Raw genomic sequence first — 57,671 nt, forward strand, 5'->3', positions numbered from 1 at the left:
GAACGTCGTGAGACAGTTCGGTCCCTATCTGCCGTGGACGTTTGAGATTTGAGAGGGGCTGCTCCTAGTACGAGAGGACCGGAGTGGACGAACCTCTGGTGTTCCGGTTGTCACGCCAGTGGCATTGCCGGGTAGCTATGTTCGGAATAGATAACCGCTGAAAGCATCTAAGCGGGAAACTAGCCTCAAGATGAGATCTCACTGGAACCTTGAGTTCCCTGAAGGGCCGTCGAAGACTACGACGTTGATAGGTTGGGTGTGTAAGCGCTGTGAGGCGTTGAGCTAACCAATACTAATTGCCCGTGAGGCTTGACCATATAACACCCAAGCAATTTGTATGCTTCGAGCTGAAAAGCGAAAGAGCACCAGATTGCGGTGTGTGAAGACGAAACGAACCGAAAGTTCGAATCTCACAAACACCGAAAGCTATCACATACCCAATTTGCTGAAGCGAGGCCATCTGGTCACGACTCAGTACCCGAATTTCTTGACGACCATAGAGCATTGGAACCACCTGATCCCATCCCGAACTCAGCAGTGAAACGATGCATCGCCGATGGTAGTGTGGGGTTTCCCCATGTGAGAGTAGGTCATCGTCAAGATTAAATTCCGAAACCCCTGATTGCTAACGCAATCAGGGGTTTTGTTTTGGGCGGTCGGAAAGTATCGCGAGCGTCCCCAAGTGTTCCTCACTTGCAGCCTGCGGTTGCCTTCAATGCTAAAGTCCATCCCTCGATTTTGCTTTTCTCAAGGAAGCCGTTATGCCGGATGCGACGTCCCTCAGTGCTGGATTCATGGTGGTTCACGGCAACCGCCTGGATGAGCTGCGCAGCCTGGTTGTCAGTTGGATGCGTCGTTACCCGCTGGCTCCCCTCGAAAACGAAATCGCTCTGGTACAAAGCAACGGCATTGCCCAATGGCTCAAACTGGCGCTGGCAGAAGACCCTGAAGATGACGACATGGGCGGTTGCGGCATCGCTGCGGCTATCGACGTACAACTTCCCGGCAGCTTCATGTGGCAGCTCTATCGCATGGTCCTGGGCAAAGATGAAATCCCGGCCAAGTCCCTGCTGGATAAAGCCCCACTGACCTGGCGCCTCATGCGCCTGCTTCCCGAGCTGATCAACCAGCCCCACTTCGAACCCCTGCAACGCTTCCTGACCCACGACACGGATCTGCGCAAACGCTACCAACTGGCAGAACGCCTGGCTGACCTGTTCGACCAATACCAGGTCTACCGTGCCGACTGGCTGGAAGACTGGGCTGCCGGTCGTCATCAACTACGCAATGGTCGAGGTGAATCCAAACCCCTGAGCCCAGCCAACTGCTGGCAAGCTGAACTATGGCGTGCCCTGCTGCTGGATGTCGGAGAGGAGGGCATGGCCCAGAGTCGCGCCGGCGTTCACCAGCGCTTTATCGAGCGCATCAACACCCTCGAACAAGCGCCCGCCGGCCTACCTTCGCGCGTGATCGTTTTCGGTATTTCCTCCTTGCCGGCGCAAGCCCTGGAAGCGCTGGCCGGCCTCGCCCGTTTCAGCCAAGTGCTGCTGTGCGTGCACAACCCTTGTCGCCACCACTGGTCCGACATCGTTGCCGACAAAGACCTGCTCCGAAACGAATACAAACGCCAGGCCCGCAAAGCCGGAATGCCGGTCACCATCGACCCGCAAACCCTGCACCAGCACGCCCATCCGCTGCTCGCTGCCTGGGGCAAGCAAGGTCGCGACTACATCAACCTGTTGGACAGCTACGACGACCCCAACAGTTACCGCTCGGCATTCCGCGACGGCCGTATCGATCTGTTCAGCGAAAGCGAGCCCACCACCTTGCTCAACCAACTCCAGGACGACATCCTCGAACTGCGCCCGCTCAACGAAACCCGCGAACTCTGGCCAAGCGTCGACCTGAAGCGCGACACTTCCATCCGCTTCCACATCGCCCACAGCGCCCAACGGGAAGTAGAAATCCTCCACGACCAGCTACTCCAACGCTTCAGCGCCGACCCCACGCTGCGCCCACGGGACATCATCGTCATGGTCCCCGACGTCGACAGCTACGCGCCGCATATTCGTGCCGTATTCGGCCAGCTTGAAAGAAACGACCTACGCTTTATTCCGTTCACGCTTACAGACCAAGGCCAGCGCGGCCGCGATCCATTGCTGATCGCCGTCGAACACTTGCTCAAGCTCCCCGACAGCCGCTTCCCGGTCAGCGAAATCCTCGACCTGCTCGACGTCCCGGCCCTGCGCGAACGCTTCGGCATCAAGGAGCGCGACCTGCCGACCCTGCACCGCTGGATCGAAGGCGCAGGTATCCGCTGGGGCCTCAACGCCGAACAACGTGCGGGTCTCGGCTTGCCCCAGGAGCTGGAGCAAAACAGCTGGCGTTTCGGCCTGCGCCGCATGCTCCTGGGCTACGCCGTCGGTACGGGATCTGCCTGCGACGGCATCGAGCCTTACGATGAAATCGGCGGCCTCGACGCTGCCTTGATCGGTCCGCTGGTCGCGCTGCTCGACGCACTGCACGACGCCCACCAGGCACTGTCACAACCCGCCGCGCCGACAGAATGGGGCGAGCGCCTGCAAAATCTGATGCAGCTGTTTTTCCTCCCGAGCAACGAGCACGACGACTACCTCCTGGGCCAACTCGAGCAACTGAGAGAAACCTGGCTGGAGACCTGCGAGTCCGTAGGCTTGCACGACGAGTTACCCCTGACCGTAGTCCGTGAGGCCTGGCTGGCAGGCCTCGATCAAGGCCGACTGTCGCAACGCTTCCTCGCAGGTGCTGTCAATTTTTGCACCCTGATGCCCATGCGTGCGATCCCGTTCAAGCTGGTGTGCCTGCTGGGCATGAACGACGGCGACTACCCGCGCGCGCAACCGCCGCTGGACTTCGACCTGATGGGCAGCGACTACCGCCCAGGTGATCGATCACGGCGCGAAGACGACCGCTACCTGCTGCTCGAAGCCCTGCTCTCGGCCCGCGACCAGCTCTACATCAGTTGGGTCGGCCGCAGCATCCGCGACAACAGTGATCGTCCGGCATCCGTCCTGATCGGCCAGTTGCGCGACCACATCGCCAGCGGTTGGCACACCACCGATGGCGAACCCCTCCTGAAAGCCACCACCCAGGAACACCCGCTCCAGCCCTTCAGCGCCCGCTACTTCCACGAAGGTGACGAGCTGTTCAGCTACGCCCGCGAATGGCAGTTGCTCCACGCAACCCCGGACAGCCTGCCCGATACCGGCAGCCTCGCACCCTACATCCAGGAAGAACCGCTGAGCCTCGGCCAACTGCAGGACTTCTTGCGCAACCCGGTCAAACACTTCTTCAGCCAGCGCCTGAAAGTGTTTTTCGAAGCCGCCGAAGTTCCGCTGGAAGATGAAGAACCCTTCGTCCTCGACGCACTGCAGCGCTACAGCTTGAGCGACAGCTTGCTCACGGCGGCACTCACTCGCCCCGACAACCTCGACGAAGCCCTCAACGCCCAGGCCCTGCGCCTGCAAGGCAGTGGCTTGTTGCCGATGGTTGGTTTCGGCGAATGCCTGCGTAAAGAACTGATAGAACCTTTGCCTGATCTGCTGCAACGTTATCAGCAACTCCTGGCTCTCTGGCCAACTCCGCACACCAGTGCTGAACCGATCAGTTTTGAGCATCAAGGCATCCAACTGGAGGGTTGGATCAGCGGCCTGCACCAACGCAGCGACGGCAGCTTTCTAAGCGTCACCGCCATCCCCAACAGCATCGGCTCGATCAAGACCCGCAAGTGGCATCGCCTGATTCGCCCGTGGGTGAACCACTTGGTGGCTTGCGCCTGCGGCCTCCCGCTAAGTACCGGCCTGGTCGCCAGCGACGACACGCTGCTGCTGGCCCCGCTGGAGCAAGCCACCGCCCAAGAGCTCCTTGGCAACCTGCTGCTTGCCTGGAAAACCGGCATGAGCGAACCACTGCCGATCGCCGTTAAAACAGCGTTCGCCTGGCTCGGCCAAACCGACCCGGCCAAAGCGCAAGCCGCCGCCAGCAAAGCCTACGAAGGCGACGGCCAAACCACCGACGGCGAGCGCCGTGAAAGTCCCGCGCTCACCCGCCAGTTCCCGGACTATGCCGCCTTGAAGGCCAGCGAAGAGTTCGAAGGCTGGTGCGAAACCCTGTATCGACCGTTGATCAATGCCCCCTGGCGATCACTCACCAGCGCGGAGGCCAGCGCATGAGCGGCACGAAACCCCTGGCCCTGGCGTTCCCGCTTAAAGGCAGCCAACTGATCGAAGCCAGTGCCGGCACGGGCAAGACGTTCACCATCTCGGCGCTCTACCTGCGTCTGGTACTCGGCCACGGTGGTGACGAATCGGGCTTCGGCCGCGAGTTACTGCCCCCGCAAATTCTCGTCGTGACCTTCACCGACGCCGCCACCAAAGAGCTGCGCGAACGTATCCGTATCCGCCTGGCGGAAGCCGCGCGTTTTTTCCGTGAAGAAATCGAAGAACCCGATGCACTGATCGCCGAACTGCGCGACCAATACAGCCCCGAACAATGGCCCGGCTGCGCCAATCGCCTGGACATCGCTGCCCAATGGATGGACGAAGCCGCCGTCTCGACCATCCACAGTTGGTGCCAGCGCATGCTGCGCGAACACGCCTTCGATAGCGGCAGCCTGTTCACCCAGACTCTGGAAACCGACCACAGCGACCTGCTCGGTGAAGTGCTACGCGACTACTGGCGACTGTTCTGCTACCCGATGCACGACGATGCATTGAACTGGGTGCGCAACAACTGGGGCGGCCCGGCAGCGCTGATGCCACGGGTACGCGCGTTGTTCAACAGCGAGCGGCCCACGGATGAAACTCGCGCCCCCGCCGAGCTGATCAACGAATGCCTACAAGAACGCCGCCAAGCCCTCGTCGCACTCAAGGCGCCCTGGCAACAATGGGCAGAAGAGTTGCGCAACATTTGCCTGCAGGCCGTTGCCGCCAAAGCCGTCGATGGCCGCAAGATGCAAGCGCGTTACTTTGAGCCCTGGTTTGAAAAAATCAGCGCCTGGGCGGCTGATGAATCTCTCGAGCAACTGGATATCGGCACCGGCTTTACCCGCCTGACGCCCGACGGCATGGCCGAAGCCTGGAAAGGCGAGCCACCAAGCCATCCGGGTATCGACGCCATGACCAGCCTCAAGGTCAGCCTCGACGCCCTGCCAACGCCGGATGCCGCCGTGCTGCAACACGCCGCCGGCTGGGTAGGAAAACGCTTCGAAGAAGAAAAACGTCGTCGCGCCGAAATGGGCTTCGACGACATGCTGATCCGCCTCAACGCCGCCCTGCAGGCCGACGGCGGCGAGCGCCTGGCCAGTGTGATCCGCGAGCAATTCCCGGTCGCCCTGATCGATGAATTCCAGGACACCGACCCGGTGCAATACAGCATCTTCGACAGCATCTACCGCATCGAAGAAAACCACCTCGACAGCGGCCTGTTCCTGATCGGCGACCCGAAGCAGGCGATCTACGCCTTCCGTGGCGCCGATATCTATACCTACCTGCGCGCGCGCCAATCCACTACCGGCCGCCATCACACCCTGGGCACCAACTTCCGTTCCAGCCATGCCATGGTCGAGGCGGTAAACCATGTGTTCCAGCGCGCCGAAAAAGGCCGTGGTGCATTCCTGTTCCGCGAACCCGACGGTACGAATCCGGTGCCGTTCCAGTCGGTATTGTCCCAAGGCCGCAAGGAACAACTGCAGGTCAACGGTCAGACGTTGCCCGCGCTGAACCTCTGGCACTTGCCCACCGACCAGCCGATCTCCAGCGTGCTCTACCGCCAACAGCTGGCCGCGACGTGCGCCAGCCAAATCGTTGCATTACTCAACGGCGGCCAGCAGGGTACTGCGGGATTCCTGAGCAAAGACGGTAGCTTCAAGGGCGTGCTGCCGTCAGACATCGCCATCCTGGTACGCGATGGCAAGGAAGCCCAAGCCGTGCGCAGTGAGTTGGCGGCCCGTGGCGTACGCAGCGTTTACCTGTCTGATAAAGATTCGGTGTTCGCCGCCCAGGAAGCTCACGACCTGCTGGCCTGGCTCAAAGCCTGCGCCGAGCCGGACGTCGAGCGCCCGCTGCGCGCTGCCTTGGCCTGCGTCACCTTGAACCTGTCATTGCCGGAACTGGAGCGTCTGAACCAGGACGAACTCGCGTGGGAAAAACGCGTGATGCAGTTCCGCGACTACCGCACGATCTGGCGCACCCAAGGCGTGCTGCCGATGCTGCGTCGCCTGTTGCACGACTTCCAATTACCGCAAACCCTGATCACCCGCAGCGATGGCGAACGGGTACTGACCAACCTGCTGCACCTCTCGGAATTGTTGCAACAGGCGGCCGCAGAGCTGGACGGCGAGCAGGCATTGATTCGCCATCTGGCCGAACATCTCGCGCTCTCCGGCCAGGCCGGTGAAGAGCAGATCCTGCGCCTGGAAAGCGATGAGCAACTGGTCAAAGTGGTGACGATCCACAAGTCCAAGGGGTTGGAATACGACCTGGTCTTCCTGCCGTTCATCTGCTCGGCAAAACCGGTGGATGGCAGCCGCTTGCCGTTGCATTACCACGACGCAAACGGCAAATCCCAGGTCAGCCTCAGGCCTACCGCCGAGTTGATTGCCCAGGCCGACGATGAACGTCTGGCCGAAGACTTGCGCCTGTTTTACGTGGCGCTGACCCGTGCCAAACACGCTTGCTGGTTGGGGATCGCAGACCTGAAGCGCGGCAATAACAACAGCTCGGTGTTGCACCTGTCGGCCTTGGGCTACTTGCTCGGCGGCGGTGCTTCACTGGGCGAGTCCGCCGGCCTGGCCCGCTGGCTGCTCGACCTGCAGGAAGGTTGCCCGGCGCTGCATTACGCAGAAATGCCCGAAGCCGATGCGGTCATATTCCACCCGCCGCGCAACGAAGCCACTTTGCTCGCGCCGCTGTTGCCCAAACGCAAGGCCGCGGAAAACTGGTGGATCGCCTCCTACAGTGCCCTGCGCATCGGCGAAAGCATGAGCGCCGACAGCCTCGAGGCGCCGGAAAGCCCACAAGCGCAGAAGCTGTTCGACGACGAACGCCTTGACCCGGATGCCCCGCGAGAAGTGCCGGCTTCCGGCGGCGATATTCACCGTTTCCCACGCGGGCCAAACCCCGGCACCTTCCTCCATGGGCTGCTGGAGTGGGCGGGCGGCGAAGGCTTCAACGTTGCTCCGGAGGCCATCGAAGATGCGGTCGCCCGGCGTTGCAACCGACGCGGTTGGGAAGGCTGGATCGGCACCCTCGGCGGCTGGCTCGGGCACCTGTTGCAAGCCCGGCTGCCGCTGGGCAACGGGCAGATGGCCCTCAATGAGTTGCAGCACTACCAGATCGAAATGGAATTCTGGTTTGCCAGTCACAAGGTCGATGTCCTCGCGCTCGACAAACTGGTGTGCAAGCACACTCACAATGGCGTATCCCGCGTGGCCGCCGAACCGGTGCTGCTCAACGGCATGTTCAAGGGCTTTATCGACCTGACCTTCGAACACGAAGGCCGTTACTACGTAGCTGACTACAAATCCAACTGGCTCGGTCCGGATGATTCGGCCTACACACAACAGGCCATGGAACTGTCGATCCTCGATCATCGTTATGACCTGCAATACGTGCTCTACCTGCTGGCTCTGCATCGCCAGCTCAAGGCTCGCCTGCCGGATTACGACTACGACCGCCACGTCGGTGGCGCGTTGTACCTGTTCCTGCGGGGCACCCATTCCGCGAGCCAGGGTGCGTATTTCACCCGTCCGCCCCGGGAGTTGATCGAAAGCCTGGACCTGCTGTTCCAAGGCAAACCGCTACCACCCAAGGCCGAGCCCGCCTGGGAACAAGGAGAGCTGCTATGAGCCTGTCGCCGTTACCGCTCGAGGCGCTGACGCCCCTCAGCCGCGCCGCCGACCTGGTGCAATTGCTCGATCTTTGGGTGCAGCGCGGCTGGTTGCGCGCGTTGGATAAAGCCTTCGTCGGCTTTCTCCATGAGCTTGATCCCCAGGCTGATCCTCTGGTGTTGCTGGCCGCAGCCCTGACCAGTCACCAACTGGGCCATGGTCACGTGTGCCTGGACCTGTTCGAAACCCTCAAGGCGCCGGACTTTGCTCTGTCGCTGCCGCCCGAAGGCGATGCGCAAACCGGCGTCATGCTGTTGCCATCGCAATTGCTCGACGGCCTGGACGGCGCCCATTGGTGCCATGCCCTGGCCGCCAGCCGCCTGGTGGCACTGGCCGTCGATGGCAGCGAGGACGCGCAAAGCCGGCCACTGGTGCTGTCGGGCAAACGCCTGTATTTGCGCCGCTACTGGACTTACGAGCGGCGCATCGACAGCGCTTTGCGCCTGCGACTTGCCACCCGCGAAAGCGTTGCCGACGATCTGCCCGAGCGTTTGAATCGCCTGTTCGACCAGGCCCCTCCGGACGGCGTCGTCGACTGGCAAAAACTCGCCTGCGCCTTGGCCACCCGCGGTGCATTCAGCATCGTCACCGGCGGCCCTGGCACCGGCAAGACCACCACGGTGGTGCGCTTGCTTGCGCTGTTGCAGGCACCTGCAGTGGAAGCGGGCAGCGCTTTGCGCATCCGCCTGGCGGCACCCACCGGCAAGGCGGCCGCGCGCTTGACCGAATCCATCAGCCAGCAAGTGTTATCGCTGAAAGTGCCGGATGTGGTGAAGGAAAAAATTCCGACCCAGGTCACCACCGTTCACCGGTTGCTGGGCAGCCGGCCCGGAACCCGACACTTCCGGCATCACATCGGCAATCCGTTGCCCCTGGATGTGCTGGTGGTAGACGAAGCCTCGATGATTGACCTGGAAATGATGGCCAACCTGCTGGACGCCTTGCCGACTCACGCGCGCCTGGTGCTGCTGGGCGACAAGGACCAGTTGGCCTCGGTTGAAGCCGGTGCGGTGCTGGGTGATTTGTGCCGCGATGCCGAAGCGGGTTTCTACAGCCGGCACACCCGCCAGTGGCTGCAACAGGTCAGCGGCGAAGACCTCGGCGCCAGCGGCTTGCAGGAAGACCTCGACGGTAGCCACCCCTTGGCGCAACAAGTGGTAATGCTGCGTTACTCGCGGCGTTTCGGCGAAGGCAGTGGTATCGGCCAATTGGCCCGTTGGGTCAACCAGCAAAACCCTGAACAGGCCCGCAAACTGCTGGCCGCCCGCAGCCATGCCGATCTGTTTTGCGTCAGCCTCAAGGGCGAGCACGACCATGCTCTGGAGCGCCTGGTGCTGGACGGCCATGGTGACGGTGCCCTCGGTTATCGCTATTACCTGAAGCTGCTACAGACCGCGCGTCCGTCCCTCGACACGCCACGGGATGACGAAGCCTGGACGCTCTGGGCGCAAAAGCTGCTGAAAGCCTTCGACGCATTCCAGCTGCTCTGCGCCGTACGCAAGGGCCCGTGGGGTGTCGAGGGTTTGAACCTGCGCATCACCGCCGCGCTGCTCAAGGCCCGGCTGATCGACAGCGATCAGCAGTGGTACGAAGGCCGCCCGGTGTTGATGACCCGCAACGATTACGGCCTTGGCCTGATGAACGGCGACATCGGCATCGCCCTGAAACTGCCCGAGAGCGACGGTGGGCCACAGGTGCTGCGCGTGGCGTTCCCGCGTAACGATGGGCAGGGCGGCGTGCGCTTTGTGCTGCCCAGCCGGCTCAACGATGTGGAAACTGTCTATGCGATGACGGTGCACAAATCCCAAGGCTCCGAATTCACCCACACCGCACTGATTCTGCCGGATGCCCTGAACCCGGTGCTAACCAAAGAGTTGATTTATACCGGCATCACCCGGGCCAAGGACTGGTTCAGCCTGATCGAACCCCGAGGGGGCGTATTTGAAGAGGCGGTGAGTCGCAAGGTGAAGCGCTTGAGTGGGCTGATGCTGGAACTGGGCACTTGATCAATAAAGAAGTTGACCGATGTGTCATCTAAATTTCTGATCCAAATGTGTGATTTTTCTTAATAAAATGTCGGAATCCTCCTGGGTGTCGCCTCGGGGGTTTTTCGCCGTTGTGCTATCGTTGCGGCATCATCCCGAGAAGATCAAAGAGAATCGCTGCATGAACGTGGCTGTTTCGCCCACAGAGCGAAGTTTGAGCTGGAGACGAATGCTGCTGTTGGCGCTTCTGTGGATCTTCACGCCTCTTGCTTTTGCCCAGCCCCCCGCCGGCATGGCTGATCAGCGAGCCAAGTCGGTCACGCAGGTGGTCCTCGGAATCCTCAGTTACGCCCGTTGGCCGGTAGAGCCCGCGCAATTGCGCCTGTGCATCGTCGGGCCGACCCAATACACTGATGACCTGGTCAAAGGCACCACCCAGGCTACCGGCCGTCCGGTAGTGGTCCGGCGTTTGCTGGCTGACCATCCGGACATCGCCAATGCCTGCGATGCCGTTTACATCGGCCAATTGACCAGCGACGAGCGCAGCCGCCTGTTCGCATCACTGATCGGCCATCCGGTGCTCAGCATCAGCGAAGGCGGCGACCAATGCACCGTGGGCAGCCTGTTCTGCCTACGGGTGGCCGACGAGCAGGTGTCGTTCGAGGTCAACCTTGACTCCGTTGCCCGCAGCGGTGTGCGCATTCATCCGAGCGTACTGCAGCTGTCCCGACGTCGAGCGCCGGGGTCATGAGTATTGATAAAGGGCCAGTGCGGCCTACCTTGCGTTCGGTGATCGGGCGTGGACACCTGAGCCTGGCGCTGCTGGCAGTCGGCATGGCCAGTATCTCCCTGACCCTGCTCGGCGTGCTCGCGCTGCGGGTGTATGCCGACCACAACCTGCACCTGATCGCCCGCTCCATTAACTACACCGTGGAAGCGGCGGTGGTGTTCAACGACAGCGCGGCGGCCACTGAAGCATTGGCCGTGATTGCCTCGGAGGAAGAGGTGGCCGAGGCGGAAGTCTTCAACGTCGACGGCAAGCAACTCGCACATTGGGAGCGCCCGGAAACCGGGATGCTGTCGATGATTGAGCTGCAGCTGGCGCATGCCTTGCTCGAGCAGCCCATCACCCAGCCGATCCTGCACCAGGGCCAGGTCATCGGCAGTGTGCACCTGACTGGCCACGGCGGCAGCCTGTTGCGCTTCCTGCTCAGCGGCCTCGCCGGGATTCTGGTGTGCACCGCCCTCAGCGCCTGGGTTGCACTGTATCTGGCGCGGCGCCTGTTACGCGGCATCACCGGGCCGTTGCACAGCCTGGCCTCGGTGGCCCACGCCGCCCGCAGCGAGCGAGCGTTTGACCGGCGCGTACCGCCGGCGAAAATCGCCGAACTCGACAGCCTGGGCAACGACTTCAATGCTTTGCTCGACGAACTGGAAGCCTGGCAGACCCACCTGCAAAGCGAAAACGAAACCCTCGCCCACCAGGCCAGCCACGACAGCCTGACCGGTCTGCCCAACCGTGCGTTTTTCGAAGGTCGGCTGATCCGCGCCTTGCGCAGCGCCGCCAAGCTCAACGAGAAAGTGGCGGTATTGTTTCTGGACAGCGACCGCTTCAAAGACATCAACGACAACTTCGGCCATGCCGCTGGCGATGCGGTATTGGTGGCAGTGGCCGCGCGCATTCGTGCGCAATTGCGCGAAGACGATTTGGTGGCACGCCTGGGCGGCGATGAATTCGCCATCTTGCTGTCGCCTCTGCACAGACTCGAGGACGCCCAGCGCATTGCCGAAAAAATCATCGCCAGCATGGACGCGCCCATTGCACTGCCCGGCGACGCCCACGTATTGACCTCACTCAGTATCGGCATCGCCGTCTACCCTGATCATGGTGCCACGCCCGGTAACCTGCTCAACGCCGCCGACGCGGCGATGTACCAGGCCAAACGGCTCTCCCAGGGTGGCCAGCAAACGGCGGAGTCCGAGTCCCCCGCCGCCAACGTACAACACAGGAGTTGATCCCTTGTTCTCGACCGCACGCTTTTTATTCATCACCTTGCTCGTGGCCTTGCTCGCCCTGAGTGGCTGCCAGACACCGCCGCCCAAAGGCCTGACACCGGCGCAAATCGCCGTGCTCAAACAGCAAGGCTTCGAACTGACTGACGAGGGCTGGGCCTTCGGCCTGTCGGGCAAGGTACTGTTTGGCAGCGACGTCGAAAGCCTGAATGCCCCCAGCACCGAGATCGTCCAGCGCATCGGCAAGGCGCTGTTGGGCGTAGGCATTGAACGCGTGCGGGTCGACGGCCACACCGACGCTTCGGGCAAGGAAACCTACAACCAGCAACTCTCCCTGCGTCGGGCAAAAAGCGTGGCCAACGTGCTGACCAGCATCGGCATGAAAGAAGAAAACGTACAGCTGCGCGGGCTGGGCAGCAGCGAACCGGTGGCGTCCAACACGACAGCGGCGGGGCGCACCGAGAATCGCCGGGTGTCGATTGTGGTGATTGCAGACTAAGCAGATAGCGAAGGGTTAATACGGTAATGTTACGGTTACACGAAAGTAACTGACAGGCGTTACGGTTAGCCCTTGTTAACCTGTAGGTCGTTCTTATTTATGTATAAGGTTTGTTGTTACATCAATGATACTTACCTGCAAAGTGATGCCGCTCTACAGTAGGTTCGTCAGTGTGTTTACAGGGTTGTAGCACGTTATTCAGGCCGTTCACCTCGTTATTTGGCGAGGCAGGGAAGTGATGTTCAGAGTGGTTTGAATAAAAGTCGATTGACATCGACACCCGATGCTCACTGATAAACCTTCAAATAAATATAGGTGACATCATGAACTTCGTAATTATTGAAAAAAACAATAACAATGTGCCGAGTGAACATCAACTTGAAGCTGCTCTAAAGGCCGTCGGCGGAACTCCAGTTGCATCCGAGGGGTCACCCGCCTCGCGAAAAGTAACGTTTACCGGTGAGGTCAACCATACGGATTTCGAAAACGAGTTGATCAATACTGTCCCTCGTAGTCGGCGTACCAGCTGGAGTTTTGTGTGGGGTGATGCCTTGCAGACCTCTCTGATCAGCCTGGGAGGCAAGCCCGTTGTAAGTCACACTGACTACGCACAGGCCCTGAACGCCATTTTGCAAGCGACAAGGAAGTCAGTGAAAATTCAGATTGCCCCGGGGGATTTGGAAACGCTTAAAAACGCTGAATACAAATTGTGCTTTGCAAAAAAAGTCGGTGACAATGCTTATAACGTTGTCTGGCAGGCTTATGGGAAATATGCATTTACCACTAGTTTTTCCTGGGTTCCGCAATATCAACTGTTTGGTACCAATAGCTTCGACGCCAGCGTTCAGGTCGATGTGTCAACCAATCTGGTGGATATCGGTTTGGGGGAAACGTCAGTCCTGAACAAGGTGGGCACTCTGGAGGAACCACGTACGGGTGGAAAATCCACTGCCATTACAATGATTAATAATTACGATACCATCCATCCGGGTGTTAACCAGGTTTCCACCGGCGTTGATGGAAAGCTGGTCAGTACTCCGATCTACGTTGCGACAGAGGAGGTTGTCAAAGGTACTGTTGAACTTGAGCCTGTTGAAAAAGTGCTTGTGTGGTTCGAGCAAAAGATCCAAACGAGTACTATGTTCAGTTCGTCGCGCTCTCAGTCGGTTGAGATTGACCTGACTAAAAATGACAATGCAGTACGCTTGTACTCCGACGGTAAGTGGTCAACTCCGTGATCTAAAAAAAGTAATGAAATAGGGCGATATTGATCGCCCTGTTTCGTTTTTATACCACTTGTTGTGCTGGCTGCAGATGCTCGTCAAAGTAGGCTTTCAACGCACAGCAAATAGTGTTCGCCAAGTCCTCCTGGATCGTTATTCCATAGTTGCTATCCCGGTCGAACTGCGCCGACCAGGAAATCAAGCCGATGGCGGTGTCCACAAGACGAACAGACGTTCTCAATCGCGACGGTTCCACCCGAACACTGCCTTCAAGGGTGTATTCCCTGACGACCTCTTCAATGGAGTCAATATAACGAGAAGCCGTGAAGGAGTGCGAAATGATAGGGTTGTCAAACGACTCGAATAACCGGTAACTCAACTCTTCACACAGGCCTTGAGTAAAGACAGCGCCAGCATGAGTAATACATTTGAACTGCCGTACCGACAAGCGGTGAAAACGTTCCGGTGCTTCTTCAGCCAACGGAATACTTGCAGAAGGTATGTAGCTGCCCAGCGGCACGGAGAAGCGCAACGTCGCCAGTGGTGCGACGCTGGAATAGTATTCCGTGAGTTTTTTTCGCAGTCGTCCAATCTGCACCCTTACGATAGGATCATCACACGTTGCGTATTGAGTCGGGTCGCGGTCGAATACCGATATTCCTACGTCATATTCGGTCAGCTTCTTCGTCGTTTCCTGCAACGCGTTTTCAACCAAAAACCTCAATAATGCGCACAGCCGATCAGACCTCGCGAACCGCTGGTCCTCCAGGACTAGCCCTAATGCGGCCCTCACATCCTCCTGAGTGACGTGAGCCTTGTATTGCAATAACGAGAACTCGATGCGTCCGGTCTTTTTGCTTGAGCTACTCATTAGTTTTCCCCTCCCTGAGCCTATGGATTATCAATAAAGCTCAGGAAACCCGAGGGGGGTGTCTTAAAATGCGCCTGCTTAGTCTGCGAACTCCATCTCCCGCGTTTCCCCCATCAACAAGGGCTGATTCTGCTCCGTCACCTCACGGATGTAATCCCACAACAGGGTGATCCGTTTCAGCTTCCTCAGATCCTCGCGGCAATACATCCAGAACTGCCGGGTAATGTTGATCTCCTTCGAAAGCACCGGCAGCAACCGCGGATCTTGCGCCGCCAAAAAGCACGGCAGGATCGCCAGCGAGCGTCCTTGCTGCGCCGCCACGTATTGCGCAATCACGCTGGTACTGCGCAAGCTCGCGCTGGCGCCGGGCACCACATTCGCCAGGTACAACAGCTCCGAGCTGAACGCCAAATCATCCACGTAGCTGATAAACGGGTGCTCGGCCAGATCCGCCGCTCGTTGGATGGGCGGGTGCTGGTCCAGGTATTCCTGGGTCGCGTACAGCTGTAGCTTGTAGTCGCACAGTTTGCAGCACACGTAGGGCCCATGCTCCGGCCGCTCGAGAGCGATGACGATATCCGCCTCGCGCTTGGACAGGCTGATGAAGTGGGGCAGGGGCAGGATGTCCACGGAGATCGCCGGGTAGGTGTCGACGAAGTGGCTCAGTTGCGGGGTGACGAAGAAGCTGCCGAATCCTTCGGTGCAGCCCATCCGCACGTGGCCGGACAGTGCCACGCCGGAGCCGGAAACCTGTTCGCAGGCCATGTGCAACGTGCTTTCGATGGACTCGGCGTAACCCAGCAGACGCTGGCCTTCGGTGGTCAATACGAAGCCGTTGGTCCGGGATTTTTCAAACAGCAGAGTGCCCAAGGATCCTTCAAGGGAGGTAATGCGCCGCGACACGGTGGTGTAGTCCACCGCCAGGCGCTTGGCGGCGACGCTGGCCTTGCGGGTGCGGGCGACTTCGAGGAAAAACTTCAGGTCATCCCAGTTCAGGGAGCCTAGTGACGTGATGTTTTTTTGCATATTGGACCGGCTTTTATGTGCGTTCTTATTAGAAGTTTGCACATCTATACTCCAAAAACAGTCCGAACGCCTCATCCTCAAGGCGATTCAACGCCTTGGTTCTCTGCATACCTACAAGAATTGGAGACCACATGAACGCATCTGCCGATATTTCCGTGCAACAGGTCAAGCTGCTGATCAACGGCGAGTGGGTCGAGTCCAAGACCACCGAATGGCAAGACATCGTCAACCCCGCCACCCAGCAAGTACTGGCCCGTGTGCCGTTTTCCACCCCAGCAGAAGTCAACGCTGCCATTGACGCCGCCCATCGCGCCTTCCAGACCTGGAAGCTGACGCCGATCGGTGCGCGCATGCGCATCATGCTCAAGTTGCAAGCCTTGATCCGCGAGCACTCCAAGCGCATCGCCATGGTCCTCAGCGCCGAGCAGGGCAAGACCATTGCCGACGCGGAAGGCGATATTTTCCGTGGCCTGGAAGTGGTCGAGCATGCATGCTCCATCGGTACCCTGCAGATGGGCGAATTCGCTGAAAACGTCGCCGGCGGTGTGGATACCTACACCTTGCGCCAGCCAATCGGCGTGTGCGCCGGCATCACCCCGTTCAACTTCCCGGCGATGATTCCGCTGTGGATGTTCCCGATGGCCATTGCCTGCGGTAACACCTTCGTACTGAAGCCTTCTGAGCAGGATCCGCTGTCGACCCTGCTGCTGGTTGAGCTGGCGCTCGAAGCCGGCGTGCCAGCCGGTGTGCTGAACGTGGTTCACGGTGGCAAGGATGTGGTGGACGCGCTGTGCACCCACAAGGATATCAAGGCGGTGTCCTTCGTCGGTTCGACCGCCGTGGGGACTCACGTCTACGACCTCGCCGGTAAACACGGCAAGCGCGTGCAATCGATGATGGGCGCCAAGAACCACGCCGTGGTGCTGCCGGACGCCAATCGCGAGCAAACCCTGAACGCCCTGGTCGGTGCCGGTTTCGGCGCGGCCGGTCAGCGTTGCATGGCAACTTCCGTGGTGGTGCTGGTGGGCGCGGCCAAGCAATGGCTGCCGGACCTCAAGGCCCTGGCGCAGAAACTCAAGGTGAATGCCGGCAGCGAAGCGGGCACCGATGTGGGCCCGGTGATCTCCAAGCGCGCCAAGGCACGCATCCTCGACCTGATCGAAAGCGGCGTGAAAGAAGGCGCCAAGTTGGAACTGGATGGCCGTGGCATCAAGGTTCCAGGTTTCGAGGACGGCAATTTTGTCGGCCCGACCCTGTTCTCCGGCGTGACTACCGACATGCAGATCTACACCCAGGAAATCTTCGGCCCGGTGCTGGTGGTGCTGGAAGTCGACACCCTCGACCAAGCCATCGCCCTGGTCAACGCCAACCCGTTCGGTAACGGCACCGGCCTGTTCACCCAGAGCGGCGCGGCGGCGCGTAAATTCCAGAGCGAAATCGACGTCGGCCAGGTCGGCATCAACATCCCGATCCCCGTGCCGGTGCCGTTCTTCAGCTTCACCGGCTCCCGTGGTTCGAAACTCGGTGATTTGGGCCCGTACGGCAAGCAAGTGGTGCAGTTCTATACCCAGACCAAAACCGTCACCAGCCGCTGGTTCGACGACGACAGCGTCAACGATGGCGTCAACACCACCATCAACCTGCGCTGATCGAGGAGACGACCATGAAGATTGCATTTATCGGCCTGGGCAACATGGGCGCGCCGATGGCGCGCAACCTGATCAAGGCTGGCCATGCGCTGAACCTGTTCGACCTGAACCAGGCCGTGCTCAAGGAACTGGCCGAGCTGGGCGGCACCATCAGCGCCTCACCGCGCGCGGCAGCAGAAGGCGTCGAGCTGGTGGTGACCATGCTCCCGGCTGCGGCCCATGTACGCAGTGTGTGGCTCGGTGAAGATGGCGTGCTGGCCGGCATCGGCAAAGGCGTGCCGGCAGTGGATTGCAGCACCATCGACCCGCAGACCGCCCGCGATGTAGCCGCGGCGGCAGCAAAACAAGGCGTGGTGATGGCCGATGCCCCGGTGTCCGGCGGCACCGGCGGCGCCCAGGCCGGGACGCTGACCTTCATGGTCGGCGCCACCCCGGAACTGTTCGCCACCCTGCAACCGGTATTGGCGCAAATGGGCCGTAACATCGTCCATTGCGGCGAAGTCGGCACCGGGCAAATTGCGAAGATCTGCAACAACCTGCTGTTGGGTATCACCATGGTCGGCGTCAGCGAAGCCATGGCCCTGGGCGATGCGTTGGGTATCGACACCCAAGTGCTGGCGGGAATCATCAACAGCTCCACCGGACGCTGCTGGAGTTCGGACACCTACAACCCATGGCCCGGGATTATCGAAACGGCGCCGTCGTCCCGGGGTTATACCGGTGGGTTTGGTGCGGAACTGATGCTCAAGGACCTTGGGCTGGCCACTGAAGCCGCCCGCCAGGCGCACCAGCCGGTGATCCTCGGCGCAGTGGCGCAGCAGTTGTATCAATCGATGAGCCAGCGTGGGGAAGGGGGCAAGGATTTCTCGGCGATCATCAACAGCTATCGCAAGCCCCAATAGGGGATTTTCCGGGAACCTGCCTCAAGCGGGTTCCCGGGTTTTTGGCCGTCAGGCAAACACAAAATACTTACGCACCGTCTCGACCACTTCCCACGTCCCCTTCATCCCCGGCTCCACCACAAAGATATCCCCAGCCCGCAAATGGATCGGCTCCAGGCCGTCCGGGGTGATCACGCAGTAGCCTTCCTGGAAGTGGCAGTATTCCCACTTCACATACTCCACCCGCCATTTGCCGGGGGTGCAGATCCAGGTGCCCATGATCTTGCTGCCGTCTTCGCTGGTGTAGGCGTTGAGGTTGACGGTGTGTGGGTCGCCTTCGAGCTTTTCCCATTTGCAGGCGTCCAGCACCGGCAGTGGGTGGGTGTCGCGCAGTACGGTGATCGGCTTGGACATGATGATTCCGAGGCAGTGGAAGGGAAGTCCGAACCCTATCGCCTTGGGCGGCCCGCCAGTGGTCTGAACTCGACATCGGGATGCCCAGAAGCGCAGTCATTTGCACATCCGTGAGTCACCGCCAACCCCTGTGGGAGCCGGGCTTGCCCGCGATGGCGGAGTGTCAGGCGATGGAAGGGCAAGCTGTGCCGACCTCATCGCGGGCAAGCCCGGCTCCCACAGGGGATATTTGTTGTTTGAATGATTGAGTCGGTACGAAATATCTGTGCGCCAATCAGCCATTTCCTCGCAGTAAGTGCGAAAGATTTCCCGCTTTGCGCCGGAATTCGCAAGAATATTTACAGCTGGCCCTCGTATCATTCACCCCAGTAACGACCGAGAGCCTTGAAATGAATCCAATAAAAACGTGGTGGGACATCAGCCCGCCCTTGAGCACCGCGACCCCGACCTGGCCGGGTGATACGCCGTTTCAGGAAGAGCGCGTGTGGCAGTTTGGCCCCGAGTGCCCGGTGAATGTCGGACGCATCACCCTGTCGCCCCACACCGGCGCCCATGTGGACGCGCCGTTGCACTACAGCGCTGACGGCGCGCCCATCGGCGAAGTGTCCCTGGATGTGTACATGGGCCCGTGCCGGGTGCTGCATTGCCTGGGCAGCGGCGCGCTGGTGCAGCCACATCAGTTGGAAGGCCGCCTAGAGAACCTCCCGGAGCGTGTGCTGCTGCGCACTTATCAACAGGCGCCACTGGATACCTGGGATTCGAATTTCACCGCCGTCGCCCCGCAAACCGTCGAGCTGCTGGCCGGCCTCGGGGTGCGCCTGATCGGCATCGACACGCCGTCCCTGGACCCGCAACAGTCCAAGACCATGGACTCTCACAACGCCGTCGCCCGTCATGGCATGGCGATTCTCGAAGGCATCGTCCTCGACGACGTACCGGAGGGCGATTACGAGTTGATCGCGCTGCCGCTGCGTTTCGCCAACCTCGATGCCAGTCCGGTACGAGCCATTCTCCGCCCGCTCAAGGAGCCCACGCGATGAGCCAGTGTCCTTTCTCCCCTGACTACCAGCCGCCGGAAGAATGGCATAACGCCGAGCTGAATTTTTCCGAGTCCATGAGCTATGGCGACTACCTGGACCTGGGCAAAGTGCTCAGCGCCCAGCACCCGCTGTCGCCGGACCACAACGAGATGCTGTTCATCATCCAGCACCAGACCTCCGAGCTGTGGATGAAACTGATGCTCCACGAACTCAAGGCCGCCCGCGAACACGTGCGCCTGGGTGAGTTGCCACCGGCGTTCAAAATGCTGGCGCGGGTGTCGCGGATCTTTGACCAACTGGTGCACGCCTGGGCCGTGCTGGCGACCATGACGCCATCGGAGTACAAGTCGATCCGCCCGTACCTGGGCCAGTCGTCGGGCTTCCAGTCGTTCCAGTACCGGGAAATCGAATTCATCCTTGGCAATAAAAGCGCGGCGCTGTTGCGGCCCCACGCCCATCGTCCGGACCTGTTGAACGAGCTGAAAGTGGCGATTGCCACGCCGTCGCTGTATGACGAGGCGATCAACCTGATGGCCAAGGCCGGGCTGGCGATCGACCCAAAACGCGCCGAACGCGACCCGACGGCGCCGACGGTGCACGATGAATCCGTGGAGGCGGCGTGGCGCGAGGTTTATCGCGATCCGAGCCGTTATTGGGACCTGTACCAACTGGCCGAAAAGTTTATCGACCTGGAGGATTCGTTCCGCCAATGGCGCTTCCGCCACGTCACCACCGTGGAGCGGATCATCGGCTTCCAGCCTGGTACGGGCGGCACCGAAGGCGTGGGTTACCTGCGCAAGATGCTCGACACCGTATTGTTCCCCGAGCTGTGGCGAGTGCGTTCTTCGTTATAAAAACACCAGCATAAGGAACGGTAAAAGTAGCTGCTCGTTATTCAAGCTCCTTCGGATGAGGCTCGATACATGTGCAGCCTGTCAGTGGTGGAGGAAGAGGCTCGAACTCTTCCAGTGAACGGGGCTCACGCATTGTCTGGGGCTTTACTGCTGGAGGGCGCAGGTTCAATGCTCTGATCGCCTCACTGCCAGCGGCCGAAAGAGGCATACCCCAGGCAGCGAAGTACTCGCGAAGATCGGCTTGGGCAGCGATACTGGCGAATAAGGCGAGGTTGTTGAAAGCGATTTGTCGATCGGGATGATAGCCATTCGATGCCCATTTTTCTCGAGTGACTTTGTTCATGCGTGGCCAAAATTGCTCGCCGAAGGCCAGTCTGAGCTGTTCCAGCGCCGCCAGTCGTTCATATACATCCAAGTCATCAATTTTGAGGCCGGGAATGGTGAGTTTTTGCAATGCGTTGTCCCACACATCTCGGCCGCTTGAATCTTTATCGAGCAGTGTGGAGCGCAGGCGAAAATGACGTTGAACCGCAAGTGAGTGAATGTTTGTGGTCACCTCATTGAAGTCGTTCGGTAAGTAACCGAGCATTTGGTTTTGATGGCCGAGTTCGTGGGCCACGCCCCAGGAAGCTTCGAGCTCTTTCGGCGTCAACATTTCCTTTGCGAAATTTTCGTGGTAACTCGTATAACCATGTCCTGCATGGGCGTAACCCCCGCCACCGTAGTTTCCCAACACAAGATGGTATTTAAGTGGCGCTCTTGTATGCAGCGCGTTTGATCCATCCAGTCCCAAGATACCTTCCTCGACAGAGATAATCCGTTCGTAGGTTTCCATGAGAGTGTTCTGATTGTTGTTTTGATGAGCGAGTGCGGCTGTGCGGCTTACGGTGACGACGGAGCGGGCGCTCGTCAGTTCGGCAAAGGGCGCTGATGTCCACGTACGCAACATGTCGCGATATTGCTCGGGCGTGGTTTTCAGATGCTCAAAAAGAGGGACCTCTACAGCGCCCCCTGTGAGCGTCAAATTGGCGATATTGGTTTCCCCACTCAACTCCAGATAGATCATCCCTCCCCCTGCGTCGGTTATCGAGTTGACGCCTTCGTTAAGTGGGTAAGCTCGGGGAGTGCTGAATCTCGTGTCAGGGTCGGCAAATTGCGCACCTATCCACAGTTTGGGCTGGCTGGCCCATACACTACCGGACACGCTCAGTTCCAAAGTGAGGGGCGTGTTTTTGGAGAGATAGAATCCGGTCGATTGCCTGATGCTGTTAAAGAACCAATTCCCGACTCGTTTTATTGAAGTTAATTGGTCTACCGTTCCGCTGAACAGGGAGCGTGATACCTTGCGCAGCCCGACGGAACCATCGGCTTGGTTGACCACATCAAAACGTTGGTTTCGGTTACCTGCGACGAGAGGTCTAGCCTGAAGGGTGTTCGCGGTCATCGTCAGAGCAAGGTGAGAGTAACTATTTTGGATGGTGTACGAGCCATCGGCTTGCAGGATTAATCTAAAGCTTTGAAAACCGTTTCCTGCGTAGGGTGAAACCCAGGCGCCGCCCTCGGAAAGGTTCAGGACGGTCCCATGATATTCATTGCGAATGCCTGTGCTGCCATCCGCCTGTGGGATTAACTTCAAACTTTGAGAGGGTCGCCCCTGATAGGTTTGAGCGATGGCGTCGTTGCCTTCAAAGGTGAGTGCGATAATCAGGCTCATGAGTAGGAACCTCCATAGTTGGTCGCTCCATTTAGGAACTCATGCCTCGATTCGAACTACTGTCAGAATTACTAGTTCTGACGAACGGCCCTCTCTGACTTTTGAATCAAAAAAGCCCCGGCACTTGATGAGTGCCGGGGCTTTTTTACAGCTGGCGAAAGGTTACTGCGCCGAGGCCAGCGCCTTGCCCTTGCTCAACCGCAACCGGTACGCCACATAGATAATCCCGACCCAAACCGGAATCGCATACACCGACGCCCGCACGCCCGGAATCGCCAGCATCACGCAGATGATCATCAGCATGAACGCCAGGCACAGGTAGTTGCTGAACGGGAACCAGAAGGTCTTGAACGACGGCACCACGCCTTGCTCGCCCATGGCCTTGCGAAACTTGATGTGGGTCAGGCTGATCAGCGCCCAGTTGATCATCAGCGAGGCAACCACCAGTGCAAACAACAGCTCCAGTGCGTCATGCGGGGCGACGTAGTTGATCACCACGCACAGCAGCGTCACCAGGGCCGAGATGCCCAGGGCACGCAGCGGCACGCCTTGCTTGTTCAGCTTCATCAACGCTTTCGGCGCATCGCCTTGCTCGGCCAGGCCGAACAGCATGCGGCTGTTGCAGTACACGCCGCTGTTGTACACCGACAGCGCCGCGGTCAGGACCACGAAGTTAAGGATGTGGGCGGCGGTGTCGTTACCGATCAGCGAGAAGATCTGTACGAACGGGCTGCCGCTGTAGGCATCGCCCGACGCGCCGAGGGTTTGCAGCAGTTGGTCCCACGGGTACAACGACAGCAGCACGGTGAGTGCGCCGACGTAGAAAATCAGGATCCGGTACACCACCTGGTTGATCGCCTTCGGGATCACCTTGCGTGGCTCGCTGGCTTCGGCGGCGGTAATACCCACCAGCTCCAGGCCGCCGAACGAGAACATGATGAACGCCATGGACATCAACAGCCCCATGCCGCCATTGGGGAAGAACCCGCCGTGGCTCCACAGGTTGCTCACCGAGGCCTGCGGGCCGCCGGTGCCACTGAACAGCAGGTAGCAGCCGAGCACGATCATGCCGACAATCGCTACCACCTTGATGATCGCGAACCAGAACTCGGTCTCACCGAAGAACTTCACGTTGAGGGTGTTGATCAGGTTGACCAGCACAAAGAACACCACCGCACTGACCCAGGTCGGAATTTCCGGCCACCAGAACTGGATGTACTTGCCCACCGCTGTCAGCTCGGCCATGCCCACCAGCACGTAGAGTACCCAGTAGTTCCAGCCGGCCAGGAAGCCTGCGTAACCGCCCCAGTACTTGTGGGCGAAGTGGCTGAAGGAGCCGGCCACCGGTTCCTCGACGATCATCTCGCCCAGCTGGCGCATGATCAGGAACGCGATGAAACCGGCTACCGCGTAGCCCAGGATCATCGACGGCCCTGCCGACTTGAGCACGCCCGCCGAGCCGAGGAACAGCCCGGTCCCGATTGCCCCTCCCAAGGCAATCAGCTGAATATGCCGGTTCTTCAGGCCACGCTTGAGGCCCACCGGGTTAACCATGTCATCCGCCATTAACATTCCCTTCTACTTGTTTTTTTCAGGGTTGATCGCACACCGAACCAGCCCCTCATACCGCTGAGGGGTCAGATATTACTCTCGGTAAACTTTTCGTAATACAGCTGAACGCCATCAAGTGCCTGATCCAGCAGCCATTGTTTGATGGATTCGACCATCGGAGTGGGGCCGCAGACGTACATATCCGCCGATTGATCCCGCAATTCGGCCAGGTCGAAATGCTCGGTGAGGTAGCCACGCTTGCCGGCCCAGTCGGGCGTCGGGTCGCTGAGTACCTCGGTGTAGCGAAAATGGGGGATTTTATCGGCGTAGGCGGCGATGCGGGCGGCCTCGCACAGATCGGCCGCACCGCGCACGCCGTAATACAGGTGCACCGGCTGTTGGCAGCCGTTGGTGGCCAGGTCGTCAAGCATGCCCAGCAGCGCCGATAAACCAGTGCCACCGGCCACCAACACCAGCGGCCGGGTGACATGCCGAAGGTAGAAGGCACCCAATGGCGCTTCCAGCAGCAACTCATCGCCGACCTGGCAGCGCTCGCGGATGTAGTTGCTCATCACGCCATCGGGCAGCAGGCGGATCAGGAACTGCAATTGATTGCCCGGGCGGTTGGCGAAGGAGTAGGAGCGCCAACTGTCGGTGCCGGGAATCGAAAGGCGAGCGTACTGGCCGGGCAGGAAATCCAATGGCGCTTCCAGCTGCAGGTGCAGGATCGCCGTGCTGGCCGAAACCTGCTGCACATCACTCACCGTGCTGCGGATTTGTACCGGCCCCGGCGCGTTGCACAGGCTGGAATCAAAATCGAAATAGAACGCCGCGTCGGATTGGACCCGGGTCTGGCAACTGAGCATTTTGCGTTGTTGCAGGTCGAGGCTGGAGAGGGCTTCCTCGTCCACGTAGTCCTGGGTGAAATCGCCGGACTCGCAACGGCCTTGGCAAGTGCCGCATACGCCTTCGCGGCAGTCGAGCGGGATCTTGATGCCGTTGCGCAAGGCAGCGTCCAGCAGGATCTCATGGGTACCCACCGGGAAAAACAGGGTCTTGCCGTCGGCAAAACTGAAGGCCACTTTGTGATTCATTCGCAGAACTCCGCGAGTTTGATGGTTATGCCTGGCGAGTGAGCTTTTTGTGGCGAGGGAGCAAGCTCCCTCGCCACAGGTGTAATGCATCAGCTCAGAGGTGATAGAAATCCAGCACCGAGTTGATGGTGTCGTTGAGCAGCAGCGCATGCTTGCGAGTGATCAACCAACTGTCGCCATCGGGCTTGAGGCTGTAGGTGGCGCTGCCATAGAACTGCTCCGACGTCGCCAGCCGATAGAACAGCGTGTGCCAGTTCAGCTTCACTTCCAGCAGTCCGCCCGGTTGCTCGGCAATCCGCACGTTATTGATCAGATGCAGCGTCCTCGGCATCGGCGTGGCCGACGCGGCCTTGCCTGTGCGCAAGCGAAACACCCGGTCCTCCAGCCCTGAACGATTGGCGTAGTAGATCAGCGACATTTCGCGCTTCGGGTCGCGGGTGTAGACGTGTTCCGAGTCCCACTGCGGCAGGTGGAACTCGCTCTGCGGGTCGAACAACTGCACGTAGGCGTCCCAATCCTGGGCATCGCACAGTTCGGATTTACGGTAAAAAAACTGCTCGATCTGGTACTGCAATTGCGCATTCATCATTTCACCTCCCGCAGTTTCAGGGCTTGTGCATCGAGCCCGTCCAGCAGGAATTTCTGCCAGTTGCGGTGCTGGTTGACGTACAGCCCTTCGTGGGTGAATTCGGTGCCGGTCATCGCCGGCTGGATGCCGATGGCTTCGCTGTTGGGCGTCGGCCCGGTTTCCCAGCGGTGGCTGCCACGGGAGATATCGCTCCAGCGCTCCAGGCGGCCCTGGAAGCCGCGCTGGGCTTCGCGAAATTCCACCAGGTCATCCGGCGTGCCCATGCCCGAGACGTTGAAGAAATCCTCGAACTGGCGAATGCGGTTTTCTCGGTCGGCGTCAGACTCGCCTTTCACCCCCAGGCACTGGCTGATGATCTCGGTCTTGTTCCAGGCGATGGGGCGGATGATCCGCAACTGCGAGCTGATCTGGTCGAGAAAGAACAGGCTCGGGTAGATGTTCAGGTTACGCAGGCGGTGCATCATCCATTCGGCTTTTTGCTGGCCATGTTCTTCGATCAGGCGCGGCATGATGGTGGCGTAGCCCGAACGCACGGTGGGGTTGGGCATGTCGCTGAACAGCAGGCTGTGGCCATTGTTGAAGGCGAACCAGCCGTCATCGGTATTCGCGTCGCCGGCACCGAGCTTGCTGTAGTCCAGGGTGGTGCCGGAGCCCGTGCCGTTTTCCGTGTTGACCTGCTGGCGATGCTGCACCGTGGCCACGTAGTTGTAGTGCACGGTGCTGACGTGATAACCGTCCAGGCCGTTCTCGTTTTGCAGTTTCCAGTTGCCGTCGTAGGTGTAGGCGGATTTGCCCGGCAGCACTTCCAGCTCACCGGTGGCCGATTGGGCGACCATCATGTCGAAGAACACTTTGGCGTCGCCCAGGAAATCTTCCAGGCTGTCGCTGCCGCTAACGTCCAGGCTGATGAACACGAAGCCCTTGTAGCTCTCGATCCGCGCCTTTTTCAGGCCGCGAGTGGCTTTGTCGAAGCCTTCCGAGTATTCCCCCGGCGCCTTGACCTTCACCAGCCGGCCGTCGCTCTTGTAGCACCAGGCGTGGAACGGGCAGGTGAAGGTGGACTGGTTGCCCTTACCGACCCGGGTCAGGGTGGTGCCGCGGTGCTGGCAGGCGTTGATCAGCGCGTTGAGCTGGCCTTCGCCGTCGCGGGTGATGATCATCGGCTGGCGCCCGGCGCGCATCGTCACGAAGTCATGTTTGTTGGCCAATTCGCTTTCGTGACAGGCGTAGATCCAGTTCTTCTCGAAGATCAGTTCCATCTCCAGATCAAACAGCTCCGGCTCGGTGAACATGTCCCGGGCGATGCGGAAAACCTCATCCACCGGGCGGAAGTCCAGGCAGCCTTCGATAAAACTTTTCCACTGTTCGACGCTTCTTGCACCACTCATGGGAGGCACCTTTTTTGATAATGGCTAAACGGGTAGGCCATTAAGAGGCTGCGGCGGGGCACCGGGCTATCCGGTTAATGGGGGAAGGTGGGCCACTTAGTTGGGCACGAAATACCCACGGCGGTGCGGGGCGGTGGCGGAATGCGCTACTGTCTTGTAAGGCGATTGTCGAAAAAGTCAGCGTGTTATCCATTTAGTCGACAGTTGCTATCCACCCAGTGGCGTTGCCGCAGGCGTGGCGCAAAACTTGCTCTGGATTCAACCAGGACGCGCCGTCAGAGCGCGCCGGCCACAATTGCCGTGGGTGCCCCGTGATGAATAGCAATACACGCGATATACGTATCGAGCGCTTCGACCTTGAAGGCGCTTGCAGCTGGATGTCCGGCATTTGCGGGCCGCATCGCCTGCAAACCGCGACGCCGGAGCGCATCCGCTTTCACCACAGTGCCAATGTGTTCAAGTCCCGCGCCACCACGCTGGGGATTATCGAGTACGGCACCGACGTCACCATCGACATCGAAGACGCCGAGCACTTCAGCAGCTATAGCCTGACCTTGCCGCTGGTGGGCGAGCAGGAGCTGAGCAAGAACGGCGTACGCCTCAGTTCCAATCGTGACCAGGGCGTGATCATCTCGCCCAACGAACATCAGGTGCTGGAGATCTCCGGCGACTGCCGCAAGTTGCAGGTGGTGATCACCCGCGCGGCGATGAGCGAATCCCTGGAAGGCTTGCTGCAGCGACCGATTGAAGCGCCGCTGCGCTTCGAGTCGGCGATGGACGCGGTGGACGGCGCTTCCGCGTCGTGGTGGCGCATGGCGCGGTATTTCATCGCCGAGCTTGAGCGCAGCAGCGAACTGTATGACCAGGTGGCGTTTACCCGGGACCTGGAAAGCTCGCTGATCAAGGGCCTGATCCTGGCCCAGCCGAATAATTATTCCGAAGAACTGCGTGACGTGCTGGGGGTGAAGCTGCCGCACTATCTGATTCGTGCGCGGCAGTACATCCACGACAACGCCCGGGAACCGGTGCACCTGGAGGACCTTGAGGCGGCGGCGGGTGTGTCGCGCTTCAAGCTGTTCGATGCCTTCCGCAAATACTTCGCCCTGTCGCCCATGGCTTACCTGAAGAAATACCGCCTGGGTGCCGTGCGCCAGCAAATCCTCGAACATGGCTCAACCCGCACTATCTCCGAGATCGCCCTGGGCTGGGGGTTTACCCACCTGGGGCGATTCTCGGCCGAGTACCGCAAGCTGTTCGACGAGTCTCCCAGCCAGACGCTACAGCGCAACGACGCCCGGCGCATGCGTGGGTGAACACTTTACTCAAAAACAACGGAGATCAACTGTGGGAGCGGGCTTGCTCGCGAATGCGGTGCATCAGCCAACTCATTCGGTGACTGACACTGCGCATTCGCGAGCAAGCCCGCTCCCACGTTGGATGTGTGGTGTTCTTTTAAATCAACTCTTCCACCAATTGCAGGCAATGACTGAGCCCCGGCGACTGGTCATTGATCCGCCGGCTGAGAATGATCGGCGAAGTGGCCGTGGCTTCCACCACCGGCGTATAGCCGATGTCCGCCCGATGCAGCACCTGCACCGAGGCGGGTACCAGGGTCACGCCCATCCCCGCGCCGACCAGGCCGATGGCGGTCTGCAATTCGTTGGTCCACTGCGAAACCTTCAGGCTCAAACCGTGGGCGTCGAACAGTGCGATCACATGGTCGGCGTAGCTGGGACGCGGGTTGCCGGGGTAAAGCACAAAGGGCTCGGCGGCCAATTGCGCAAGCGTTGCCGGAGTACCCAGCAAGGGATGCCCGGCCGGCAGCACCGCCACCAGCCGGTCCTCTACCAATATCCGTTGCACAATGGCCGGATCGTCGATGCGAATCCGCCCGAAACCCACGTCTATGCGCCCGGCCTTGAGGGCTTCGACCTGTTGCAACGTGGTCATCTCGGAAAGGCCCAGCTCCAGTTCCAGGCCATCATGGCTGCGCAGCCGGCGAATCAATTCCGGCAACACCCCATACAGCGTCGACGGCGCAAAGCCGATGCCCAGCCAGGTCTTTTCGCCCAAGCCAATGCGCCGGGTGCTATCGCACACCTTGCCCAACTGCTCCAGCAGCACATTGGCGTGTTCATAGAAAAACCGCCCGGCCTCGGTCAGGCGCAACGGCCGTCCGCGTTCCAGCAGGACTACACCCAGTTCGTCCTCCAGTTGCTGGATCTGCCGGCTCAACGGCGGCTGGGCGATGTGCAGGCGTTCGGCGGCGCGGGTGAAGTTGAGGGTTTCCCCCAGCACCTGGAAGTAACGCAGATGGCGCAGTTCCATAAGGACTCCATTCATACCTTAAGGGTATTGTTCGAGACTCATTCTATATTGGAAGCCAGCAGAGATCCGGAACAGAATCAGGCCAAATCTATAAAGAACCCAACGGGTATTGCCATGCCGATTTGCGCCATCGAGTCGATCGAGACCATCATCGTCGATCTCCCTACCATCCGCCCGCACAAGCTGGCGATGCACACGATGCAGAACCAGACCCTGGTGGTCATCCGTGTGCGCTGCGCCGACGGCATCGAAGGCATCGGTGAATCCACCACCATCGGCGGCCTGAGCTACGGCAATGAAAGCCCCGACAGCATCAAGATCAACATCGACCGGCACTTCGCGCCGCTGCTGCTTGGCCAGGACGCCAGCAACATCAATGCCGCCATGTTGCGCCTGGAGCGCAGCATTCGGGGCAATACCTTTGCCAAGTCGGGTATCGAAAGCGCCTTGCTGGATGCCCTCGGCAAACGCCTGAATTTGCCGGTCAGCGAGCTGCTCGGCGGCCGCGTGCGGGACGCCTTGCCGGTGGCTTGGACCCTGGCCAGTGGCAACACCGAAAAAGACATCGCCGAGGCCGAGAAGATGCTCGACCTGCGCCGCCACCGCATCTTCAAATTGAAGATCGGTGCCGGAGAAGTTAGCCAGGACCTGGCCCACGTCATCGCCATCAAAAAAGCCTTGGGTGATCGCGCCAGCGTGCGGGTTGATGTCAATCAGGCCTGGGACGAAGCCGTGGCACTGCGCGCCTGCAAGGTGTTGGGGGATAACGGCATCGACCTGATTGAACAGCCGATTTCGCGCAATAACCGTGGCGGCATGGCCCGGCTCAACCTGTCGAGCCCGGCGCCGATCATGGCCGACGAATCCATCGAATGTGTGGAAGACGCCTTCAACCTGGCCCGCGAAGGCGCGGCCTCGGTGTTCGCCTTGAAGATCGCCAAAAACGGCGGGCCGCGTGCGGTATTGCGCACCGCAGCGATTGCCGAAGCGGCGGGCATCGGCTTGTACGGCGGCACCATGCTCGAAGGCGGTATCGGCACCCTGGCCTCGGCCCATGCCTTTCTCACCTTGAACAAACTGGCGTGGGACACCGAGCTGTTCGGCCCGCTGCTGCTCACCGAAGACATCCTCGCCGAGCCGCTGGTGTACCGCGATTTCCACCTGCATGTCTCCACCGCTCCGGGCATGGGCCTGGCCATTGATGAAGAGCGCCTGGCGTTCTTCCGTCGCGATAAATAACCCGAGGACACCTGTGATGTTGTTCCACGTAAAAATGACCGTGAACCTGCCCGTCGACATGAACCCCGAGCGCGCTGCCGGCCTCAAGGCTGAAGAAAAAGCCTTCTCCCAGCGGCTGCAGGAGCAAGGCAAATGGCGCCACCTGTGGCGCATCGCCGGGCTGTATGCCAACTACAGCGTGTTCGATGTCGACAGCGTGCAGGAACTGCATGACCTGCTGATGCAACTGCCGCTTTATCCTTACATGGCCATCGAAGTGAATGCCCTGTGCCGGCACCCATCGTCGATCCGTGAGGATGATCGCTGAGTCTGTTTTTTCACCTAATAATTACAAGATGAGGATTGCACCATGACCATCCGACTTTCCCAGACTGCTCACGCCCAACAGTTTCTCGAAGAAGCCAGCGGCAACCTGAACGACGGCGGCAACCCACGGACCAAGGCGCTGATCTACCGGATCCTGCGGGACACGGTGAACATCATCGAAGACCTGGAAGTGACCCCGGAAGAGTTCTGGAAGGCGGTCAACTACCTCAACGAACTGGGCAAGCACCAGGAAGCCGGGCTGCTCGCCGCCGGCCTGGGCCTGGAGCATTACCTGGACATGCTGATGGACGCCGCGGACGAGGAAGCCGGCAAATCCGGCGGCACCCCGCGCACTATCGAAGGCCCGCTGTATGTGGCCGGTGCGCCGCTGTCCAAATACGAAGCGCGGCTGGATGACGGCCTCGATCCGGGCGTGCCGCTGTTCATGCAAGGCCAGGTGCGCGACACCAACGGCAAGCCGCTGGCGGGGGCGATTGTCGATGTGTGGCAGGCCAACACGGGCGGCACCTATTCGTGGTTTGACGGCACGCAGTCGGAGTTCAACCTGCGTCGGCGGATCGAGACCGATGCCCAGGGCAACTACCGTTTTCGCAGCATCGTGCCGTCGGGGTATGGCTGCCCGCCGACCGGCCCGACCCAGCAGTTGCTGGACCAGTTGGGGCGCCATGGCCAGCGGCCGGCGCATATCCACTTCTTCATCTCGGCGCCGGGCCATCGGCACCTGACCACGCAGATCAACCTGTCGGATGATCCGTACCTGCACGATGATTTTGCCTATGCGACGCGGGATGAATTGATCGCCGAGATTCGTTTCAGCGAGGACGCGAATCTGGCGAAGGAATTTGGTGTGGAAGGGCAGTTTGCGCAGATTGATTTTGACTTCGAGTTGCAGCCTGCGGCAGCGCCGGTAGAACAAAAGCGCATGCAGCGAGTGCGCGCACTCGAAGACTGAGGTTGATCGTTCCCACGCTCCGCGTGGGAACGCCTCCTGTGGCGCTCCGCGTCACGACCTTAAGAGCGGACGCGGAGCGTCCAGGGAGACATTCCCACGCAGAGCGTGGGAACGATCCGCTGTATCGTTTGGCCTACTTGCGAACAACCAGGTCGAGCAGATCATCCCGATCCTTGATCTTCTGCAAGACGATCTCCGACCGAATATCCATCACCCCTGCCGTGCGGTTCAGGTGGTTCACGATAAAGTCCGAAAAGTGCTTGAGGTTGCGTGCCTGCACCCGCAGCACATAATTGCTTGCCCCGGTAATCACATACGCACTGGCCACTTCCGGCCACCCCTGCACCTTCTTGATAAACGTCTCGTGCCAGTCCTCCACATCCTGACGCAACGACAGGTGGACAATGGCCTCCAGCTCGATCCCCAGTTGCTCGGCGTTCAGCACCGCCCGGTAACCGCTGATGATTCCCTCGCTCTCCAGCAGGCGCAAACGCCGCAGGCAGGCTGACGGCGACAGGGCGACTTTCTCCGCCAGTTCCTGGTTACTGATACGGCCATCCTGTTGCAGGAAATGCAGAAGGCGCAGGTCGGTAGCGTCGAGAATCATGGTTAGAATAAATCCGCGTGTTTGGGGGCTAAATTCGAATTTCCTACAGCTTAATTAGCCTGTTGCCCACCACTTTGCACGAAAATTCTCTAAAGCTTCGTTCATTATTTGGCTCATTGTTACTACAAAAACAGGACTGACCATGACCACCCGCACCCATTGCCTGACCCTCGACGCCCAGGATCCGCTGGCGCCACTGCGCAATCAATTCGCTTTGCCCGCCGGGGTGATCTACCTCGACGGCAACTCCCTCGGTGCGCGCCCGGTGGCAGCGCTGGCGCGCGCGCAAGCGGTGATCGCCGAGGAGTGGGGCAATGGCCTGATTCGCAGCTGGAACAGCGCCGGCTGGGCCGACCTGTCCCAGCGCCTGGGCAACCGCCTGGCCCCGCTGATCGGCGCCCGCGACGGGGAAGTGGTGATCACTGATACCACCTCCATCAACCTGTTCAAGGTGCTCAGCGCGGCACTGACCGTGCAGCGCGAACGCGCGCCAAGCCGCAAGGTGATCGTCAGCGAAGCGAGCAACTTCCCCACCGACCTGTACATCGCCGAAGGCCTGACCGAACTGTTGCAACAGGGCTACTCCCTGCGGCTGGTCAACAGCCCGGACGAATTGCCCCAAGCCATCGACCAGGACACGGCCGTGGTGATGCTCACCCACGTCAACTACAAGACCGGCTACATGTACGACATGCAGGCCCAGACCGCGTTGAGCCATGAATGTGGCGCGCTGGCGATCTGGGACCTGGCGCATTCGGCGGGCGCGGTGCCGGTCGACCTGCATCAGGCCGGTGCCGATTACGCGATTGGTTGCACCTACAAATACCTCAACGGCGGACCGGGCTCCCAGGCGTTTGTGTGGGTGAATCCGGCGCTGGTGGATGTGGTCACGCAGCCGCTCTCGGGCTGGTTCGGGCATACCCGCCAGTTCGCCATGGAATCGCGTTATGCGCCGAGCCAGGGCATCGCCCGCTACCTGTGCGGCACCCAGCCGATTACCTCGCTGGCGATGGTGGAGTGTGGCCTGGATATTTTTGCCCAGACCGACATGGCCAGCTTGCGCGCTAAGTCCCTGGCGTTGACTGATCTGTTTATCGAGTTGGTGGAAAGCCGTTGTGCCGCCCACGACCTGACCCTGATTACCCCGCGTGAACATGCCCGACGTGGCAGCCACGTCAGCTTCGAACACCCGGAAGGTTATGCGGTTATCCAGGCCTTGATCGCTCGCGGCGTGATTGGTGATTATCGCGAGCCGCGCATCATGCGGTTCGGGTTTACCCCGCTGTACACCAGCTTTGCTGAAGTGTGGGATGCGGTGGAAATCCTGGGTGAGATTCTCGATCAGAAAACCTGGGACCAGCCGCAATTCAAAGTGCGCCACAGCGTCACCTGAGTAAACGCAGAGCAAAAAATGTGGGAGCGGGCTTGCTCGCGAATGCGGGCCATCAGTCTCTGATGTATTGACTGGCACACCGCTTTCGCGAGCAAGCCCGCTCCCACAGGGGACAGTGTTTCAACCAGAAATCAGTGCAATCACAATAATAAAGGGGCACGCCACGTGACCACGCCAGACCAAGGCTTTGCCGAAATAACCAATCGCGAACTGGGCCTGCGGCGCCAGCTCACTTCCGGCCAGATGAGCATGATCGCCATCGGTGGCGCCATCGGCACCGGGCTGTTCATGGGTAGCGCCTACGCCATCGGCTATGCCGGGCCCAGCGTACTGGTGAGCTATGCCATCGGTGCGCTGATCACCTTGCTGTTGATGGGCTGCCTGGCGGAGATGACCGTCGCCCATTCCACCTCGGGCTCGTTCGGCGCGTATGCCGAGTTCTACGTCAGCCCGCTGGCGGGGTTCCTGGTGCGTTATGCCTACTGGGCGGCGATTGTGCTGGCGGTGGGCGCCGAGGTCACGGCGGTGGCGATGTACATGAAGTATTGGTTCGCCAACGTGCCGGAATGGGTGTGGATCGTCTCGTTCTCCAGCGTGTTGATCGTGCTCAACGCCATCAGCGTCAAGACCTTCGGCAACTTTGAATACTGGTTTTCCACGATCAAGATCAGCGCCATCGTCGGCTTTATCATCCTCGCGGTGTATGTGGTGTTCGGCTCCGGCAACCCGGATTACGGCGTGCAGAACTACACCGCCCACGGTGGTTTTTTCCCGAACGGGTTGAGCGGCATGTGGATCGCGGTGATTGTCTCGATCTTCAGCTACCTGAGCGTGGAGATGATCGCGGTGGCCGCGGGTGAAGCGGCCGATCCGGAACAGGCGGTGAAAAAAGCCTTTCGCGCGACCATCGTGCGGCTGGTGGTGTTCTACCTGCTGACCCTGGCGCTGATGCTCGCCATCGTGCCGTGGAACCAGGCCGGCCATGCCCAGAGCCCGTTCGTCACAGTGATGCAGACCATCGGCATTCCCGGCGCCACCGGGGTGATGAATTTTGTGATTCTGATCGCCGCCTTGTCGGCGATGAACAGCCAGCTCTACATCACCACCCGCATGATGTTCAGCCTGTCACGCGCTGGCTTCGCGCCCAAGTCCATGGGCGCCTTGAGCAAGAGCGGGATTCCGTTGAACGCCTTGCTGCTGTCGAGCTCGGGCATTGCCCTGGCAACCCTGCTGAACGTGGTATACCCGGAAAGCTCATTCACCTTGATGATGGCGATCTCGATGTTTGGCGCGATCTTCACCTGGTTCATGATCTTCCTCACGCACCTGTTTTTCCGCCGCTACCGCACGCGTCACGGCGGGCCGAAGCTGTCGTTCCAACTGGCGCTGTTCCCCTACAGCACGCTGCTGGGCCTGGTGCTGATGGGCGCGGTGATGGTCACCACGTTCTTCACCGATGCGTTCAAGATGACGCTGGTGTTCGGGGTGCCATTCCTGCTGATTCTGTCGCTGGTGTACTACGTATTTTTCCGCAAGGGCGCGGCCAAGGCGTCGAACAAGGCTTTGGCATAACCCGGCAATTGCTCGAACTCGCGCGCGCATAACAGCAGTTTGCGACAGGCCCAATCCTCGGTCAGGGGTTGGGCCTTGAAGCGCCGTTCCAACGGCCAGCGCTCCAGCGCGGCCAGGGGCACGATGCCCAGCCCGGCGCCCCGGGCAACCATGCGAATCAGCCCGTCAAACCCATCTGCACGGATGCGTGTCTGCAAGCGAAAGCCTGCGTGCAATGCCTGTTCTTCCAGGTACACCGCCAGCGCGCTGTCGGCGGCCAGGCCTACGTAGTCGTGCTGCAAGCTGTCGATAAAGCTCACGGTGCGCGGGGCCAGCGGGTGATCCAGCGGCATGATCAGCACCAGCGGGTCGTCGCGAAAGGGCAGGGTCTGCAAGCCGTGGGTGTCCACCGCATCGGAAATGATCCCCAAGTCTGCCGCACCCTGGCGCAAGGCGTGGGTGATACGCAGGCTTGGCAGTTCCTGCAGGTCGATATCCAGATTGGGGTGTTCCCGTAGAAAGTCCGCCAGCAATTCCGGCAGGTATTCGCTCAGGGCCGTGGTGTTGCACAGCAGGCGTACCTGGCCTTTGACGCCGTTGGCGTATTCCGCGAGGTCTTGTTGCAGGTGCTCGGCTTGCTGCAGCAGCAGGCGGGCGTGACGGGCCAGGGCTTTACCCGCTGCAGTCGGGGTGACACCACGGCGGCCACGTTCCAGGAACTCGATGCCCAGGGAGGCTTCCATCGCCCGGATCCGCGCACTCGCCGCCGCCAGGGACAAGTGGCTGCGGCTGGCGCCGGCGGTGATGTTGCCGGTGTCGAGGATGTGCAGGTACAGGCGCAGGTCGATCAGGTCAAAGTGCATGGCTGGGGATCTCGGTGTCTGGACGGGCCTCTTCGCGAGCAAGCCCGCTCCCACATTTAGATCTGTGAACCCTTTCAAAATGTGGGAGCGGGCTTGCTCGCGAAGAGGCCATCTGCCTCATGCAAAACAAGAGGCTGCCTCAGTATATGGCGAATTTTCAGACATCACCCAAACCTGCAAAATCGCCCTATGAATACCTTACTCGCGTTCTACCAAAACCTCGGTCCAGCTCTGACATTGCTGGTGATCGGCACCTTCCTGCTGGCCGGCACGGTCAAGGGCGTCATCGGTCTGGGCTTGCCCACTGTCGCCATGGGCATGCTCGGCCTGGCTATGCTGCCGGCGCAGGCTGCGGCATTGCTGATCATCCCGTCGACGGTTACCAACCTCTGGCAACTGGCCTTTGGCGGCCATTTGAGCGCCTTGATCAAACGCCTGTGGCCGATGCTCCTGCTGATTTTCCTCGGCACCGGGCTGGGCTCGTTGTGGCTCGGCATGGACGGCGGGCATTGGGTGGTGCGGGCGTTAGGCGGGGCATTGCTGGTGTATGCCCTAAGCGGGTTGTTTCTGCCGACCTTCAAGGTGAGCCCGGCCACCGAGCGGTGGTTGGGACCGTTGTGCGGCGTACTGACCGGGATTATCACCTCGGCCACCGGGGTGTTCGTGATCCCGGCGGTGCCGTATCTGCAAGCCTTGGGTTTGAATCGCGATCAGCTGGTGCAGGCGTTGGGGCTTTCGTTCACCGTGTCGACCCTGGCGCTGGCGGCCGGCCTGTTCTGGCGTGGCAGCCTGGGCGGTGGCGAATTGAACGCCTCGTTGCTGGCGCTGCTTCCCGCGCTGCTCGGGATGTGGCTGGGCCAGGCCCTGCGCCAGCGCATCAGTGCCGTGCTGTTCAAGCGGGTGTTCTTTGTCGGCATGGCTGCGCTGGGAGGTCATCTGCTGATCAGTGGTTAATAATCAAATGTCGATTCGTGCTTTTTAATCAAATGTATTTTGCCTTTCCGGCGCTTATTCCAAAGCATCAGCCTCGTTACGCTGCCTTCAGACATTTTTAATCTTTAGGCACGCCCCATGAAGAAAGTTCTTTTGCTCAACGGCGGTAAAAAATTCGCTCACTCCGACGGCCGCTACAACAGCACCCTGCATGAAGCGGCGCTGGCGGTGCTCGACCGTGGTGGCATCGATGTCAAGGAAACCCACATCGACGCCGGCTACGACGTAGCCGAAGAAGTCGCCAAATTCCTCTGGGCCGACGTGATCATCTACCAGATGCCCGGCTGGTGGATGGGCGCGCCGTGGATCGTCAAGAAATACATCGACGAAGTCTTCACCGAAGGCCACGGCAGCCTCTACGCCAGCGACGGCCGCACCCGCTCCGATGCCTCGCAGAAGTACGGCAGCGGTGGCCTGATCCAGGGCAAGCAATACATGCTGTCCCTGACCTGGAACGCACCGCAACAAGCCTTTGACGACCCTACCGACTTCTTCGAAGCCAAGGGCGTGGACGCGGTGTATTTCCCGTTCCACAAAGCCAACGAATTCCTTGGCATGACCGGCCTGCCGACCTTTCTGTGCGTGGACGTGATGAAGCGCCCGGCCATCGAAGCCGACGTGGCGCGGTATGAGCAGCATCTGGCACAGGTGTTTAACCTGAATCTGTAATGCGGCTAGTATCCGTGCAGCCGCTATAAAGAGGATTCACGTTGAAAGCCCGATCCGATGAGCTACAGATCTTTGTCTGCGTGATTGAATGCGGGTCGATTTCCGCCGCGGCCGAACAGGTCGGGCAGACGCCGTCGGCGGTCAGTCGTACCTTGTCGCGCCTGGAAGCCAAGCTCGACACCACCCTGATCAACCGCACCACCCGGCGCATGGACCTGACCGAAGAGGGCAAGTATTTCTTCGAGCGGGCCAAGGTGATCCTCGAGCAAATGGACGACCTGGAAGAGCGCCTGTCGTCGCGCCAGCAAACCCCCTCGGGGCGCCTGCGGATCAACGCGGCGTCGCCGTTCATGTTGCATGCGATCGTGCCGTACATCGCCGAGTTTCGTGGCCTGTACCCGGACATCCAACTGGAGTTGAACAGCAACGACCTGATCATCGACCTGCTGGAGCAGAGCACTGACATCGCGATCCGCATCGGTGCCCTGGCGGACTCGACCCTTCACGCCCGCTCATTGGGTTGCAGCCCGCTGCATATCCTCGCCAGCCCGGCTTACCTGAAACAGCACGGTACGCCCACCACCGTTGCCGAACTGGCCGAACACACCTTGCTTGGTTTCACCCAGACCGAAACCCTGAACCATTGGCCACTGCGCCATGTGCACGGGGATCGCTGGCAGATCCAGCCGGGCGTTGCCGCCTCCAGCGGTGAAACCCTGCGCCAACTGGCACTGGAAGGGCAGGGCATCACCTGTCTGTCGGACTTCATGACGGCTCAGGACATCAAGACCGGACGCCTGATACCGGTGCTGGCCGAGTTCAACAGCGGCTATCGCCAGCCGATCAACGCGGTGTACTACCGCAACTCGCAGTTGGCCTTGCGCATCCAGTGTTTCCTGGACTTTATCCAGGGCAAGCTGGCCAGCTACGCCAGCTGATTCGTGACCCCTGCGCAAGAGTGAATTGGGCAATACGGACTTATTCCGCATGGATAGGTCCGCAATACTGACGCCATCCATTACTCACGCAGGGAGACACCTCCATGAACGTATTCATTACCGGCGCTGCCGGTTTTATCGGCGGCTCCATCGCCACTGGCCTGGTCAAGGCCGGCCATAACGTCACCGGCCTGGTGCGCAGCGCCGAACAAGCCGAAGAAATGACTGCACTGGGCATCACGCCGGTGATCGGCACGCTGGATGACAGTGCGCTGTTGACCGAGCAGGCGAAGAAAGCGGACGCCGTGATCAACGCCGCCAGCAGCGACCATCGCGGCGCCGTGGAAACCTTGCTGGCTGCGCTGCGCGGTTCCAACAAAACCTTCCTGCATACCAGCGGTTCGAGCATCGTCGGCGATGCGTCGGGCGGTAAGTCCAGCGATGTCATCTACTTCGAAGACAACTTGCCGGAGCCGACTGTCGACAAGGCCGCTCGCGTGGCCATCGACAACCTGATTCTTGCTGCCGCCCAAGATGGCGTGAACTCGGCGGTGATCTGCAACACCCTGATCTACGGTCACAGCCTGGGCGTTAAGCGCGACAGCGTGCAGTTGCCGCGCTTGCTCAAACAGGCGCGTAAAAGTGGCGTGGTTCGTCATGTAGGCACCGGGCAGAACATCTGGTCCAACGTACACATTGAGGACGTAGTCGCGCTGTACCTGCTGGCGCTGGAAAAGAATGTGCCGGGCACTTTCTACTTTGTGGAGAGTGGCGAGGCGGCGTTTGTCGACATGACTGCCGCGATTGCCGAAGCGCTGAAGCTGGGTAAACCGCAGGATTGGCCATTGGCGGATGCCGAGGCCGAGTGGGGCTATGAAATGGCCAACTATGGCTTGGGCTCCAACAGCCGGGTGCGCGGCAAGCATGCGCGGGAATTGCTGGGGTGGGCGCCGAAGCGGACCTCCGTCGTTGAGTGGATTCGCAACGAGATGGTGTGATGTTCGCTTGAACCCCCGGTGAGCCCTTCGCGAGCAAGCCCGCTCCCACACTTAACCGAGTTCCAACTTTGGAATGCGGTCAAATGTGGGAGCGGGCTTGCTCGCGAAAGGGGCGACTCGGTCTAACTGTCTTACCCAACACTAGCCCCACCCCGCCCAATTCCGTACCATCCCCCACCTTATCCCTCGCAACTCCCCCGGTACTTCAATGAACCTCACCCGTCTGCGCGCCGACGCCCTGGCCGGACTCACTACGTCTTTTGCCTTGCTGCCCGAATGCATCGCCTTTTCCCTGGTGGCTCACCTCAACCCGCTGATGGGCCTCTATGGCGCGTTCATCATCTGCACCCTCACTGCGCTGTTCGGCGGCCGGCCCGGCATGGTCTCCGGTGCCGCCGGCTCGATGGCGGTGGTGATCGTTGCGCTGGTGGTGCAGCACGGCGTGCAGTACCTGCTGGCCACGGTGTTGCTGGGCGGCTTGATCATGGTCGCCTTCGGCCTGTTGCGCCTGGGCAAGCTGGTGCGCATGGTGCCGCACTCGGTGATGCTCGGGTTCGTCAACGGCCTGGCGATCATCATTGCCCTGGCCCAGCTGGAGCACTTCAAGAGCGGTGACACCTGGCTCAGCGGCACGCCGTTGTACGTGATGACCGGGCTGGTCGCTGCCACCATGGCTATCGTCTACCTGCTGCCGCGCCTGACCCGTGCCGTGCCACCGGCCCTGGTGGCGATCCTCGGCGTGGGCCTGGCGGTGTACCTGCTCGGCCTGCCTACCCGCACCCTGGGCGACATGGCTCACATCGCCGGCGGCCTGCCGACCTTCGCGTTGCCGCAGATTCCCTGGACCCTTGAAACCCTGCACATCATCGCGCCCTACGCGATCCTGATGGCCATGGTCGGTCTGCTGGAAACCCTGCTGACCCTCAACCTCACCGACGAAATTACGGAAACCCGCGGCTATCCCGACCGCGAAAGCGTGGCCCTGGGCGCGGCGAATATGGTCTCGGGCTTGTTCGGCGGCATGGGCGGCTGCGCGATGATCGGGCAAACCGTGATCAACCTCAGCTCCGGCGGGCGCGGGCGGTTTTCCGGTGTGTTCGCCGGGGTGATGATCCTGCTGTTCATTCTGTTTCTGTCACCGCTGATCGAGCGCATTCCGCTGGCGGCGCTGGTGGGGGTGATGTTCGTGGTGTCCCAGCAGACGTTTGCCTGGGCGTCCCTGCGGGTGATCAACAAGGTGCCACTCAACGACGTGCTGGTGATCATGGCGGTGACGGTGATTACCGTGTTCACCGATCTGGCGACGGCGGTGCTGTGCGGGATTGTGATTGCGGCGCTGAACTTTGCCTGGCAGCAAGCGCGTGAGCTGTACGCGGATGAGCATATGGAAGCGGACGGCAGCAAGCTCTATCGGGTGCACGGCACGCTGTTTTTTGCCTCGACCACGCCGTTCCTGAACCGGTTCGATCCGGCCAACGATCCGGCCCAGGTGACGCTGGATTGTCGTCACTTGAGCTTCGTCGACTATTCAGCGATTGCTGCGTTGATGACCCTGCGGGAGCGCTACGCCAAGGCCGGCAAGCATCTGCGGGTGCTGCACCTGTCCGAGCGTTGCCGCAAACTGCTCAAGCGTGCGCGGGTGCAGCACGACTGACAGTTGTTGAGGTGCGATGATCGTTCCCATGCTCTGCGTGGGAACGCCGCTTTGGACGCTCCGCGTCCGCTCTTAAAGTCGTGACGCGGAGCGTCACAGGATGCATTCCCACGCAGAGCGTTGGAACGATCATGGGCCGACCAGATTTTCCAATTCCTGGGCGCGGGTCTGGGTCATGTCCAGCACGCAGCCCGAGCCGTTGACCTGATCAATGGTGCCGCCGGTTGCCGAGCCGATGAAGCCGCAATTGGCATCGCGAAACTTGATCCACTGGCGTTGCACGTCTTGCAATTGTTGCTTGCGGTTGCCTTCCATCGCCGTCATGGCGGCTTTGTAGGCGGTGTTCAGGCGTGCGTCCTGCACCTTGGTTTCCTTGGCGTTGCAATCGACCATGTCGGCGGTGGTGTTGGCGCCGTCCATGCATTTTTTCAGCGCCGCGTTCTCGTCGGCCGACGCCGTGCCACCCAAGGCCAGCAACAGCGCGCCGGCGGCGAAAGGAACAAGCAGGTGTTTACGATTCATTCTGGGTTTTCCTGGTCATGAGTCGGTGTGCAGCCTAAGACTCGGCCTGCGCAGTTGAGTTTCCAGCCCGGCGATCTTCATGTAAGAACGCCCCCCGAATTTTCATCCACTGACCCGGGGCATATCCCTGTGCGACAGGGCTTGTCTGTGGGCGAAAATTACTTTCATAAAAATTGAAAATCCACCTCGGTAATGATTTATGACTTTCACAACCTATTCGACGTGACCCTTTCCGAGGAGTACCGCATGGCCGCATCACCGGGGTATTGGCTGTTGATCTACGCCGCCATCGCCATCATTGCATTGATCGTATTGATCGCGCGTTACCGGCTCAACCCGTTTATCGTCATCACCCTGGTGTCCATCGGCCTGGCGCTGTTGGCCGGGATGCCGGCGGATACGATCATGGGCTCCTACGAGGCCGGCGTCGGTAAGACGCTGGGGCATATTGCGCTGGTGGTCGCGCTGGGGACGATGCTCGGCAAGATGATGGCCGAGTCCGGCGGCGCCGAGCAGGTGGCGCGCACGCTGATCAATCGGTTCGGTGAGCGGAATGCCCACTGGGCGATGGTGTGTATCGCGTTCCTGGTGGGGCTGCCGCTGTTTTTCGAGGTCGGTTTTGTATTGCTGGTGCCGATCGCCTTTACCGTGGCGCGGCGGGTGGGCGTATCGATCCTGATGGTCGGACTGCCGATGGTGGCTGGCTTGTCGGTGGTGCATGCGTTGGTGCCGCCGCATCCGGCGGCGATGATGGCGGTGTTGGCCTATAACGCGTCGGTCGGGCAGACGGTGTTGTATGCGATTTTGATCGGTATTCCGACCGCGATCATTGCAGGTCCGCTGTACGCCAAGTTCATCGTGCCGCACATTCACCTGCCAGCGGAAAACCCGCTGGAACGCCAGTTTATCGACCGCGAACCGCGTACCCGTTTGCCGAGTTTCGCCCTGACCATGGGCACCATCCTGTTGCCGGTGGTGCTGATGATGATCGGCGGCTGGGCTAACCTGATTTCCACACCGGGCACCGCGTTCAACCAGTTTCTGTTGTTTATCGGCAACTCGGTGATCGCGCTGCTGGTGGCGACGTTGGTGAGTTTCTGGACCCTCGGTCTGGCCCAGGGCTTCAACCGCGAATCGATCCTTAAGTTCACCAACGAATGCCTGGCACCGACCGCCAGCATCACCTTGCTGGTGGGGGCGGGCGGCGGTCTTAACCGGATTCTGGTGGATGCCGGCGTCACCAATGAAATCCTCGGCCTGGCCCATGCCTTCAACTTGTCGCCCTTGGTAATGGGGTGGCTGTTCGCCGCGTTGATGCGCATCGCCACGGGCTCGGCCACGGTGGCCATGACCACCGCCTCTGGCGTGGTAGCGCCGGTTGCGATGGGCCTGGGTTATCCCCATCCGGAATTGCTGGTGCTGGCCACTGGTGCGGGTTCGGTGATCTTTTCCCACGTGAACGACGGCGGCTTCTGGCTGATCAAGGAATACTTCAATATGACGGTGATCCAGACCTTCAAGACCTGGACCGTGCTGGAGACCCTGATTTCTGTGGTCGCCTTCGGTCTGACTTATGGCCTGTCCTGCATCTTGTAACCCGGAGCCGACCCGATGGACATCCTCTACCAGATCCGCGCCCGCCAGGATTCCTTCAGCGCCGGCGAAGGGCGTATCGCCAAGTTGATGCTTGATGACGTCGGCTTTGCTGCGTCCGCCAGCCTGGAAGCGTTGTCCCAACGGGCCGAGGTCAGCACCGCCACCTTGTCGCGCTTTGCCCGCAGCGTCGGGTGCCGCGACCTGCGGGACCTGCGCCTGCAACTGGCCCAGGCCAGCGGCGTCGGCAGCCGGTTTCTCGACCCGGCGGGCCTGCCTGAGCAGTCGGCGTTTCACCGACAGATTCTCAGCGATATCGAATCGACGTTGCGCCGGCATTTGTCCGGTTTCAACCAGCGCAGCTTTGTCGACGCCGTGAGCCTGCTGGGCAATGCGCGGATGATCCACGCGTTCGGCATGGGCGGGCCATCGAGCCTGTGCAGCGATGAGTTGCAAGTGCGCCTGGTGCGCCTGGGCTACTCGATCGCCGCCTGCCATGACCCGGTGATGATGCGCGTGACCGCCGCCACCTTGGGCCCGGAACATGCGCTGATTGTGTGTTCGCTGACCGGCATCACCCCGGAAGTGTTGGGCGTGGTGGCGCTGGCGCGTAACTACGGCGCAAAAATCATCGCCATCACCCTGCCGGATTCACCGCTGGCGCAGTTGGCCGATGTGCTGCTGCCGCTGCAACCGGCGGAAACCAGTTTTATCTACAAGCCAACGGCGGCGCGCTACGGAATGCTGTTGGCCATCGACGTGCTCGCCACCGAGCTGGCCTTGGCCATGCCGGACGACAACCAGGAACGCCTGCGACGAATCAAGCTGGCCCTGGACGATTATCGCGGCGGCCCCGACAGCCTGCCGCTTGGAGATTGAAATGAATTACCACACGTTGATCCGCCAGGCGCTGATCATTGATGGCAGCAACACCCCCGGTTATGTCGCCGATGTGGCGTTGCACGAGGGGCGTATCGAGAAGATCGGCGACCTGTCCCGGGACAGCGCCGAGCATGAAATCGACGCCACCGGGCGGGTATTGGCGCCGGGGTTTATCGACGTGCACACCCACGACGACACGGTGGTGATCCGTCACCCGCAGATGCTGCCCAAGCTCAGCCAGGGCGTGACCACAGTGATCGTCGGCAACTGCGGCATCAGTGCTTCGCCGGTCAGCCTGAGGGCCGATCCGCCGGACCCGATGAACCTGTTGGGCAAGCGCGACGCCTTTGCCTATCCGCGTTTTGCCGATTACCGCGCGGCGGTGGAGAGCGCCCACCCGGCAGTCAACGTGGCGGCACTGATCGGCCACACGGCGCTGCGCAGCAACCATATGGACGACCTGCACCGCACTGCCACGCCCGGTGAAATTGCCGCCATGCGCGTGCAGTTGCAGGAGAGTCTTGCGCACGGTGCCCTGGGTTTGTCCACCGGCCTTGCGTACGCCAGCGCGTTCAACGCCGAGACCGATGAAGTGCTGCAACTGAGTGAAGAGCTCACGGCGTTCGGCGCGGTGTACACCACTCATTTGCGCAGCGAATTCGAACCGGTGCTGGAAGCGATGGACGAGGCGTTTCTGATCGGCCGCCATGCCCAGGCGCCGGTGATCATTTCCCACCTCAAGTGCGCGGGCGCTGGCAACTGGGGACGCAGCCCGCAGTTGTTGGCCTCACTGGAACATGCGGCGAAGACGCATCCGGTGGGCTGCGATTGCTATCCCTATGCGGCCAGCTCTTCGACCCTGGACCTCAAGCAAGTCACCGATGCGTTTCGCATCACCATCACCTGGTCCACGCCGCACCCTGAAATGGGCGGGCGGGATTTGCAGGACATCGCCGCCGAGTGGGCGGTGCCGCTGATGGACGCAGCCCGTCGCCTGCAACCCGCCGGGGCGGTGTATTACGGGATGGATGAGACCGACGTGCAGCGCATCCTGGCGCATCCACTGTCGATGATTGGTTCGGATGGTTTGCCGGAGGATCCGTTTCCTCATCCGCGGTTGTGGGGCGCGTTTCCACGGGTGCTCGGGCATTTCAGCCGAGACCTGGGCTTGTTCCCGCTGCACACCGCCGTGCATAAGATGACTGGCTTGTCGGCGGCGCGATTTGGCCTGGCCGAGCGCGGTGAAATCCGTGAAGGGCACTGGGCGGACCTGGTGCTGTTTGACCCGCTGAGGGTGCGGGATGTGGCGGACTTCAAGGAGCCCCAGCGTGCGGCGGAAGGGATTGACGGTGTGTGGGTCAATGGCGTGTTGAGTTACTGCGACGGGCAAGCGAACGGGCAGCGGCCCGGACGATTCCTGGCGCGCAGCGGGGATTTGCGTAAGGGGTTTGCGGCCGTATAGTGGCCGCTCTCAAACACGGAGCAATCGCCATGCACTTAGGAAAAGTCACCCCCATTTTGCGCAGTTTTGACGAGGCCAAAACGTTGGCGTTCTACGTCGATTTCCTGGGGTTCAAGGTCGATTGGCAGCACCGGTTTGAAGACAACTTTCCGCTGTACTTGCAGGTGTCGCTGGGGGAATGCGTGCTGCACCTGTCCGAGCACCATGGCGACTGCACCCCGGGTGCAGCGGTGCGGATTCAGGCCCAAGGGCTGGAAGCGTACCAGCAACAGCTGCTGGCCAAGCATTACCGCAACGCCAAGCCGGGGATTGAAGACACGCCATGGGGCAGTCGCGAAATGAGCATCAGCGACCCGTCGGGGAACCGGTTGGTGTTTGTTGAAGAAGTCGCGGTTTAAACCCGTTCTAATGTGGCGAGGGAGCTTGCTCCCGTTGGGCTGCGCAGCAGCCCCAAAACCAGGCGCAGGGTTAACCTGAACGGTCTCGGTTGTTTGGACTGGGGCCGCTTCGCGGCCCAACGGGAGCAAGCTCCCTCGCCACAGTTTGAGGGTGCTTGCGTTGAAGGTGTGTTTACACCCGGAAATGGCTGACCATCTGCTGCAACTGCCCGCCCAAACGCGCCAGTTCCACACTTGACTTGGCCGTCTCGTCACTGGCCGCTGCGGTCTGCTCCGACACGTCCCGCACATTCACGATACTGCGGCTGATCTCTTCCGCCACGGCACTCTGCTGTTCGGCGGCTGCCGCAATCTGCTGGTTCATGGACTGGATATTCGACACCGTACGGGTGATGTTTTCCAGTGATACACCGGCCTTGCGCGTCAGTTCGACGCTGCTGTCGGTGAGGTTGCGGCTGTTGTTCATCACGGCAGCCACTTGCTGGGTGCCATTCTGCAAACCGGCCACCAGGCCTTCGATCTCTTCGGTGGATTTCTGGGTGCGTTGGGCCAGGCCACGGACTTCGTCGGCGACCACCGCAAAACCACGACCGGCTTCACCGGCACGGGCCGCTTCGATGGCGGCGTTGAGCGCCAGCAGGTTGGTCTGTTCGGCCACGGCCTTGATCACGTCCATCACGCTGCCGATCTTGTTGCTCTCTTGTTGCAGGTGCGTCATGGCGTCGGTGGAGCGTGCCACTTCGGCAGCCAGACGTTCGATCTGGGCGATGGCTTCGGCCACCACCTTGTCACCGGCACGGGCTTCGCCGTCGGCGGCCGAGGCCGCCTGGGACGCTTGTTCGGCGTTGCGTGCGACTTCCTGCACGGTGGCAGTCATTTCGTGCATGGCGGTGGCCACTTGATCGGTCTCGATCTTCTGGCTGTTGACCCCGGCGCTGGTCTGTTCGGTCACGGCCGACAGCTCTTCGGCGGCAGCGGCGATCTGGGTCACGCCGTCGCGGATGCCGCTGATCAGTTCACGCAGGGTCGTGCCCATGCGCTGGATGCCTTGTTGCAACACGCCGAGTTCGTCGCGGCGGGTCACCTGGATGTTGTGGCTCAGGTCGCCGGAAGCGATGCGCTCCACCACGGCGAGGGTCTCGCGCAATGGGCCGGTGATTTGGCGAGTGATAATGACGGCCGCCACGATGCCCACCAGCAAGGCCAGCAACGTGCTGATCAGTTGCAGGCTGCGGGCCTGGGCACTTTCGGCGTCACGACGTTGCAGCTGAATGTCGTACAGCTTGTCGCTGATGGTGACGATGTCGGTACCCTGGGTGGTCATTTCTGCCCGGGCCGAGACGATGTTGGCGTTGGCCGCCTTGTAGTTCTGGACCGCGCTGCGATAAGCCCCGAGGGCGGTTTCCAGGGCCGTCAGTGCGGACTGTTGGTTGGCGCCAAACGCCGTATGCAGGCCTTTCAAACCGTCGATGGCTTTCTCGATCTGCGCGGCAGCGCGGGCTTCAGTCTCGGCGTTGACGTTGCCGGTGTAGCCGCGCACTTCGTAGCGGGCCAACTGGAACTGTTCCTTGGCGGTGGTCACGGCCTCGAACTGGGCAAAACGCTCGGCGCTGTCGGGCATCTGGCGCACGCTGGAGTCCAGGGCGTCGATTTGTGTGTTGGCGATGTCAGCCTTGTCGCCCATGACCTGGCGCGCGGCGTTACCGTTGCGGTAGGCCTCGCGCATTTTGTTCAAGGACTGCTGGTAAGCCGTGATGATCGCCTTTTGCTCATTGAGCAGCTTGAGGTTGTCCGGGCTCTTGAAGCTGTCCAGCAGCTTCTGTTGCTGGGCCACAAAATTGTCGAGGCTGGTCTGCACGTTTTGCGCCACGGCTTCGTCGCCGTTGGCCAACATGTATTGCAGGCGCACGATCCGCAGTTTGGTCAGCGAAGCGTTGAGCTGGGTGATGTCGCTCATCCAGTTGCTGCGGTCGATCAGGCCGCCCAGGCTGGTCCAGCCGGTGAGCGCGAGGATCGAGGTGAGTACCAGTACCAGGCCGAAGCCCAGGCCCAGTTTCATGTTGACGCTGATGTTGCCGAACCAACTATTCATCGCATTCCTCCAGGAACAGATTTGCGGGTACATCCGGTTGCTGGAAGTAGCGACCAGCCGATGGGTAGTCAGGTGGTATCGGCAGCTCAGGCGAGAGCTGAAACGGTTTTTTCGTGAGGGCAGGATTTATGAAGCGTGAGCGACGGGCGGTCGCACCGCCCTCATGCAGAGGGCGGTGCGAGGGTCAGTGGACTTGGCGCATTCTTTTGCTGGTGGTGATGATGTCGATCAACGCTTCCCTGCTGCTGAAACGGCGGTCATCCAGGTTCCAGCGATTGACGAAGTGACCCCTGGCATCCTGCTGCAACGCGGTGTGGACCAGTACGCCGTCGCGGTTTTTATGGACCATCTCCAACCCGTCGTCCAGGGTGCGCTGAAGCAGGTAGTCGCCTTTGCGCCGCAGGCGTTGTTCGAGGCTGAGGGTTGGCGCCAGCATGACAGGTGGCGGCAATGGCGCACCGGCGACTTCGACGCTTTTCTTGAAGTCGTAGCGCACCAACGGCCATTGTTGCTCGCGCGGTAACGCCTGGAGGTTGGCGGGCTCACGCACAAAGCCGCTGGCCGAGCCGGGAGGCACATCGTCCAGCAGCAAACTGATGCCGTTGTTGAGCTCGGCAATGCCCGGCACGCCGTGGTACGTATTGGCGTGCGTTTCGCCCACCAGTGCGATCCACTTGTGTGGCCCCTGTTGAAGCTGATCCGCGCGGATCACTTGGGTCGCAAAGTAGTTGAGCATTGATGTCCTGGAGCCGGTCATGCCATCTACCCGCAAGCTGGCGACACAATCGAGTGCGCGGATCCGCACGTTGTGCTTCATCGCCACCTGCACCAGGCTGACAAAGCTGTGGGGGCTGTCGGCTGGTACGCCGTGGCCTTTGTCCAATGCGTTGAGGTAGTTCCACAGCTCATCAGGCATAAAGCCCAGGTTGTGGACGATATCCAGGTCGGCTTGATGCAGCTCGGTGGTGAGTTGCTCCATGTACAGGGTTTTTACATCGCGCTGGCCCTTCAGGTATTCCATGTGCCGGCTGAGGAAGCCTTTGCTCGACGTACTGGAGTGGGCTTCGCCGACCACCAGGCCATCGGCGGTGTCCAGCAGTTGATCGATAAACTTCACCTCATCCAGGGCCGGGTCGATCGCAGGCAGTGCCTTGCGCGTAGGCGGTGTGAGTTCGGTAAAAAACGCCTGGGCCTGGGTCTGAAGTTTTTTGCGGGTCTGGTCGAAGGTAATTTGCGCCGCACGACGACTGCTGACGGTCTCCCAGTAGGCGGTAGCGAAGAGCACTTCTCGCGTGCCTATCGGCAGGGTGATTTCATCGTTGATCAGGTTCAGGTGTTCATGCGGCAGGTCAAAGGTGCTGAAGTGGCGCGGCGCTTCAGCAGGCAGAGGGCGCGTTGGCCGTGGCGAGAGTGAGCGCTCCACCGAGGGGGCCGGGCGCGGCGCCGGTTGGCTTGCCGTGTGCAACGACAGCTTCAGGTCGCCCTTGGCCAGGACATCGCCGGGAATACCGCCTGCCACATCCGCGATGACTCGGGTGGGTTGGCTGAAGGCATCGTCGACCCGCAGGGCAATGCTCTTTTGCAGGTCGGCCAGGCCCGGCGTGCCGCGATAGGTGCTCATGCGTTTTTGATCAACCAACGCTATCCAGCGTTCGCCCGGTTTTTTGGCCTGGTCGTCGTTAATGAGGGTGTGGGAGTAAAAGTTGGTCAGCCTGTTGGCGCGAATCGAGGCCGGGCGTGAATCAACCAGGCTCAGGGTGTTTTCCAGGTCGTAGGAGCTTGAGGCGTTCAACGGTCTAACTTCAATCCCGTGCTGTTGCGCGGTTTTTACCAGCATCCAGTGGCCGTGCAACCCTTCGGGGTCGCGGTAATTTTCCTTGTCGATGGATTTGAGCTGGCGCTCCGCCTGTTTGGAGAAACCACTGGAAAACCGTGAGTGGGTTTTCAGATGGTGGATGTCGCGCCACAACGCCTCGATATAGAGAACCGTCACGTTGAACTCACGCAGGTACTGCATGTTTTCGATCAGCACCTGTTTAGCCACGGTGGAAAACGGTGCCTCGCCCACCACCAGGTTGTGGGCGTCATCGATCAGCAGCTTGAGCAAATCACGCAGGGCAATGTCTGGCGCCGGGTTCAGGGTTTCGGCCCGGGGAACCACGGCGGGCAACCGTGCAAAAAACGCGTCGGCGTCATCCGTCAGTGCCCTGACGTTGTCCAGGTGCTGTTTGAGTGCCGGGGCGAGTTGCCGACGCGAGACCCAGATGCTGTGGGTATTAAGGTCACGATCCAGGTAGGCGATCTGCTGGAACAGCGCGGACCTGTCCTCGGGGGCGATGATGGCCGCTACGTCCCGGCGTAACTTTTCCGATAATTCATAGGGCTGCCCAAGCCTTTCAGGGCCTGGCATACCGCCGATGACACCGGAGCGCTGCCACTGGCCGTCCACCGTCTGGTTCACCAGCTTGCCGGTGGAGCGCAACTGCCCGCTGGTGCTGTCGTAGCGAAACAACAGGAATCGCCCCAGGCTGTCCGGGGTGTGTGACGCCCACAGGTTGTCGCCAGCAAACAGCACGGGCTGCATGCCCTGAGGCAATGGGGGTTGTGGCTGCAGTTGCTTGATCAAGGTCATTGCCTGTTGATCCTTGGCCGCCCGGGCAACATGGCGCAACGGCGGACGGGCGAGCTTGACGGGGGCGAACAGCAGGGGCCGCAGGTCGGTCAACAGCGCCCCGACGGCATTGAGCAGCGCGCCCAGATAATGCCCCAGGGCGGCGGCGGTGTCGTTGCGGCTGTAGGCATGCAGGGCGAGCATCGAATCCTTGAACACCAGCAAGCCGCCCAACGCCAGGCTCAGTGTCGGGAAGGGCGCGGTCAGCACGGCAATGGTGATTTCACCGATGACGCTGACCAGTTCCATGATCATCTGCAAGCGCCCGGTGGTGGTGCTTTTGACTTCGTCGATACGGTGGCGCAGCTTTTTGTCGTAGGTGTGGTAATGCAGGTTCTTGAGGGGCAGTGCGGTGCGAGGCACTTCGTCGAACACCGGCTTGGAATACACCCCCTTGAGCTGTGCCGGCAGGCCCGCCAGCAATGCTTTCAATCTCGGCTCGAACGCCGCGCGCTCAACGCTGGCGACCCGGCTGATGTAGTAGGTGTCCATGCCTTCAAGGTTTTTCAGGCGTTCGTTGAATTCCCGTTGCGGCCTGAAGGCGATGCCGTCCGGTGCGTGCGGGGTGTAGAGCAGGGGCAGGTCGTTGGCGTGGTGGAACAGGTAACAGCCATCGATCACTTGCCCGCTGATGTGCAACGGATAGAGCCGATACCGATTGCGCACGGCCTCGCTGTTATCAGCCAGGCTGTCGATGCTCTTTTCCAGCCAAGCCAGGTCGGTTGTTGCCAGATAGCCTTGCAGGCAGCACTCAAGCGCGGCGACACGCATGTGCAACTGGGCGACCTCCAGGGCCATGCTGCGGCGCCATGCATAGTGGGGGCCTTGCGGGTCCAGCAGGGTTTTCTCGACCTCGGCGACATAGCGATCACCGATCCAGGTGCCTCTGACCGAGTTGCTCACCGTTTGCGCGGTGAGTCGACTCAGGTCGACGCCGGGCGGTCCCTTGAACTGTGCGGTGGTCCTGGCGTCAGGGTTGATAAAGCCCAGGCTGGCGTCGTAGCCGTTGCGGTACAGCGTGGTGTAGCTGACGCGTTCGCGCGGGGTGATCACGCCTACGAGGTTTGGGTCTACCGCCGGGATCGGGTGGCCGAGCAGTTGATTGAGGGCGGTTTTTGCCGCCTTGTGCAAGTAACTGTCGAAGTCGGGAAACTGTTGTGGGCTACCCGGGCTTGCGGCGTAGGCCTGTGCAGCGCCCGTGGCCTGTTCCTTGAGGTCGGCGAGTTTCTGTCGGTCCGCCACCGAAGCCTGGCTCAGCCACTTGGGCATCTGATGCAGGTATTCATCGGCCTGCATGGCCAGCGTCGTGGTACTCATTTCCACCAGGCAGGCTTCATAGGTGGAGGGCGCGCCGAAACTGATCATCAAATACTCGAGGCTGGCCGGGGTAAAACCCAAGGCGGAAAGCATCGCGCTGTATTTGGGCCGGATCCGGCTGACCAGTTGTTCAAGCAGGTAGTCTTTCATGCTGCGCGAACCGGGGACGGACGCTACCTCCTGGCTCCAGCCGAGGATGTGCGCCTGCAATTCCCGCTCGCTGCCAAAGGCCTGGAACTGTTCGGCGCGGGGTGCGTGAGGCGTGCACAGCAGCAAGCGTTTGACCGCGCCCGTTGCATCGGTCTGGCGCAGCACCCACAGGTCTTTAAGGGGCGCCTTGTGCAGGAACAGGCAGCAGGCGGTGAGTGTGGGCGATGGTCCTTCACTGAGGGTCTGCAGCAGTGCGTAGTCGTCAGTGCTGATATGGTTTTGCAACGATGCACTGTAGGCCAGCGCGTGCAGGCGGCTGTCGAGCATCTGCTGCATGGCGTCCTGTACGGCGGGCAGACTGTGGGCGCGTTTTTGTTCTTCGGCGAAGGTCAGGCTTGGTTGAACCTTGGCCAGCAGCTCGGCCAGGTAAGCCGGCGTGACGTCCTGGAACTCGGGCGGCAAGGGCTGTTGGGCGTAGGTCAGCCAGGTGTGTTTGAGAAACTCGGAGTCGGTTTGTTCATCGCCATGGTGCAAGCCACGTATCGCCAATTGCACCAGGTTGTTGTGCTGGTTGTACGAGTTGCCTGACTTCAGGGTGCGCTCAGTGCTGATCTGCAGTTGCTCGGGGATCAGGCCCTGGATATCCAGGTCGTCATCCAGGTGCTCAAGCACTTGCAGACGTGCCATGGCCTCGGGCGAGGCCGCCGGGCCGAGTAACGCCAGCACTTGCAGGCTGAGGTGTTCGTAAGTGCGCAGGTGTTCGGCGAGGGTCTTGCGCTGAGCTTCATTGGCGCTGCGGTACCAGTCCGGGGCGGATTCGTGGAGCAGTTTTTCCAGTAACTGTTGCGCGCGCAGTTCCAGGCGCGAGGACAGGTCCCAAGGCGAGCAGCGCAGGGCCTGGTCCAGTTCGAGGGTCATTCTGGCGACGTCTGTCGGCGCTGGCTGGCCGTCCAGGCCAAGGGCAAACGCGATGTCCTGATGTTGTTTGTGCTGCAGGGCGTTGTAGGTGTGTTCGTTCAGCGGGAGGCTGTCGATAGGTTCTGGCACCAGGGGCCAGATACTCGCTGCGCGCAAGTGCTGGTAACGGCGCGGCAGGTGTTGCAGCAGTTCCTGGCGCCAGGCGGCCTGCTTCATGCGCTCTTGCAATGTGCGATCCAGATGCTTGAGCGAGGTGAAAGCCTCCAGGCCTCTGGAAGGGGTGAACAGCAACGCATCACCGTCCTCGATCTCCAGGTGGGTGACCGGTGTCTGGCTGCGCGTGAGGACGAACACTCCGGCGAACTCGATGGTCTGCTGGCGGTAGCGAAACGTCAGGCGATGGATGCCCGGGCGCCGCTCGGGGCCGAAGACGATATTCGTCACCATCAACTGGTCGGCGGGGCTGAGCAAGCGATCTGCAACCTTCAACTTGGCCTCTGCCTCCAGCATCAACTGATGGCTGTCGAGTATCCAGTTTTTGCGCAAATGGCCGTTGGGGCGCCGCTCTGTTTCCATGGCGGTCAGTTTATTGTGCAGCGCCGTGTGGATGCGCGTGCGGTTCAACAGGCCCTGCTCGCCGTGGATCACCCAGTTGCGGGGTACGGTGTAGTGCACTTTTACCTTCTGCAGGCCCCAGCGGCTCTCTTCTGCCAGGGCCGCGTGCAGCGCCTGCATCTCCAGCAACTCTGCAGAGGACTGCGCTGCGGGCGCCTGGCCGTGGGGGAAAACCTGCAAGCGATGACCGATCTGCAGCAGGTAGTTGTTCAGTTGTTCGGGGGGCAGTGGTGATGTGTTCGGGGGCTGAGCGGGCATGGCCGGTCCTCAGGGTTGATGGATCCCTGAGGGTGCGCAGTCTTGCAGTGTCGATGGCGGTAGTTAGTTACTCAAGGCAGGCGCCTCTTACATCACTGCTCGACGAAATAGTACGGCTGACGGTTGATCGCCATCTCCTTGACCACCTTCACGGGTACGTTCAGCCGGTCAGTATTGTCCACCAGGGCCACGTTGCCGGGCTTGGCCGCGAGGTAACTTTTGAGTTCCTCCGGCGTTTGCAGAATCGTCAAATAGGCCTGCATGTAGAACACCCCGGCGCCGGCGATTCGCTCGTTGGCCTGATACAGCACCACTTCCTTGCCCTGCGCCTGCATCGCCTGGATCTGGCTGATCACCGGCACAAACGACTGACGCACATCGGCCTTGGGGGCGAACCAGAAAGCGGCAATCAGGTAGCAGGCAATCACCAGGGTGAAAAAACCACCGACCAGGCCACGACGATGGGCATAAACGTGTTCGGCAACGTTGGAAACCTGCCCGCGGCTTTTCAGCCAGCCCAGCAAGACGCCACCATACTCGGCGGCCAGCACTGCGGCGGCGGGCGTCAGTGCCATCAGGTAAACCGTGCGCTTGCTGGAGGCGAGCGTCAGCAGGGTGAACTGCGCCACCAGCCACACGCTGAAAAACAGTCGGTAGCGGTTGCGCACCAGGCTTTTACGGAAGTGCCACAGCCCCAGGTACACCAGAATATTCCAGGGCAAAAAGGCTTCGGGCAGTTTGACGATGTAGTAATAGAACGGCTCGTAGTGACCGGCTTCGACAAACGAGCCGCTGAAGCGTCCGACACTGTTGGTCAACAGCACTTCACGTACCGCTTGCAGCCCGTCGCGCTGGTACAGGAAACCCAGCCAGATCATCAGCGGCACCAGCGCCAGCAGCGTGAACAGCCCGGGTTTGACCCAGTCGCCCAGCTTGAATTGTTTATCCATCAGGCTGGTGCTGGCCAAATAGACGAAGATCACGATACCCGGCATGGCCAGGCCCAGCACACCTTTGCTCAAGGTGGCGATCACCATCCCCAGGGTAAACAGCAACCAGGTGCCCAGGTTCGAACGGTCGCGCTCCGAGGCGGGGCGGTTGGCCTGATAGAACGCCAGCAGGGCCATGGTGACCCCGAGGGTGAGCAGCGAATCTTCACCGACGCCGCGTACGTTGCTCCAGTAACTGGCCATGGTCGCCAGCATCAGCGCCGCGACAAACGCCAGCGTCTTGGGCCGGCCAAACTTGCGCAGCATCCCGTACAGCAGCATCACACTGAACAGCCCGGCAAACGCCGACGCCAGGCGCACTGCCCACGTGGTGCCGCCAAACAGGCGGATCGCCCCGGCGTCGAGCCACAGGCTCAGCGGCGGTTTCTCCAGGAAGGGTTCACGGAACAGTCGCGGCACCACCCAATCGTTATCCAGGTGCATGGCCATGGCGATCCCGGCCACACGGGCCTCGGTCGAGCCTTGCAACTCGTGATTGCCAAGGGCGAAGAAGAACAACAGCGCAGCGAGCAGGAGCAGCAGAGGAGCGGAACGCGTCATGGATTCTGGCTACCGGGGCAGGGGACCGTTCGGGGGAACGGTCCGGGCAATCGGTGAGTATACGAGGGGGATTCTTAATAATTCGTGAATGAGTGTGAGGTTTTTGTGGCAGGAGGTACCGGTCAGTGGCCCCAGGGGGTGACCGTGCAGGTGATCCCACACGGCGTTGCGTACGAAGCCGGCGCCGATGGAGGGCCAGGGCGCGGGCGACAATGGTCAGCCTGTCCCGGGTCAGTGGTCGCTTGACTCTGGCATTGTTTGTACCACGACCTGGCTGACTCCCTTGGCTTCTACGAGGTTTTTTATGGCGTGTGAAAGCATGACGCGCCCGTCGGAACTGCAATAGCTGATGCCCAGGCTATCGGCAATGTATCGCCATTTGTAGGCATCGTGACAGTCCATCGAAGTGAGGTAGATCTCCCTCTCCTGACCCTGGTGGATAAAGCTGATCTTGTAGTTTTTTGGTTCAGGCATAGCTCCTCCTTGACGGTAATCGACCTACTAGGAACTCTTCACTTTGAAGCGGCTGAGACCGCGTTGCATGGTATTTGCCCGTTCCGACAGGTTCTTGGCCGCCACCGCGCACTCCTGGGAGTTGGACTGATTCTGCTGAGTCACCTCATCGATCTGCTCAAGGCCGATGCTGGCCTGTTGCAAGCCGGATGCCTGCTCGCTTGATGCCTGGTAGATCAATGACACCAGGCTCGAAACCGCACTGGTTCCGCTGACGATATTTCTCAGCGAGTCGGCGGTACGGCCGGCAATGACCATACCGCGCTGGGTCTTGACTGAAGAGTCGGCGATCAGGGCGGCGGTTTGCTGAGCAGCTTCAGCACTACGTGCGGCGAGGCTGCGGACTTCGTCGGCGACCACGGCAAATCCCCGGCCAAGCTCTCCGGCTCTGGCCGCTTCAATCGCAGCGTTCAAGGCCAGCAGGTTGGTTTGGGCTGCGATGTTGTCGATGGTGGTGATGATGGCGGTGATGTCTTTGCCGGAGTTGTCGATTTCGGCCATGGCGGCAATCAACTCGCTCATTAACTTGTCACTTTCGCCAGCGTCGGCCCGTGAAGCCTGGGACTGTTCGTCAGCCTTCCTCGCATTGGCGGCGTTGTCGGTGGTCTGTGCGGCCATCTGCGTCATCACGGCGCTGATTTCGGTGATCGACGAGGCCGAATTGGACGCCCCATCGGACAGCGACTGACTCAACTCGGTGACTTGGGCGGAGCTGCCGGTGATTTGAGTCGCGCTGACCTGGACTTCCGAAATCAGGTTATTCAGGTTGCTGACCATTTTCTCCAATGATTTGCCGAGGGCGTCCTGGGGGGATGAGAGGCGAACCTCCAGGTCCAGGTCACCTTCGGAAATGCGCTCGGCGATTCGCACCTGGCGTTGCAGACTTTCTGACATGTCATTCAGGGCAAAAGATAACTGTCCGACTTCATCTTCAGACTTTTGAACCAGACGGCGTGAGAAATCACCCAAGCTGATACTCGCCGCCAACGCGGCTGCCTCACGAATCGGCCCGACAATTTTTGCGGTGGCAAACCACAGCGCTACCAGGGCCAGCAAGGAAATGACTACGCCCACCGACACCTGCCAGACACTGTTGCTGACACTGCGCGATTGCATTTCCTGCTCCAGGGCGATCGCCTGGCTCATCACCACGGCCTTGGGCAGGCGAATCAATATGGCCCATGGCTTGCCAGTACGGCCCAACTGAATCGGCATCAACACTTCGATGTTCTGACTGTCCTTGTTGAACTGCCCGACACCGCGCGCGCTCTGGATATCGGCCAGGGTTTTTTCCCAGGTATCGGGCAGCAACCCCTTCAAGGGTTGGCCGATCAGATCGGTCCTCTGGCTGTCCGCAACCACCAGCCCCTGATTGCTCAGGATCGAGACGGAGCCTTTGCCGGAGTAAAGGTCGGCTGACATTTGTTCGCTGAGCTTCTGGATGAAGGCAATATCGAAGTCTGCGCCGACTACGCCATAAAATTTGCCATTGGCGGTGAT

Annotated in this window: 43 protein-coding genes, 2 rRNA genes and 1 pseudogene (1 of these 46 running past the window's edge); 28 read left to right on the forward strand and 18 right to left on the reverse strand. The window is 60.5% G+C overall.

Annotation, left to right across the window (positions count from 1 at the left end; all coding sequences use genetic code 11):
- The 9 genes from D109_RS0120265 to D109_RS0120305 all read left to right on the forward strand — a co-directional run.
- Window positions 1-317 (forward strand): 23S ribosomal RNA (locus D109_RS0120265); the annotation flags it as partial.
- 169 nt (window positions 318-486) lie between these two features.
- Window positions 487-602 (forward strand): 5S ribosomal RNA (gene rrf, locus D109_RS0120270).
- Window positions 603-761: 159 nt separating this feature from the next.
- The gene (recC, locus tag D109_RS0120275) at window positions 762-4,211 is read left to right on the forward strand and encodes an exodeoxyribonuclease V subunit gamma (RefSeq protein WP_017478479.1); all 3,450 of its coding nucleotides are present in this window, start codon (window positions 762-764) and stop codon (window positions 4,209-4,211) included.
- Window positions 4,208-7,885, forward strand: coding sequence for an exodeoxyribonuclease V subunit beta (gene recB, locus D109_RS0120280; RefSeq protein ID WP_017478480.1), 3,678 nt, complete (start codon window positions 4,208-4,210; stop codon window positions 7,883-7,885). Before recC ends, recB begins: the two co-directional genes overlap by 4 nt.
- Window positions 7,882-9,933 carry an exodeoxyribonuclease V subunit alpha gene (gene recD / locus D109_RS0120285; RefSeq protein ID WP_017478481.1) on the forward strand — a complete coding sequence of 684 codons (2,052 nt, stop codon included), beginning with the start codon at window positions 7,882-7,884 and terminating at the stop codon, window positions 9,931-9,933. Before recB ends, recD begins: the two co-directional genes overlap by 4 nt.
- 160 nt (window positions 9,934-10,093) lie before the next feature.
- Window positions 10,094-10,663: a YfiR family protein gene (locus tag D109_RS0120290; protein ID WP_026078104.1), complete on the forward strand. Its 570-nt coding sequence runs from the start codon at window positions 10,094-10,096 to the stop codon at window positions 10,661-10,663.
- A complete protein-coding gene (locus tag D109_RS0120295) occupies window positions 10,660-11,928 on the forward strand; it encodes a diguanylate cyclase domain-containing protein (protein ID WP_026078105.1) in 1,269 nt (422 codons plus the stop codon). Before D109_RS0120290 ends, D109_RS0120295 begins: the two co-directional genes overlap by 4 nt.
- 4 nt (window positions 11,929-11,932) lie before the next feature.
- Window positions 11,933-12,424: an OmpA family protein gene (locus tag D109_RS0120300; RefSeq protein ID WP_017478484.1), complete on the forward strand. Its 492-nt coding sequence runs from the start codon at window positions 11,933-11,935 to the stop codon at window positions 12,422-12,424.
- 323 nt (window positions 12,425-12,747) lie between these two features.
- Window positions 12,748-13,662: a hypothetical protein gene (locus D109_RS0120305; protein WP_256219546.1), complete on the forward strand. Its 915-nt coding sequence runs from the start codon at window positions 12,748-12,750 to the stop codon at window positions 13,660-13,662.
- A 49-nt stretch (window positions 13,663-13,711) separates the two neighbouring features.
- Here D109_RS0120305 and D109_RS0120310 read toward each other — a convergent pair whose 3' ends face one another.
- Both D109_RS0120310 and D109_RS0120315 read right to left on the reverse strand, forming a co-directional pair.
- Window positions 13,712-14,518 (reverse strand): hypothetical protein, encoded by an 807-nt coding sequence (locus D109_RS0120310; protein WP_017478486.1) that lies wholly within the window; start codon window positions 14,516-14,518, stop codon window positions 13,712-13,714.
- Between the two features lie 78 nt (window positions 14,519-14,596).
- Window positions 14,597-15,544, reverse strand: a complete 948-nt coding sequence (locus D109_RS0120315) for a LysR family transcriptional regulator (protein WP_017478487.1) — start codon at window positions 15,542-15,544, stop codon at window positions 14,597-14,599.
- Between the two features lie 131 nt (window positions 15,545-15,675).
- Here D109_RS0120315 and D109_RS0120320 point away from each other — a divergent pair, with 131 nt between their 5' ends.
- Together D109_RS0120320 and mmsB are read left to right on the forward strand one after the other, a co-directional pair.
- Complete coding sequence (locus D109_RS0120320; RefSeq protein WP_017478488.1) at window positions 15,676-17,193, forward strand: CoA-acylating methylmalonate-semialdehyde dehydrogenase; 1,518 nt, start codon at window positions 15,676-15,678, stop codon at window positions 17,191-17,193.
- 14 nt (window positions 17,194-17,207) lie between these two features.
- Complete coding sequence (gene mmsB, locus D109_RS0120325; RefSeq protein WP_017478489.1) at window positions 17,208-18,095, forward strand: 3-hydroxyisobutyrate dehydrogenase; 888 nt, start codon at window positions 17,208-17,210, stop codon at window positions 18,093-18,095.
- Between the two features lie 48 nt (window positions 18,096-18,143).
- Here the strand turns inward: mmsB and D109_RS0120330 are convergent, their stop codons facing one another.
- Window positions 18,144-18,488, reverse strand: coding sequence for a cupin domain-containing protein (locus D109_RS0120330; protein ID WP_003212331.1), 345 nt, complete (start codon window positions 18,486-18,488; stop codon window positions 18,144-18,146).
- Window positions 18,489-18,877: 389 nt separating this feature from the next.
- On the opposite strand from D109_RS0120330, the gene kynB reads away from it, so the two are divergent.
- Together kynB and kynA are read left to right on the forward strand one after the other, a co-directional pair.
- Window positions 18,878-19,528, forward strand: coding sequence for an arylformamidase (gene kynB, locus D109_RS0120335; RefSeq protein ID WP_026078107.1), 651 nt, complete (start codon window positions 18,878-18,880; stop codon window positions 19,526-19,528).
- A complete protein-coding gene (gene kynA / locus D109_RS0120340; protein WP_017478491.1) occupies window positions 19,525-20,382 on the forward strand; it encodes a tryptophan 2,3-dioxygenase in 858 nt (285 codons plus the stop codon). Before kynB ends, kynA begins: the two co-directional genes overlap by 4 nt.
- Window positions 20,383-20,419: 37 nt before the next feature.
- On the opposite strand, the gene D109_RS0120345 is transcribed toward kynA, so the two are convergent.
- The 5 genes from D109_RS0120345 to antA form a co-directional block, all read right to left on the reverse strand.
- Window positions 20,420-22,096: a M60 family metallopeptidase gene (locus tag D109_RS0120345; RefSeq protein WP_017478492.1), complete on the reverse strand. Its 1,677-nt coding sequence runs from the start codon at window positions 22,094-22,096 to the stop codon at window positions 20,420-20,422.
- A 162-nt stretch (window positions 22,097-22,258) separates the two neighbouring features.
- Window positions 22,259-23,662 (reverse strand): amino acid permease, encoded by a 1,404-nt coding sequence (locus D109_RS0120350; RefSeq protein WP_017478493.1) that lies wholly within the window; start codon window positions 23,660-23,662, stop codon window positions 22,259-22,261.
- Window positions 23,663-23,733: 71 nt separating this feature from the next.
- On the reverse strand, window positions 23,734-24,741 hold the full coding sequence (gene antC, locus D109_RS0120355) for an anthranilate 1,2-dioxygenase electron transfer component AntC (RefSeq protein WP_017478494.1): 1,008 nt from the start codon (window positions 24,739-24,741) through the stop codon (window positions 23,734-23,736).
- 94 nt (window positions 24,742-24,835) lie between these two features.
- Entirely contained in the window at window positions 24,836-25,327 is a 492-nt protein-coding gene (gene antB, locus D109_RS0120360) for an anthranilate 1,2-dioxygenase small subunit (RefSeq protein WP_017478495.1), read from the reverse strand.
- Window positions 25,327-26,718 carry an anthranilate 1,2-dioxygenase large subunit gene (gene antA / locus D109_RS0120365; protein WP_017478496.1) on the reverse strand — a complete coding sequence of 464 codons (1,392 nt, stop codon included), beginning with the start codon at window positions 26,716-26,718 and terminating at the stop codon, window positions 25,327-25,329. Before antA ends, antB begins: the two co-directional genes overlap by 1 nt.
- A gap of 314 nt (window positions 26,719-27,032) precedes the next feature.
- Between antA and D109_RS0120370 the strand changes: the two genes are divergently transcribed.
- Window positions 27,033-28,031, forward strand: coding sequence for a helix-turn-helix domain-containing protein (locus D109_RS0120370; protein ID WP_026078108.1), 999 nt, complete (start codon window positions 27,033-27,035; stop codon window positions 28,029-28,031).
- Between the two features lie 139 nt (window positions 28,032-28,170).
- Here the strand turns inward: D109_RS0120370 and D109_RS0120375 are convergent, their stop codons facing one another.
- Window positions 28,171-29,046 (reverse strand): LysR family transcriptional regulator, encoded by an 876-nt coding sequence (locus D109_RS0120375; RefSeq protein WP_017478498.1) that lies wholly within the window; start codon window positions 29,044-29,046, stop codon window positions 28,171-28,173.
- A gap of 114 nt (window positions 29,047-29,160) precedes the next feature.
- Here D109_RS0120375 and D109_RS0120380 point away from each other — a divergent pair, with 114 nt between their 5' ends.
- The 3 genes from D109_RS0120380 to catA are packed head-to-tail and all read left to right on the forward strand — an operon-like array spanning window position 29,161 to window position 31,564.
- Entirely contained in the window at window positions 29,161-30,285 is a 1,125-nt protein-coding gene (locus tag D109_RS0120380; protein WP_017478499.1) for a muconate cycloisomerase family protein, read from the forward strand.
- 16 nt (window positions 30,286-30,301) lie between these two features.
- Complete coding sequence (catC, locus tag D109_RS0120385; protein WP_003212310.1) at window positions 30,302-30,592, forward strand: muconolactone Delta-isomerase; 291 nt, start codon at window positions 30,302-30,304, stop codon at window positions 30,590-30,592.
- 42 nt (window positions 30,593-30,634) lie between these two features.
- Entirely contained in the window at window positions 30,635-31,564 is a 930-nt protein-coding gene (catA, locus tag D109_RS0120390; protein ID WP_017478500.1) for a catechol 1,2-dioxygenase, read from the forward strand.
- A gap of 133 nt (window positions 31,565-31,697) precedes the next feature.
- Here catA and D109_RS0120395 read toward each other — a convergent pair whose 3' ends face one another.
- Window positions 31,698-32,171 carry an Lrp/AsnC family transcriptional regulator gene (locus D109_RS0120395; RefSeq protein WP_003212305.1) on the reverse strand — a complete coding sequence of 158 codons (474 nt, stop codon included), beginning with the start codon at window positions 32,169-32,171 and terminating at the stop codon, window positions 31,698-31,700.
- 142 nt (window positions 32,172-32,313) lie between these two features.
- Between D109_RS0120395 and kynU the strand changes: the two genes are divergently transcribed.
- Window positions 32,314-33,564 (forward strand): kynureninase, encoded by a 1,251-nt coding sequence (kynU, locus tag D109_RS0120400; protein WP_017478501.1) that lies wholly within the window; start codon window positions 32,314-32,316, stop codon window positions 33,562-33,564.
- 165 nt (window positions 33,565-33,729) lie between these two features.
- The gene (locus tag D109_RS0120405) at window positions 33,730-35,136 is read left to right on the forward strand and encodes an amino acid permease (protein ID WP_017478502.1); all 1,407 of its coding nucleotides are present in this window, start codon (window positions 33,730-33,732) and stop codon (window positions 35,134-35,136) included.
- Here D109_RS0120405 and D109_RS0120410 read toward each other — a convergent pair.
- Window positions 35,082-35,978, reverse strand: a complete 897-nt coding sequence (locus D109_RS0120410; protein ID WP_017478503.1) for a LysR substrate-binding domain-containing protein — start codon at window positions 35,976-35,978, stop codon at window positions 35,082-35,084. The genes D109_RS0120405 and D109_RS0120410 overlap by 55 nt on opposite strands.
- 189 nt (window positions 35,979-36,167) lie before the next feature.
- On the opposite strand from D109_RS0120410, the gene D109_RS0120415 reads away from it, so the two are divergent.
- From D109_RS0120415 to D109_RS0120435, 5 genes are all read left to right on the forward strand, one after another.
- Entirely contained in the window at window positions 36,168-36,932 is a 765-nt protein-coding gene (locus tag D109_RS0120415) for a sulfite exporter TauE/SafE family protein (RefSeq protein ID WP_017478504.1), read from the forward strand.
- 117 nt (window positions 36,933-37,049) lie between these two features.
- Window positions 37,050-37,640 carry an NAD(P)H-dependent oxidoreductase gene (locus tag D109_RS0120420; protein WP_017478505.1) on the forward strand — a complete coding sequence of 197 codons (591 nt, stop codon included), beginning with the start codon at window positions 37,050-37,052 and terminating at the stop codon, window positions 37,638-37,640.
- A gap of 41 nt (window positions 37,641-37,681) precedes the next feature.
- The gene (locus D109_RS0120425) at window positions 37,682-38,578 is read left to right on the forward strand and encodes a LysR family transcriptional regulator (RefSeq protein WP_017478506.1); all 897 of its coding nucleotides are present in this window, start codon (window positions 37,682-37,684) and stop codon (window positions 38,576-38,578) included.
- Window positions 38,579-38,682: 104 nt separating this feature from the next.
- Window positions 38,683-39,576, forward strand: coding sequence for an NAD-dependent epimerase/dehydratase family protein (locus D109_RS0120430; protein ID WP_017478507.1), 894 nt, complete (start codon window positions 38,683-38,685; stop codon window positions 39,574-39,576).
- 208 nt (window positions 39,577-39,784) lie between these two features.
- Window positions 39,785-41,230, forward strand: a complete 1,446-nt coding sequence (locus D109_RS0120435) for a SulP family inorganic anion transporter (protein ID WP_017478508.1) — start codon at window positions 39,785-39,787, stop codon at window positions 41,228-41,230.
- Between the two features lie 129 nt (window positions 41,231-41,359).
- On the opposite strand, the gene D109_RS0120440 is transcribed toward D109_RS0120435, so the two are convergent.
- A complete protein-coding gene (locus tag D109_RS0120440) occupies window positions 41,360-41,752 on the reverse strand; it encodes a lysozyme inhibitor LprI family protein (RefSeq protein WP_017478509.1) in 393 nt (130 codons plus the stop codon).
- Between the two features lie 192 nt (window positions 41,753-41,944).
- Here D109_RS0120440 and D109_RS0120445 point away from each other — a divergent pair, with 192 nt between their 5' ends.
- Genes D109_RS0120445 through D109_RS0120460 form a run of 4 tightly spaced genes read left to right on the forward strand, consistent with a single transcriptional unit; the run spans window position 41,945 to window position 46,087 of the window.
- Entirely contained in the window at window positions 41,945-43,348 is a 1,404-nt protein-coding gene (locus D109_RS0120445; protein WP_017478510.1) for a gluconate:H+ symporter, read from the forward strand.
- A gap of 15 nt (window positions 43,349-43,363) precedes the next feature.
- Entirely contained in the window at window positions 43,364-44,224 is an 861-nt protein-coding gene (locus tag D109_RS0120450; protein WP_017478511.1) for a MurR/RpiR family transcriptional regulator, read from the forward strand.
- Window position 44,225: 1 nt separating this feature from the next.
- Window positions 44,226-45,689 carry an amidohydrolase family protein gene (locus D109_RS0120455; protein WP_017478512.1) on the forward strand — a complete coding sequence of 488 codons (1,464 nt, stop codon included), beginning with the start codon at window positions 44,226-44,228 and terminating at the stop codon, window positions 45,687-45,689.
- A 29-nt stretch (window positions 45,690-45,718) separates the two neighbouring features.
- Entirely contained in the window at window positions 45,719-46,087 is a 369-nt protein-coding gene (locus tag D109_RS0120460) for a glyoxalase superfamily protein (protein ID WP_017478513.1), read from the forward strand.
- A 172-nt stretch (window positions 46,088-46,259) separates the two neighbouring features.
- On the opposite strand, the gene D109_RS1000000135320 is transcribed toward D109_RS0120460, so the two are convergent.
- The 6 genes and pseudogenes from D109_RS1000000135320 to D109_RS0120485 form a co-directional block, all read right to left on the reverse strand.
- A complete protein-coding gene (locus D109_RS1000000135320; RefSeq protein WP_371103582.1) occupies window positions 46,260-47,123 on the reverse strand; it encodes a methyl-accepting chemotaxis protein in 864 nt (287 codons plus the stop codon).
- Window positions 47,115-48,212, reverse strand: a pseudogene (locus D109_RS1000000135325) (methyl-accepting chemotaxis protein); the annotation flags it as partial. The pseudogene D109_RS1000000135325 and the gene D109_RS1000000135320, both read right to left, overlap by 9 nt.
- A gap of 151 nt (window positions 48,213-48,363) precedes the next feature.
- On the reverse strand, window positions 48,364-54,108 hold the full coding sequence (locus tag D109_RS0120470) for a membrane-targeted effector domain-containing toxin (RefSeq protein WP_017478515.1): 5,745 nt from the start codon (window positions 54,106-54,108) through the stop codon (window positions 48,364-48,366).
- 92 nt (window positions 54,109-54,200) lie between these two features.
- Entirely contained in the window at window positions 54,201-55,658 is a 1,458-nt protein-coding gene (locus D109_RS0120475) for a glycosyltransferase family 39 protein (RefSeq protein WP_017478516.1), read from the reverse strand.
- A 231-nt stretch (window positions 55,659-55,889) separates the two neighbouring features.
- Window positions 55,890-56,132, reverse strand: a complete 243-nt coding sequence (locus D109_RS0120480) for a hypothetical protein (RefSeq protein WP_017478517.1) — start codon at window positions 56,130-56,132, stop codon at window positions 55,890-55,892.
- Window positions 56,133-56,159: 27 nt separating this feature from the next.
- Window positions 56,160-57,671, reverse strand: the 3' portion of a protein-coding gene (locus D109_RS0120485) for a methyl-accepting chemotaxis protein (RefSeq protein ID WP_017478518.1). 651 nt of this gene lie beyond the right edge of the window; only the last 1,512 of its 2,163 coding nucleotides appear in the window; the start codon falls outside the window, past its right edge; it ends in the stop codon at window positions 56,160-56,162.

The sequence above is a fragment of the Pseudomonas sp. PAMC 26793 genome (assembly GCF_000313235.1).
In the GTDB taxonomy this organism is placed as follows: domain Bacteria; phylum Pseudomonadota; class Gammaproteobacteria; order Pseudomonadales; family Pseudomonadaceae; genus Aquipseudomonas; species Aquipseudomonas yamanorum.

Coding starts and splice junctions, on each gene's coding strand:
- antC (WP_017478494.1), bottom strand. CDS start 24,741: ATGAATCACAAAGTGGCCTTCAGTTTTGCCGACGGCAAGACCCTGTTT.
- D109_RS0120380 (WP_017478499.1), top strand. CDS start 29,161: ATGCCGATTTGCGCCATCGAGTCGATCGAGACCATCATCGTCGATCTC.
- D109_RS0120415 (WP_017478504.1), top strand. CDS start 36,168: ATGAATACCTTACTCGCGTTCTACCAAAACCTCGGTCCAGCTCTGACA.
- catA (WP_017478500.1), top strand. CDS start 30,635: ATGACCATCCGACTTTCCCAGACTGCTCACGCCCAACAGTTTCTCGAA.
- D109_RS0120440 (WP_017478509.1), bottom strand. CDS start 41,752: ATGAATCGTAAACACCTGCTTGTTCCTTTCGCCGCCGGCGCGCTGTTG.
- kynU (WP_017478501.1), top strand. CDS start 32,314: ATGACCACCCGCACCCATTGCCTGACCCTCGACGCCCAGGATCCGCTG.
- D109_RS0120310 (WP_017478486.1), bottom strand. CDS start 14,518: ATGAGTAGCTCAAGCAAAAAGACCGGACGCATCGAGTTCTCGTTATTG.
- D109_RS1000000135320 (WP_371103582.1), bottom strand. CDS start 47,123: ATGGGCACGACCCTGCGTGAACTGATCAGCGGCATCCGCGACGGCGTG.
- D109_RS0120450 (WP_017478511.1), top strand. CDS start 43,364: ATGGACATCCTCTACCAGATCCGCGCCCGCCAGGATTCCTTCAGCGCC.
- D109_RS0120320 (WP_017478488.1), top strand. CDS start 15,676: ATGAACGCATCTGCCGATATTTCCGTGCAACAGGTCAAGCTGCTGATC.
- D109_RS0120470 (WP_017478515.1), bottom strand. CDS start 54,108: ATGCCCGCTCAGCCCCCGAACACATCACCACTGCCCCCCGAACAACTG.
- D109_RS0120445 (WP_017478510.1), top strand. CDS start 41,945: ATGATTTATGACTTTCACAACCTATTCGACGTGACCCTTTCCGAGGAG.
- D109_RS0120370 (WP_026078108.1), top strand. CDS start 27,033: ATGAATAGCAATACACGCGATATACGTATCGAGCGCTTCGACCTTGAA.
- D109_RS0120375 (WP_017478498.1), bottom strand. CDS start 29,046: ATGGAACTGCGCCATCTGCGTTACTTCCAGGTGCTGGGGGAAACCCTC.
- recB (WP_017478480.1), top strand. CDS start 4,208: ATGAGCGGCACGAAACCCCTGGCCCTGGCGTTCCCGCTTAAAGGCAGC.
- D109_RS0120460 (WP_017478513.1), top strand. CDS start 45,719: ATGCACTTAGGAAAAGTCACCCCCATTTTGCGCAGTTTTGACGAGGCC.
- D109_RS0120345 (WP_017478492.1), bottom strand. CDS start 22,096: ATGAGCCTGATTATCGCACTCACCTTTGAAGGCAACGACGCCATCGCT.
- D109_RS0120295 (WP_026078105.1), top strand. CDS start 10,660: ATGAGTATTGATAAAGGGCCAGTGCGGCCTACCTTGCGTTCGGTGATC.
- D109_RS0120290 (WP_026078104.1), top strand. CDS start 10,094: ATGAACGTGGCTGTTTCGCCCACAGAGCGAAGTTTGAGCTGGAGACGA.
- antA (WP_017478496.1), bottom strand. CDS start 26,718: ATGAGTGGTGCAAGAAGCGTCGAACAGTGGAAAAGTTTTATCGAAGGC.
- antB (WP_017478495.1), bottom strand. CDS start 25,327: ATGAATGCGCAATTGCAGTACCAGATCGAGCAGTTTTTTTACCGTAAA.
- D109_RS0120305 (WP_256219546.1), top strand. CDS start 12,748: ATGAACTTCGTAATTATTGAAAAAAACAATAACAATGTGCCGAGTGAA.
- D109_RS0120480 (WP_017478517.1), bottom strand. CDS start 56,132: ATGCCTGAACCAAAAAACTACAAGATCAGCTTTATCCACCAGGGTCAG.
- D109_RS0120455 (WP_017478512.1), top strand. CDS start 44,226: ATGAATTACCACACGTTGATCCGCCAGGCGCTGATCATTGATGGCAGC.
- mmsB (WP_017478489.1), top strand. CDS start 17,208: ATGAAGATTGCATTTATCGGCCTGGGCAACATGGGCGCGCCGATGGCG.
- recD (WP_017478481.1), top strand. CDS start 7,882: ATGAGCCTGTCGCCGTTACCGCTCGAGGCGCTGACGCCCCTCAGCCGC.
- recC (WP_017478479.1), top strand. CDS start 762: ATGCCGGATGCGACGTCCCTCAGTGCTGGATTCATGGTGGTTCACGGC.
- kynA (WP_017478491.1), top strand. CDS start 19,525: ATGAGCCAGTGTCCTTTCTCCCCTGACTACCAGCCGCCGGAAGAATGG.
- D109_RS0120410 (WP_017478503.1), bottom strand. CDS start 35,978: ATGCACTTTGACCTGATCGACCTGCGCCTGTACCTGCACATCCTCGAC.
- D109_RS0120475 (WP_017478516.1), bottom strand. CDS start 55,658: ATGACGCGTTCCGCTCCTCTGCTGCTCCTGCTCGCTGCGCTGTTGTTC.
- D109_RS0120395 (WP_003212305.1), bottom strand. CDS start 32,171: ATGATTCTCGACGCTACCGACCTGCGCCTTCTGCATTTCCTGCAACAG.
- D109_RS0120330 (WP_003212331.1), bottom strand. CDS start 18,488: ATGTCCAAGCCGATCACCGTACTGCGCGACACCCACCCACTGCCGGTG.
- D109_RS0120430 (WP_017478507.1), top strand. CDS start 38,683: ATGAACGTATTCATTACCGGCGCTGCCGGTTTTATCGGCGGCTCCATC.
- D109_RS0120420 (WP_017478505.1), top strand. CDS start 37,050: ATGAAGAAAGTTCTTTTGCTCAACGGCGGTAAAAAATTCGCTCACTCC.
- kynB (WP_026078107.1), top strand. CDS start 18,878: ATGAATCCAATAAAAACGTGGTGGGACATCAGCCCGCCCTTGAGCACC.
- D109_RS0120435 (WP_017478508.1), top strand. CDS start 39,785: ATGAACCTCACCCGTCTGCGCGCCGACGCCCTGGCCGGACTCACTACG.
- D109_RS0120350 (WP_017478493.1), bottom strand. CDS start 23,662: ATGGCGGATGACATGGTTAACCCGGTGGGCCTCAAGCGTGGCCTGAAG.
- catC (WP_003212310.1), top strand. CDS start 30,302: ATGTTGTTCCACGTAAAAATGACCGTGAACCTGCCCGTCGACATGAAC.
- D109_RS0120315 (WP_017478487.1), bottom strand. CDS start 15,544: ATGCAAAAAAACATCACGTCACTAGGCTCCCTGAACTGGGATGACCTG.